The organism is Stenotrophomonas sp. P5_A9 (assembly GCF_056400525.1).
This window is the reverse complement of record NZ_JBFULC010000017.1, coordinates 1-56,652: the sequence shown is the minus strand read 5'-3', so window position 1 is coordinate 56,652 and position 56,652 is coordinate 1. Positions and strand designations below refer to the sequence as shown.

General features: G+C 67.2%; 50 protein-coding genes (1 of these 50 only partly in view). 23 read left to right on the top strand and 27 right to left on the bottom strand.

Going from position 1 to position 56,652, the window contains the following annotated elements:
* The 3 genes from rocF to AC1DR7_RS07370 all read left to right on the top strand — a co-directional run.
* Nucleotides 1-767, top strand: partial view of an arginase gene (gene rocF, locus AC1DR7_RS07380; RefSeq protein ID WP_457318538.1) — the 3' portion only. It extends 154 nt beyond the left edge of the window; only the last 767 of its 921 coding nucleotides appear in the window; its start codon lies off the left edge, out of view; it ends in the stop codon at nt 765-767.
* A 229-nt stretch (nt 768-996) separates the two neighbouring features.
* Complete coding sequence (locus AC1DR7_RS07375) at nt 997-1,134, top strand: entericidin A/B family lipoprotein (protein WP_038691079.1); 138 nt, start codon at nt 997-999, stop codon at nt 1,132-1,134.
* A 193-nt stretch (nt 1,135-1,327) separates the two neighbouring features.
* Nucleotides 1,328-1,549, top strand: coding sequence for a CsbD family protein (locus AC1DR7_RS07370; protein ID WP_256775189.1), 222 nt, complete (start codon nt 1,328-1,330; stop codon nt 1,547-1,549).
* A gap of 103 nt (nt 1,550-1,652) precedes the next feature.
* On the opposite strand, the gene AC1DR7_RS07365 is transcribed toward AC1DR7_RS07370, so the two are convergent.
* Entirely contained in the window at nt 1,653-2,477 is an 825-nt protein-coding gene (locus AC1DR7_RS07365; protein ID WP_457318536.1) for a hypothetical protein, read from the bottom strand.
* A 109-nt stretch (nt 2,478-2,586) separates the two neighbouring features.
* Between AC1DR7_RS07365 and AC1DR7_RS07360 the strand changes: the two genes are divergently transcribed.
* The 4 genes from AC1DR7_RS07360 to AC1DR7_RS07345 all read left to right on the top strand — a co-directional run bounded on the left by AC1DR7_RS07360 (nt 2,587) and on the right by AC1DR7_RS07345 (nt 7,203).
* The gene (locus tag AC1DR7_RS07360) at nt 2,587-3,876 is read left to right on the top strand and encodes a tryptophan--tRNA ligase (protein ID WP_457318535.1); all 1,290 of its coding nucleotides are present in this window, start codon (nt 2,587-2,589) and stop codon (nt 3,874-3,876) included.
* Between the two features lie 296 nt (nt 3,877-4,172).
* On the top strand, nt 4,173-4,511 hold the full coding sequence (locus AC1DR7_RS07355; RefSeq protein WP_457319607.1) for a hypothetical protein: 339 nt from the start codon (nt 4,173-4,175) through the stop codon (nt 4,509-4,511).
* Nucleotides 4,512-4,542: 31 nt separating this feature from the next.
* Nucleotides 4,543-5,475, top strand: coding sequence for an MBL fold metallo-hydrolase (locus AC1DR7_RS07350; protein WP_478051871.1), 933 nt, complete (start codon nt 4,543-4,545; stop codon nt 5,473-5,475).
* Between the two features lie 75 nt (nt 5,476-5,550).
* On the top strand, nt 5,551-7,203 hold the full coding sequence (locus tag AC1DR7_RS07345; protein ID WP_457319609.1) for a M28 family metallopeptidase: 1,653 nt from the start codon (nt 5,551-5,553) through the stop codon (nt 7,201-7,203).
* Nucleotides 7,204-7,284: 81 nt separating this feature from the next.
* On the opposite strand, the gene AC1DR7_RS07340 is transcribed toward AC1DR7_RS07345, so the two are convergent.
* Complete coding sequence (locus AC1DR7_RS07340) at nt 7,285-8,619, bottom strand: MFS transporter (RefSeq protein WP_256775184.1); 1,335 nt, start codon at nt 8,617-8,619, stop codon at nt 7,285-7,287.
* A gap of 218 nt (nt 8,620-8,837) precedes the next feature.
* Between AC1DR7_RS07340 and yedA the strand changes: the two genes are divergently transcribed.
* A complete protein-coding gene (gene yedA, locus AC1DR7_RS07335) occupies nt 8,838-9,737 on the top strand; it encodes a drug/metabolite exporter YedA (RefSeq protein WP_457319605.1) in 900 nt (299 codons plus the stop codon).
* Nucleotides 9,734-10,639: an EamA family transporter RarD gene (rarD, locus tag AC1DR7_RS07330; protein ID WP_478076435.1), complete on the top strand. Its 906-nt coding sequence runs from the start codon at nt 9,734-9,736 to the stop codon at nt 10,637-10,639. Before yedA ends, rarD begins: the two co-directional genes overlap by 4 nt.
* Nucleotides 10,640-11,291: 652 nt before the next feature.
* On the opposite strand, the gene AC1DR7_RS07325 is transcribed toward rarD, so the two are convergent.
* The 5 genes from AC1DR7_RS07325 to AC1DR7_RS07305 all read right to left on the bottom strand — a co-directional run bounded on the left by AC1DR7_RS07325 (nt 11,292) and on the right by AC1DR7_RS07305 (nt 19,598).
* Nucleotides 11,292-14,114 carry a TonB-dependent receptor plug domain-containing protein gene (locus AC1DR7_RS07325; RefSeq protein WP_478076434.1) on the bottom strand — a complete coding sequence of 941 codons (2,823 nt, stop codon included), beginning with the start codon at nt 14,112-14,114 and terminating at the stop codon, nt 11,292-11,294.
* Nucleotides 14,115-14,984: 870 nt separating this feature from the next.
* Nucleotides 14,985-16,295, bottom strand: a complete 1,311-nt coding sequence (locus AC1DR7_RS07320; RefSeq protein WP_457318423.1) for an ABC transporter permease — start codon at nt 16,293-16,295, stop codon at nt 14,985-14,987.
* A gap of 10 nt (nt 16,296-16,305) precedes the next feature.
* Nucleotides 16,306-17,466 carry an ABC transporter permease gene (locus AC1DR7_RS07315; protein ID WP_256777045.1) on the bottom strand — a complete coding sequence of 387 codons (1,161 nt, stop codon included), beginning with the start codon at nt 17,464-17,466 and terminating at the stop codon, nt 16,306-16,308.
* Nucleotides 17,467-17,480: 14 nt separating this feature from the next.
* Entirely contained in the window at nt 17,481-18,170 is a 690-nt protein-coding gene (locus tag AC1DR7_RS07310; protein WP_256777044.1) for an ABC transporter ATP-binding protein, read from the bottom strand.
* 186 nt (nt 18,171-18,356) lie between these two features.
* Nucleotides 18,357-19,598: an efflux RND transporter periplasmic adaptor subunit gene (locus AC1DR7_RS07305; RefSeq protein ID WP_457318422.1), complete on the bottom strand. Its 1,242-nt coding sequence runs from the start codon at nt 19,596-19,598 to the stop codon at nt 18,357-18,359.
* 391 nt (nt 19,599-19,989) lie between these two features.
* Here AC1DR7_RS07305 and AC1DR7_RS07300 point away from each other — a divergent pair, with 391 nt between their 5' ends.
* Both AC1DR7_RS07300 and AC1DR7_RS07295 read left to right on the top strand, forming a co-directional pair.
* A complete protein-coding gene (locus AC1DR7_RS07300) occupies nt 19,990-21,201 on the top strand; it encodes a sensor histidine kinase (RefSeq protein ID WP_457318421.1) in 1,212 nt (403 codons plus the stop codon).
* Entirely contained in the window at nt 21,198-21,800 is a 603-nt protein-coding gene (locus AC1DR7_RS07295; protein WP_457318420.1) for a response regulator, read from the top strand. The genes AC1DR7_RS07300 and AC1DR7_RS07295 overlap by 4 nt, the downstream gene beginning before the upstream one ends.
* A gap of 66 nt (nt 21,801-21,866) precedes the next feature.
* Here the strand turns inward: AC1DR7_RS07295 and AC1DR7_RS07290 are convergent, their stop codons facing one another.
* From AC1DR7_RS07290 to AC1DR7_RS07250, 9 genes are all read right to left on the bottom strand, one after another.
* Entirely contained in the window at nt 21,867-22,427 is a 561-nt protein-coding gene (locus AC1DR7_RS07290; RefSeq protein ID WP_457318419.1) for a cytochrome b, read from the bottom strand.
* The gene (locus AC1DR7_RS07285; RefSeq protein ID WP_478051229.1) at nt 22,424-23,536 is read right to left on the bottom strand and encodes a catalase family peroxidase; all 1,113 of its coding nucleotides are present in this window, start codon (nt 23,534-23,536) and stop codon (nt 22,424-22,426) included. Before AC1DR7_RS07285 ends, AC1DR7_RS07290 begins: the two co-directional genes overlap by 4 nt.
* Before the next feature lie 166 nt (nt 23,537-23,702).
* Nucleotides 23,703-25,070: a leucyl aminopeptidase family protein gene (locus AC1DR7_RS07280; protein WP_256777038.1), complete on the bottom strand. Its 1,368-nt coding sequence runs from the start codon at nt 25,068-25,070 to the stop codon at nt 23,703-23,705.
* Nucleotides 25,071-25,093: 23 nt separating this feature from the next.
* A complete protein-coding gene (locus tag AC1DR7_RS07275; RefSeq protein ID WP_457318417.1) occupies nt 25,094-25,804 on the bottom strand; it encodes an HAD family hydrolase in 711 nt (236 codons plus the stop codon).
* A 47-nt stretch (nt 25,805-25,851) separates the two neighbouring features.
* Nucleotides 25,852-26,943 carry an AI-2E family transporter gene (locus AC1DR7_RS07270; RefSeq protein ID WP_457318416.1) on the bottom strand — a complete coding sequence of 364 codons (1,092 nt, stop codon included), beginning with the start codon at nt 26,941-26,943 and terminating at the stop codon, nt 25,852-25,854.
* 111 nt (nt 26,944-27,054) lie between these two features.
* Nucleotides 27,055-27,531, bottom strand: a complete 477-nt coding sequence (locus AC1DR7_RS07265; RefSeq protein WP_457318415.1) for a protein sip-5 — start codon at nt 27,529-27,531, stop codon at nt 27,055-27,057.
* On the bottom strand, nt 27,528-28,028 hold the full coding sequence (locus AC1DR7_RS07260) for a phage holin family protein (RefSeq protein ID WP_478051228.1): 501 nt from the start codon (nt 28,026-28,028) through the stop codon (nt 27,528-27,530). Before AC1DR7_RS07260 ends, AC1DR7_RS07265 begins: the two co-directional genes overlap by 4 nt.
* A 6-nt stretch (nt 28,029-28,034) precedes the next feature.
* The gene (locus AC1DR7_RS07255) at nt 28,035-28,400 is read right to left on the bottom strand and encodes a hypothetical protein (RefSeq protein WP_256777031.1); all 366 of its coding nucleotides are present in this window, start codon (nt 28,398-28,400) and stop codon (nt 28,035-28,037) included.
* Nucleotides 28,401-28,533: 133 nt separating this feature from the next.
* Nucleotides 28,534-29,961 (bottom strand): Do family serine endopeptidase, encoded by a 1,428-nt coding sequence (locus AC1DR7_RS07250; protein ID WP_478051227.1) that lies wholly within the window; start codon nt 29,959-29,961, stop codon nt 28,534-28,536.
* A 304-nt stretch (nt 29,962-30,265) separates the two neighbouring features.
* On the opposite strand from AC1DR7_RS07250, the gene AC1DR7_RS07245 reads away from it, so the two are divergent.
* From AC1DR7_RS07245 to AC1DR7_RS07230, 4 genes are all read left to right on the top strand, one after another.
* On the top strand, nt 30,266-32,422 hold the full coding sequence (locus tag AC1DR7_RS07245) for an adenosylcobalamin-dependent ribonucleoside-diphosphate reductase (protein ID WP_478076433.1): 2,157 nt from the start codon (nt 30,266-30,268) through the stop codon (nt 32,420-32,422).
* Nucleotides 32,423-32,603: 181 nt separating this feature from the next.
* The gene (locus tag AC1DR7_RS07240; RefSeq protein ID WP_478052744.1) at nt 32,604-33,557 is read left to right on the top strand and encodes a histone; all 954 of its coding nucleotides are present in this window, start codon (nt 32,604-32,606) and stop codon (nt 33,555-33,557) included.
* Nucleotides 33,558-33,644: 87 nt separating this feature from the next.
* Nucleotides 33,645-34,394: a TSCPD domain-containing protein gene (locus AC1DR7_RS07235; RefSeq protein WP_478051197.1), complete on the top strand. Its 750-nt coding sequence runs from the start codon at nt 33,645-33,647 to the stop codon at nt 34,392-34,394.
* 118 nt (nt 34,395-34,512) lie between these two features.
* Nucleotides 34,513-35,190 (top strand): hypothetical protein, encoded by a 678-nt coding sequence (locus tag AC1DR7_RS07230; protein WP_457319582.1) that lies wholly within the window; start codon nt 34,513-34,515, stop codon nt 35,188-35,190.
* 51 nt (nt 35,191-35,241) lie between these two features.
* Here AC1DR7_RS07230 and AC1DR7_RS07225 read toward each other — a convergent pair whose 3' ends face one another.
* Together AC1DR7_RS07225 and AC1DR7_RS07220 are read right to left on the bottom strand one after the other, a co-directional pair.
* On the bottom strand, nt 35,242-35,811 hold the full coding sequence (locus tag AC1DR7_RS07225) for a metal-dependent hydrolase (RefSeq protein ID WP_457319581.1): 570 nt from the start codon (nt 35,809-35,811) through the stop codon (nt 35,242-35,244).
* 88 nt (nt 35,812-35,899) lie between these two features.
* Nucleotides 35,900-36,262, bottom strand: coding sequence for a DUF1428 domain-containing protein (locus tag AC1DR7_RS07220; RefSeq protein ID WP_478051199.1), 363 nt, complete (start codon nt 36,260-36,262; stop codon nt 35,900-35,902).
* Nucleotides 36,263-36,958: 696 nt separating this feature from the next.
* On the opposite strand from AC1DR7_RS07220, the gene AC1DR7_RS07215 reads away from it, so the two are divergent.
* Both AC1DR7_RS07215 and AC1DR7_RS07210 read left to right on the top strand, forming a co-directional pair.
* A complete protein-coding gene (locus tag AC1DR7_RS07215; RefSeq protein WP_137191825.1) occupies nt 36,959-37,531 on the top strand; it encodes an OmpO family porin in 573 nt (190 codons plus the stop codon).
* Between the two features lie 125 nt (nt 37,532-37,656).
* Complete coding sequence (locus tag AC1DR7_RS07210; protein WP_457319044.1) at nt 37,657-38,085, top strand: NUDIX domain-containing protein; 429 nt, start codon at nt 37,657-37,659, stop codon at nt 38,083-38,085.
* Nucleotides 38,086-38,111: 26 nt separating this feature from the next.
* On the opposite strand, the gene AC1DR7_RS07205 is transcribed toward AC1DR7_RS07210, so the two are convergent.
* From AC1DR7_RS07205 to AC1DR7_RS07180, 6 genes are read right to left on the bottom strand one after another with little or no spacing between them, the layout of a single operon-like run.
* The gene (locus AC1DR7_RS07205) at nt 38,112-39,215 is read right to left on the bottom strand and encodes a sugar kinase (protein ID WP_457319043.1); all 1,104 of its coding nucleotides are present in this window, start codon (nt 39,213-39,215) and stop codon (nt 38,112-38,114) included.
* On the bottom strand, nt 39,212-40,393 hold the full coding sequence (locus AC1DR7_RS07200; protein ID WP_457319042.1) for a GDSL-type esterase/lipase family protein: 1,182 nt from the start codon (nt 40,391-40,393) through the stop codon (nt 39,212-39,214). The genes AC1DR7_RS07205 and AC1DR7_RS07200 overlap by 4 nt, the downstream gene beginning before the upstream one ends.
* Before the next feature lie 35 nt (nt 40,394-40,428).
* A complete protein-coding gene (locus tag AC1DR7_RS07195) occupies nt 40,429-41,184 on the bottom strand; it encodes an SDR family NAD(P)-dependent oxidoreductase (protein WP_457319041.1) in 756 nt (251 codons plus the stop codon).
* Between the two features lie 42 nt (nt 41,185-41,226).
* A complete protein-coding gene (locus tag AC1DR7_RS07190; protein ID WP_457319040.1) occupies nt 41,227-42,519 on the bottom strand; it encodes an MFS transporter in 1,293 nt (430 codons plus the stop codon).
* A complete protein-coding gene (locus AC1DR7_RS07185; protein WP_478051195.1) occupies nt 42,516-44,750 on the bottom strand; it encodes an oligoalginate lyase in 2,235 nt (744 codons plus the stop codon). The genes AC1DR7_RS07190 and AC1DR7_RS07185 overlap by 4 nt, the downstream gene beginning before the upstream one ends.
* Nucleotides 44,747-46,972 carry a polysaccharide lyase 6 family protein gene (locus AC1DR7_RS07180; protein ID WP_478052745.1) on the bottom strand — a complete coding sequence of 742 codons (2,226 nt, stop codon included), beginning with the start codon at nt 46,970-46,972 and terminating at the stop codon, nt 44,747-44,749. Before AC1DR7_RS07180 ends, AC1DR7_RS07185 begins: the two co-directional genes overlap by 4 nt.
* Nucleotides 46,973-47,253: 281 nt before the next feature.
* On the opposite strand from AC1DR7_RS07180, the gene AC1DR7_RS07175 reads away from it, so the two are divergent.
* The gene (locus AC1DR7_RS07175; RefSeq protein ID WP_457320093.1) at nt 47,254-50,133 is read left to right on the top strand and encodes a TonB-dependent receptor; all 2,880 of its coding nucleotides are present in this window, start codon (nt 47,254-47,256) and stop codon (nt 50,131-50,133) included.
* A gap of 90 nt (nt 50,134-50,223) precedes the next feature.
* The gene (locus AC1DR7_RS07170) at nt 50,224-50,967 is read left to right on the top strand and encodes a FadR/GntR family transcriptional regulator (RefSeq protein WP_256777014.1); all 744 of its coding nucleotides are present in this window, start codon (nt 50,224-50,226) and stop codon (nt 50,965-50,967) included.
* A gap of 21 nt (nt 50,968-50,988) precedes the next feature.
* Here the strand turns inward: AC1DR7_RS07170 and AC1DR7_RS07165 are convergent, their stop codons facing one another.
* On the bottom strand, nt 50,989-51,378 hold the full coding sequence (locus AC1DR7_RS07165; RefSeq protein WP_256777013.1) for a DUF6165 family protein: 390 nt from the start codon (nt 51,376-51,378) through the stop codon (nt 50,989-50,991).
* Between the two features lie 238 nt (nt 51,379-51,616).
* Between AC1DR7_RS07165 and AC1DR7_RS07160 the strand changes: the two genes are divergently transcribed.
* Complete coding sequence (locus AC1DR7_RS07160; protein WP_457320095.1) at nt 51,617-52,258, top strand: TorF family putative porin; 642 nt, start codon at nt 51,617-51,619, stop codon at nt 52,256-52,258.
* Nucleotides 52,259-52,434: 176 nt separating this feature from the next.
* Here AC1DR7_RS07160 and AC1DR7_RS07155 read toward each other — a convergent pair whose 3' ends face one another.
* Nucleotides 52,435-53,625, bottom strand: coding sequence for an MFS transporter (locus tag AC1DR7_RS07155; RefSeq protein WP_457320761.1), 1,191 nt, complete (start codon nt 53,623-53,625; stop codon nt 52,435-52,437).
* Nucleotides 53,626-53,737: 112 nt separating this feature from the next.
* Here AC1DR7_RS07155 and AC1DR7_RS07150 point away from each other — a divergent pair, with 112 nt between their 5' ends.
* On the top strand, nt 53,738-54,664 hold the full coding sequence (locus AC1DR7_RS07150; protein ID WP_256777011.1) for a LysR substrate-binding domain-containing protein: 927 nt from the start codon (nt 53,738-53,740) through the stop codon (nt 54,662-54,664).
* Here the strand turns inward: AC1DR7_RS07150 and AC1DR7_RS07145 are convergent.
* Complete coding sequence (locus tag AC1DR7_RS07145) at nt 54,639-55,109, bottom strand: YehS family protein (RefSeq protein ID WP_256777010.1); 471 nt, start codon at nt 55,107-55,109, stop codon at nt 54,639-54,641. The genes AC1DR7_RS07150 and AC1DR7_RS07145 overlap by 26 nt on opposite strands.
* A 156-nt stretch (nt 55,110-55,265) precedes the next feature.
* On the opposite strand from AC1DR7_RS07145, the gene AC1DR7_RS07140 reads away from it, so the two are divergent.
* Together AC1DR7_RS07140 and AC1DR7_RS07135 are read left to right on the top strand one after the other, a co-directional pair.
* The gene (locus AC1DR7_RS07140) at nt 55,266-55,751 is read left to right on the top strand and encodes a hypothetical protein (protein WP_457320764.1); all 486 of its coding nucleotides are present in this window, start codon (nt 55,266-55,268) and stop codon (nt 55,749-55,751) included.
* A gap of 39 nt (nt 55,752-55,790) precedes the next feature.
* Nucleotides 55,791-56,540: an SDR family NAD(P)-dependent oxidoreductase gene (locus AC1DR7_RS07135; RefSeq protein ID WP_457320766.1), complete on the top strand. Its 750-nt coding sequence runs from the start codon at nt 55,791-55,793 to the stop codon at nt 56,538-56,540.
* Nucleotides 56,541-56,652 lie beyond the last annotated feature (112 nt).

The following is a 56,652-nucleotide window of genomic DNA, read 5'->3' as shown; positions in this document are numbered from 1 at the left end:
TGGACGGCCCGCGTAATCCGTGGACGCCGCCGGTGCAGGGCTATCGCCACCTGGACGAAGTGGTGGCCTGGAACCGCGCACTGATGGACGCCACCTATGCCGAGCTGCAGGCCGGGCGCATGCCGATCATGCTCGGCGGCGACCATTGCCTGGGCATCGGCTCGATCACCGCGGTGGCGCGCTGGTGCCGCGAGCAGGGCAAGACCCTGCGCGTGCTGTGGCTGGATGCGCATTCGGACTTCAACACCAGCGAGGTGACCCCGTCGGGCAATGTGCACGGCATGCCGGTGGCCTGCCTGTGCGGGCTGGGCCCGGACGCGCTGACCCGGCTGGGCGGCGACGCCCCGGCGATCCGCCCGCAGCAGGTGCACCAGATCGGCATCCGTTCGGTGGACCAGGAAGAGAAGCGCCTGATCAAGCAGCATCAGGTGGATGTGTACGACATGCGCTACATCGACGAGGCGGGCATGAAGCGCACCATGGAAGCGGCGCTGCAGGGCATCGATGACAACACCCACCTGCATGTCAGCTTCGATGTGGACTTCCTGGATCCGAGCATCGCCCCGGGCGTGGGCACCACCGTGCCGGGCGGGGTGAACTACCGCGAGGCGCAGCTGGTGATGGAGATGATCGCCGACACCGGGCGCATGGGGTCACTGGATATCGTCGAGCTGAATCCGCTGCTGGACAACCGCAACAGCACGGCGGTGCTGGCGGTGGACCTGGTCGAAAGCCTGTTCGGGAAATCCACATTGATGCGCGATTGATCCTCGCCACGCGGCGCTTTCCGGCGCGTGGCTGAATGATCGCAAGCCGCGTTCACATTCGCTGCACGCCGTTCCCGCCAGATTGCATCCACGCGGCGGCAGTGCCGGAAACGGCCACTACGTCACCGCGATCAGGAAGAAGGGCCGCACTGCGCCGAGGGCGCGCGCGTGCCCATCTGACAGGTGGGACCGGATTCCGGTGTCGACGTAGATCAATTAGGAGAACCCCATGAAGCGTGTTATTGCACTGATGCTGTTGTCGATGTTCTCGGTGGCCATGCTGTCCGGCTGCAACACCGTTGCCGGTGCCGGCAAGGATGTGCAGAAGGCTGGCGAGAAGGTCGAAGACGCTGCCAAGACCAACTGATCGATTCGATCAGGCGTCAACGAAAAAGGCCGGGTTTCCCGGCCTTTTTCTTTGCGTCGGGTTTTGCCTGGGCAGCCATGGTCCATTCAAGCAGGTGAGCATCCGTTTCATGCGCGCTTGACCGTGTCCAAACGCCGACTGTCGCAGTCTGTATCCACGGCGACGGTGCCGTTGCAATCAAGGATGCCAACCCATGAACAAAGACATCATTTCCGGCAAGTGGACCCAGCTCAAGGGCAAGGCGCAGGCCAAGTGGGGCGACCTGACTGACGACGATTTCAAGGTGGCCGAAGGCAATGCCGAATATCTGGCAGGCCGTCTGCAGGAACGCTATGGCTGGGCGCGTGACCGCGCTGAGTCCGAGGTCAAGGACTTCGAAAAAGCCATGCACAAGGACTACCCGGATTTCCACTGACGCCGCTGGACGCCGCGTAAACGCGRCCGCTTCATCGGGGGTATGAAACACGACACGGGCCGCTACTGCGGCCCGTGTCGTATGCGTTGCTGTCTACCGCCGCTCAGCGCCGCGGTGGATCGGGCACGTACTGCGAGGGGAAGGCGCGGGGCGTTCCATCGCGGGGTTGCTGCACCGGCACGGGCAGGATGCCGCGCGCGGCGAGATTGCGCGCGCTGTCGTAGCGCACCTCTACCTGCTGGGCCGGCACCACGCTGGCACGTTCGAAGGCGGTATCGCGCACGCGCGAGGTTTCGCGCGCGCCGTGGCCGGTCCCGAGGCGTTGGGCGGGTTCCGCCGCCGGCGAGCGCATTGCCGAACCGGTCGTGGTGACGCTGTCGACGACCGCCGGGGCAGCGGCTTCAGCCGCGTCGACACGCCCGCGCAGCGCGGGCAGGCTGCGCCGCTCGACCGCCGGCGACAGGTCGCGCGCGATGGCGTTGGCTTCGCGGAACACCGCGATCCCGATTACCCCGATGTTGTCCGGGCGGCCGGTGCGGCTGGCGTAGCTGCCTTGCGGCGAGGTGAACACGAACTGCGCCACTTCGTCCGAGGATTTGCGCCAGCCGCTGATGTCCGCGGTCTGCCAGGGGTTGAGCACGTAGCCGGTCTGGCCCGGTGCGGCCACCTCGCCGGTGATCGCATTAAGGCCATCCACCGAGACCACCACCAGCACCCGCTCGGCGCTGCCATTGCGCAGCCGCACGCTGTAGCGGTGGCCCTTCTCGCCGGCGATCCAGCGCTGGGCTCCATCGCGGTACTGCGGCAGCGTGGTGCCGGCGTCGCGGTCGAGCACGGTCAGGTGGACCGGGCCGCGGTCGTACTCCGGGACGGGGCGGAAGCCGCACAGGGCCAGCACGGCGAACAGGGGCAGGATCAGGCGTTTCATGGCAGGGCTCCGCGATGGGGGTAACGGATTGAACGCGCCAGGGGTTGCAACGGGGTTGCGCCCGGGCAGGTAAACTGGCGCGGTTCACCTGTCCGTAATGATCCCCCACATGACTACCCGCGTTCTTACCGGCATCACCCCCTCCGGCACGCCCCACCTGGGCAACTACGTCGGCGCCATCCGTCCGGCCATTGCCGCCAGCCAGGCGTCGGGCATCGAGAGCTTCTTCTTCCTGGCCGACCTGCACAGCCTGATCAAGGCGCAGGAGCCGGAGCGGACCCAGCGCTCGACCCTGGAAATCGCCGCCAGCTGGCTGGCGTGCGGGCTGGACGCGGACAAGGTGTGGTTCTACCGGCAGAGCGACATTCCCGAAACCACCGAGCTGATGTGGTTCCTGACCGCCATCGCCAGCAAGGGCATCCTCAACCGTGCCCACGCCTACAAGGCGGCGGTGGACAAGAACCGCGAGGAGCAGCAGGACGAAGATGCCGGGATCAGCGCGGGCTTGTTCATGTACCCGGTGCTGATGGCCGCCGACATCCTGATCTTCAAGGCCAACCGCGTCCCGGTGGGCCGCGACCAGATCCAGCACATCGAGATGGCGCGCGATTTCGCCCAGCGCTTCAACCATGTGTACGGCAGGGAGTACTTCCCGCTGCCGGAGGTGGTGATCGACGAGCAGGTGGCCACGCTGGCCGGCCTGGACGGTCGCAAGATGAGCAAGAGTTACCACAACACCATTCCGCTGTTCGCCCCACGTGCGGAGCTGAAGAAGCTGGTATTCGCCATCCTCACCGACTCGCGCGCACCGGGCGAGCCCAAGACCACCGAGGGCTCGGCGCTGTTCCAGATGTACCAGGCCTTCGCCAGCGCCGAGCAGACCGCCGCGTTCGCGCAGGCCTTCGCCGATGGCATCAGCTGGGGCGATGCCAAGCAGCAGCTGTTCGAGCGTATCGATGCCGAACTGACCCCGCTGCGCGAGCGCTACGAGGCGCTGATGGCCGAGCCGGAAAAGATCGAGGCGCTGCTGCGCCGTCGCGGCCAGCAGCTGCGCGAGCAGTATGCGATGCCGCTGTTGAAGGAACTGCGCCATGCGGTAGGCCTGCGTGACCTGTCCAGTGCCGGCAACATCGCCGGTGATGCCGCCACCGAGGCCCGCGCCGCGCCGCCGCTGTTCAAGCAGTACCGCGAGAAGGACGGCCGTTTCTATTTCAAGCTGCTGGCCGGCGATGGCAGCCTGCTGATCCAGAGCGAGGGCTTCGATTCGCCGCGCGATGCCGGGCAGGTGATCGGTGTGCTCAAGCAGACCGCGCACGGCGATGGGTTGCAGAGCGAGCTGTTCAAGATCGAGGCCGACGTGGCCGTGGTGCTGGCCGCGCTGCAGGAACTGCGCGGGTAAGCGCGGCCCCTGGGTGGCCCCCGGCCTCACCGGTAGTGCCGGCCGCTGGCCGGCTCCCCATGAATCGTGGCATTGCTGGGAGCCGGCCAGCGGCCGGCACTACATGGAACGTGCATTGCTGGGAGCCGGCCAGCGGCCGGCACTACATGGAACGTGGCATTGCTGGGAGCCGGCCAGCGGCCGGCAGTACATGGAACGTGCATTGCTGGGCACCGGCCAGCGGCCGGCACGACCGCGCCGAGCGCGGTCGGTGAGGCCGCGTGGCATGATGCGGTCATCCTGAAGGGGAGACTGCGATGGCCTGGTTGTCGTTGTTGTTGTTCCTGCCCTGGTTCGTGCTGCTGGGCGCGCTGTACTGGCTGTTCCCGCGGCAACCACGCGATGCGGCGCGGCGCTGGTTCGATGGCCTCGCGCTGCTGCTGGCCTTCGTGCTGAGCGTCGTGGCGATGCTGTGGGGCCACCACATCGGCGTGGTGCAATCCGATGCCGGGCCGATCTGGCGGCAGGTGCTGGCGGTGCTGTATGCCTACGGCGCGTTCCTGGCAGTGATGGTGGCGGCGATACTGCTGCGCACCCCGTGGCTGGCCCAGCGTGCGACCAAAGCCGCATCGAAGCCGGTGCGCGGATCGTCCTAGAATGGGGGCGCAATCCGCCAGGGATGAACCGATGTCTTTCGACCCCAGCATCCACACCATCGATACCGCGTTCCAGCGCGAGGATTTCGATGCGGCCTACCTGGTCGTGGAGAACGGCCGCGCGGCGTTCATCGATTGCGGCACCGGCCTGGCCGTGCCGGCGATGCTTGCGGCACTGACCGGTGCGGGCCTGTCGCCCGACGCGGTCGATTGGCTGATCCTCACCCACGTGCACCTGGACCACGCCGGCGGCGCCGGGCTGTTGATGCAGCAGCTGCCGAACGCCCGCCTGCTGGTGCACCCGCGCGGTGCGCCACACATGGTCGACCCCGCCCGGCTGATTGCCGGTGCCACCGAGGTCTATGGCGAGGCCGAGATCGCGCGCAGCTACGGGCCGGTGCTGCCGGTGGCGGCCGAGCGTGTGGTCATTGCCGAGGACGGCCACCGCGTCGACCTGGCCGGTCGCACCCTGCTGTGCCTGCATACACCCGGGCACGCGCGTCACCATCTGTGCGTGTGGGACGCGCGCAGCCGCGCCTGGTTCACCGGTGATACGTTCGGGCTGTCCTACCGCGAGCTGGACAGTGCGCGCGGCGCTTTCATCATCCCCACGTCTTCGCCGGTGCAGTTCGATCCGGAGCCGTTGAAGCAGTCGATCGCGCGCATGCTGGCCTACGAGCCGCAGGCGATGTTCCTCACCCATTACGATCGCGTGGGTGATGTGGCCAGGCTGGCCACCGACCTGGTGGAACAGATCGATGCGATGGTGCAGATCGGCCACCAGTGCGACGCACGCCCGGACCGTCACCGCTGCCTGGTCGCCGCACTTACCGCGCTGTATCTGGAGCGCGCGCAGGCGCATGGCTGCCCGCTCGATGATGCGGCGGTGACCCAGGTGCTGGCGATGGACATCGAACTCAACGCGCAGGGCCTGGCCTGCTGGCTGGACCGCGACCGCCGCTAGCAGTGCGCGGTCATGCAGGTGTCACGTTACACTCGCAGGCCCCTGCTTTCCGTCCTGGTGTCTGCCGTGAATCCGATGCGCATGCTGCTGCTGTCGTCCTGCCTGTTCGTGGGCGGCCTGGCCCACGCGGCCAATGACCTGCCCGGCGGCGGCATCGATCCGGACGCGCTCTCGCGGCATGTGCGCATCCTGGCCTCGGACGACTTCGAAGGCCGCGCTCCGGCCAGCCCGGGCGAAGAGCGCACGGTCCAGTACCTGATCGAAGAATTCAGGAAGTCCGGCCTGCAGCCCGGCGGCGTGGATGGCAGCTGGGTACAGCCGGTGCCGATGGTGCGCGCGCAGGTGGACGGACCGGTGCGCGCGCAGCTGCGCCAGAAGGGCAAGGACCGCGCGCTGGCCAACGGCGAGGACGTGACCCTGCAGAGCCTGCGCCCGCAGCAGGCGGTGGATATCAAGGACGCGCCGCTGGTGTTCGTCGGTTACGGCATCGATGCGCCCGAGCGCCACTGGGACGACTACAAGGGCGTGGACCTGCACGGCAAGATCGCGGTGGTGCTGATCAACGATGCCGACTTCGAGGCCGCCCAGCCCGGTGCCTTCGATGGCAAGGCGGTGACCTACTACGGTCGCTGGACCTACAAGTTCGAGGAAGCTGCACGACGTGGCGCGCAGGGCGTGCTGATCGTGCATGAAACCGCCCCGGCCGCTTATGGCTGGGCGACGGTGAAGAGTTCGGGCACCTCGCCGCTGTTCGACATCGAACGCACCCGCGAGCAGGCGTTGGCCCAGCACGTGCCGGTGCGCGGCTGGATGCCGCGCAGCCTGGCCGAGCAGGTGTTCCGCGATGCGGGCCTGGATTTCGATGCCGAGAAGCGCAAGGCGATGACCCCGGCGTTCACGCCGGTGGCGCTGGGCGATGCGCGGCTGTCGGTCAACTTCAAGCTCAAGCGCGAGCAGGTGGTCACCCGCAACGTGGTGGCCAAGCTGCCCGGCGGCGCACACGCCGATGAAGCGGTGATCTTCTCCGCGCACTGGGATGCGTTCGGCATCGGCCAGCCCGACGCCAAGGGCGACCGCATCCGGCGCGGTGCGATCGACAACGCCACCGGGGTGGCCACCGTGCTGGAACTGGGCCGGGTATTCGCCGCTGGTCCGCAGCCGCAGCGCACGCTGTACTTCGTGGCGCTCACCGCCGAAGAGAAGGGACTGCTGGGGGCGAGCTACTACGCCGCGCACCCGCTGGCGCCGCTGGACAAGACCGCGGCGGTGATCAACATCGAGATGTTCAGCCCGGACGGCCCCACCCGCGACATCGCCTCCTGGGGCAAGGGCCGGGTGTCGCTGGAGGGTGACCTGGAGCGCGTGGCCAAGGCACGCGGTCGCAGCTACTCGCCCGATCCGAACCTGGAGGCCGGCTTCTTCTACCGCGCAGACCATTTCGCCTTCGCCCGCCTGGGCGTACCGGCGATCACCATCGGCCCGGGGCTGGACATGCGTGAGGGTGGGGTGGAGAAGGGCCGTGAACTGCGCGATGCCTACTTCGCCGCGTGCTACCACCAGGCCTGCGATGCCTGGACCCCGAGCTGGGATGCCAGCGGCCATGCCGCCGACACCCTGCTGGTCTACGATCTGGGCGCGGAGCTGGCCAACAGCCGCCGCTGGCCGACGTGGGAAGACGGCTCGGAGTTCCGCGCCGAACGCGAAAAGACCGAATCCGCCCGCCGTTGAGGGGGGCGCCGGCCGCGGGTCGGGTTCCGATACCCCTGGATGCGCGCGACCACCGCCTGAGCGGTGGCCGCGCGCTGCGTACTACTTGCGCGTACCGTCCAGCCAGTTGGGGCCCTTGTTCTTCAGGAAGAACACGTAGACCACCAGCGACACCGCGATCACCGCGGTGACGTAGATCGCGAACGTATTGACGTGGCCGGTCTTCAGCGCCGCCTGGTACAGCAGCGGCGCGGTACCGCCGAACAGCGAATTGGCCACCGCATAGCCGAAGCCCACGCCCAGCGCACGCACGTGGGTGGGGAACAGTTCGGCCTTCACTACGGCGTTGATCGAGGTGTAACCGGTGAGGATCACAAAGCCGATGGCCAGCACCAAGAATGCCATCAGCGGATCGTGCTGGTTGGGCAGGGCGGTGACCAGGTAGTAGCTGTAGAGCACGCCGCCGATGCCGAAGAACACCAGCAGGCTCTTGCGCCCGACGATATCCGACAGCCAGCCACCGATCGGCTGCAGCACCATCAGGAAGGTCAGCACGCCCAGGTTGAGCAGGGTGCCGGTCATCACGTCATCGCCGGCGAACGCGCTCTGGATCATCTTCGGCCCGTTGACCGAATAGGTGTAGAACGCCACGGTGCCGCCGGCGGTGATCAGGAAGCACAGCAGGAGCGGCCGCCACTGGTGCACGAACAGCTCATACATCGAGCCGGACGCCTTGGCGCGTCCTTCCTTGGCTGCTTCGATGGAATCCTCGCCCAGCGACTCGTCCATCGTGCGGCGCAGCCAGAACACCACGATCGCGGCGATGCCGCCGATGCCGAAGGCGATGCGCCAGCCCCACTCGGAAATCTGCGGCTTGTCCCAGAAGCTGAGCATGCCCAGCAGGGTCAACTGCGCCAGCACATGGCCACCGACCAGGGTGACGTAGTGGAACGAGGACAGGAATCCACGCCGACCCGGGATGGCCGCTTCGGACATGTAGGTGGCGCTGGTGCCGTACTCGCCGCCGGTGGCAAAGCCCTGCAGCAGCCGCGCGAACAGCAGGATCACCGCCGCCCAGATGCCGATCTGCGAGGCGGTCGGGGTGATGGCGATGAGGAACGAACAGCCGGCCATCACCGTCACCGACACGGTCAGCGCCAGGCGCCGGCCGTAGCGGTCGGCGAAGCGGCCGAAGTACCACGCCCCGATCGGGCGCATCAGGAAGGTGGCGGCGAAGATCGCCCAGACATACATGGTGGAGTTCTTGTCGGCGGCCGAGAAGAACTGCGATTCGAAATAGACCGCGAACACCGAGTAGACGTAGACGTCATACCACTCGACCAGGTTGCCGGCCGAGCCTTTGAGGGTGTTGGAGATCGAGCGCCGCAGCGCGGCCCGCTCGGGGTGGGCGGCGGCGGAGGGAGGGGAAGTGCTCATGCTGGGAGGGTGTCCTCACGGGAGTCGTTGCGGGTGGGGAAGGTGCCCGGGGTGGGCGCCCTGACGTCGGGTACCCTCCTGGCACCACGGCGCATGGCTCAGAGGGTAACCATTTCCCGGCGCAGAAAACGTGAGCGGAAACAGCGTGCCATCGGCTTGGGGTGCTCCCCGACAGCGCGGTGGCCTAGAATCCCGGTTCCCCCGGATGGTGGTGTGCCATGTCTTCACCCGAACCTTCAGCGGCTGCTCCCCGGAGCGGCCTTGTTGTACTGGCCTTGTTGCTGGTGTACGTGGTCTGGGGGTCCACCTACCTGGGTATCCGGCTGGCGCTGGAAGGCGGCGCGCTGCCGTTGACGATGGTATCCGGCGCGCGCTTCATCATCGCCGGCTCGCTGATGTATGCGGTGCTGCGCTGGCGCGGGATGGCCGCGCCGACCCGGCGCCAGTGGCGCAACCTGGCGATCATGGGCCTGACCATGCTGGTGTTGGGCAACGGCATGGTGGTGCTTGCCGAACGCACGGTGTCCTCGGGCCTGGCCGCCACGGCGGTGGCCTCGGTACCGCTGTGGATGGCGCTGTTCGGCGCGCTGCGCGGCCAGCATGCCAGCCGCGGTGAATGGCTGGGCATCGCGATCGGTTTCCTGGGGGTGGTCTGGCTCAACGCCGGCAGCAGCCTTACGGCCTCGCCGCAGGGACTGATCCTGCTGCTGGTGGCGCCGATCGGCTGGGCGTTCGGCTCGGTGTGGGCGCGCGGCCTGGACCTGCCCACTCCCTTCATGACCGCGGCCGGGCAGATGCTGTGCGGCGGGGTCATGCTGGTGGTGCTGGGCCTGGTCACCGGCGAGCGGCCGACCACGTGGCCGAGCATGGACGGGCTGCTGGCCGTGGCCTACCTGTGCGTGTTCGGCTCGATCGTGGCGTTTACCGCCTATGTGTGGCTGCTGCACAACGTGCGCCCGGCGCTGGCGGCCAGCTACGCGTACGTGAACCCGGTGATTGCGGTGATCCTGGGCGCGATCATCGGCCATGAGCACTTTGGCGGGCATGACCTGCTGGCGATGGCGGTGATCCTGGCCGGCGTGGTGGTGCTGACCCTGGCGCGGACGCGCGCGAAGTGAGCGCGGTGCCGCCACACAGCCTGCAGGAACAACGCCGCGGGTTTGCGATCACCGCCTTCACCTTCACCCTGTGGGGGCTGGTGCCGGTGTACTGGCACCTGCTCAAGGCGGTGCCATCGCAGCAGATCATCGCGCACCGGATCATCTGGAGCACGGTGCTGGTGGTGGCCTGGCTGCTGCTGAGTGCGGGGACGGGCTGGTGGAAGCAGATCGCCGCGCAGAAGCGCGCGCTGCCGACGCTGGCGTTGAGCAGTCTGGCGATCGCGTTCAACTGGGGGCTGTACATCTGGGCGATCAACGCCGGACATGTGATCGAAACGAGCTTGGGGTACTTCATCAATCCGCTGGTGAGCGTGCTGCTGGGCGTGTTGGTGCTGAAAGAACGCCTTCGTGGGCTGCAGTGGCTGGCGGTGGGCTGCGCGGCGGTGGGTGTGGCGTGGCTGACGATCGATGCAGGCACGCCGCCGTGGATCGCGTTGGGGCTGGCCTGTTCGTTCGGGTTGTACGGGTTGCTGCGCAAGCTGGTTTCGGTGGACCCGGTGGCGGGGTTGGGGGTGGAGAGCCTGTATCTGTTTCTGCCGGCGATCGGGTTTGCGCTGTGGAGCGAGAACGGGCACGGCGGTGGGTTTTTCGGTGGGTGGGGCTGGAAGAACGATGCGCTGCTGATTCTGGGTGGGGCGGTGACGGCGCTGCCGTTGGTCGGGTTTGCCTACGGGGTAAAGCGGATTCCGTTGTCGCTGGTGGGGATTCTTCAGTACATCGCGCCGAGTCTGGGGTTGCTGTTGGGGGTGTTCTTCTTCCGCGAGCCGTTTGATGGGGGCAAGGCGATTGGGTTTGCGGCTATCTGGGTTGGGTTGTTGTTGTTTGTGGGTGACAGTGTTTGGCGGTCGCGGCGGGGGTGAGGGGTGGGGGTTTTTTTTTATAGCTTTGAAGAGCGCAAAGCGCAAAGCGTAGAGCCGAAGCCTTGGTTGGCGCGCGCGACGGGCCGGGCGGGGCTGGGTGGGCTCGCGGGACACGCCGCAAGTACGTCCTTGTAGGCTCGTGAGCGCCATCCATGGCGCCCAACGGTCCCGCAATCCCACCCAGCCCCACCCCCGACAGTGGATCGGTAGCCATAGGCAAGCGAAGCAAGCGCCACAAGCAGGCCAAGCACAGGCAATTGATACGAGGTAGGGTCGGTTCCCAAACGACTGCCGATATCGTTGGCCAGCGCGGCGAACGCATGCTGCCTACCGAAGAAGGCTCGGCAAGCCATTACAACTCCAGCGGAGCAAGGTGCTGTCGCCGTAGATTTTCTGCGAGCACCAGCGATGTGTCAGGGGCTGGTGGGAGTGGGGTGGCGGGACCGTTGGGCGCCATGGATGGCGCYCACGAGCCTCCAGGGATGGATTTACGGCGTGTCCCGCCACCCCACTCCCACCAGCCCAGCCCGACAAACGCGCGTACACGCACCGCTTTTGATCTATCGCTTCCAGCTGAAGAAAACAAAAAAAGGCGGCGCCCGAGGGCGCCGCCTTACTTCCATTCAACGGCTTGGAGAGAGTAAGCCGTAGATCAGAAACGCTGCTGGTACTTCATGTACATGTAACGGCCGATGTCGAAGCCACCGTAGTAGGTGAAGCTGCTGTTGGGCTGGCTGTACATGATCGGACCCTGGTGGTCGAACACGTTGTTGATACCCATCGACACCGTGCCGTTCCACGGCAGGATGTAGCGCATCTGGATGTCGTGGAAGGTGTTCGAACCCACCTTGTTGATGCCCTGGTTGCCCGTGTACGGCGAGCTGAAGCCCGGGTTGCTGCACTCGGTGGCATAAGCGCAGTTTTCCTGCATGCTCGAGTAGTAGCGTGCCGTCCAGCCCAGGCCGACGTTACCGTACTGCCAATCCAGGTTCAGGTTGGAACGCACGCGGAAGTTGCCTTCCCAGCCGGCGTACTGGCGCACCGGCGTGGTGTCGGCGTTGTCGTTCTTGCGTTCCAGGTAATCCACGTAGGTGGTGTTCCAGGACACGGAGAACTTGCCGATCGCCAGTTCCGGCAGACGGTAACGCACGGCGATGTCGTAGCCTGCGGTTTCCTGGTAGCCGGCGTTGAGCAGCGTGCGGTCCAGCGCGCTGACCTGGCCAATCGTCTTGCCCGACTTGGAACGGGTGAAGCGGTTGCACGCCGCATCCACGCCCTGCACGTAGCACTGGTTGAGCATGTCCGTGGCCGACTCACCGACGATCACGTCGTTGATGCGGATCTTCCACCAGTCCAGGCTCAGGTCCAGGCCCGAGACGAACTCCGGGCTGTACACCAGGCCCACGGTCCAGGTCTTGGCGGTTTCCGGCTTCAGCGCCTCGTTGGAGCCGGAGGTGAAGTCGGTGCCACCCTGCTGGCCCGGCACGGTTGCCGGATTGCCATCGGCGGCCAGCTGGCGGAAGTTGGCCGGCACGCCGCCGGCGCGGCAGCGTGCCTGCACCTGCGCGTTGTTGGCCGCGGCACCGAAGGTGGTGTCGCACGGATCGGTGTACGAATCACGCGTGGTGACCGTGCCGCCGTACAGGTTTTCCACCGTCGGGGCGCGGAAGCCGGTGCCGTAGGTGGCGCGCACCAGCAGGCTGTCGATCGGCTTCCACTTCAGGCCGAACTTGGTGTTGGTGGTCGAACCGAAGTTGTTGTAGTCCGAGTAACGACCGGCCACGTCCAGCGACAGCTCGCGGGCGAAGGCCATGTCGGCCAGCAGCGGCACCTGCAGTTCCAGGTAGGCTTCGTTGAGCGCGTAATCGCCACGGGTCGGCTGGCCGCTGGTGCCGGCGATCTGGCCGTTGCGCACCATCAGGTCCGGGTCGTAGCTGGCTTCTTCGCTGCGATGTTCGACGCCCATCGCACCCATGATGTCACCGGCCGACAGGCTGAACAGTGAGCCGGAGATGTTCGCGCTGGCCACCTTGGTGGTGCTCTGCATCTTGTCGGTGAAACGGGTGAACAGGTAGTCCTGCACGTCCTGGTTGCCCAGCGCGCCCGGGCCGGTGTAGCCCATCGGAGCCAGCGGATTCCACGGCGTGCAGCCGGCGATCACGTTGCCGACGCTGCCGCAACGCGCAACGCCCTGGCCGTCGATGAACGACGGGCCGACGGACTGGTTGACGTTCGKCTGGTACATGCTGCCCGTACCGATGCGCTCGCCTTCGTTGCGGTTGTACATGTAGCTGAGGTTCCAGTCCCAGTACCGCGAACCAGTTTCGAAGCTGCCTTCCAGACCGACGCTGGCGCGCTTGGTGGTCAGGTTGTTCTCGGTGCCGCGCGGCAGTTCTTCGGTGCGGTGCGCGAAGGCAACGTCACGGCCGAACGGGTTGAACGCGCTGTCCTTGGACAGCAGCGCGCGCGCGCCGGTGCTCTGGTACGGGTAGCCGGCCAGCTGCTTGGTCGACTCGCGCTCGGTGTACAGCGCGTCGGCCACCAGGCGCAGGTTGTCGTTGATCGAGAAGCCACCGTTGGCAAACACCGACTTGCGCTGCAGACCGGTGAGCAGGCTCATGTTGGTCTTGGTGTTGGCATCGTTGGCCTTGTCGGCCGGCTTGAAATTGCCCCGCACGGTCGGGTCGCCGCCCGGGCCCACGCTGAGGTTCCTGCCATCGACGGTGGCATAGCCCCACGGGGTGACGCCGCTGAGGCCGTCGGTCGGGTGGCGCGGGCCGTTCGGGTAGGCGGTGAACTCGCGTGCGCCGCCCAGGATCGGATCTTCGTCGGAGTACTCGCCGCCGACGGTGACCCAGCCACGGTCGAAGGTTTTGCCGAAGGTGGCGCTGTAGCTGGTCTTCTGACCGTCGCCTTCGCTGTACTGGCCGACGTACGCGTTGACTTCAGCGCCGTCGAAATTCTTGCGGGTGATGATGTTGACCACGCCGGCGATGGCGTCCGAGCCGTACAGTGCCGAGGCGCCGTCGGTCAGTACTTCCACGCGGTCCACGATGGAGGACGGGATCGAGGCCAGGTCGGAGTAACCGGCGGCGGACACGCCCATGCGGCGGCCGTCGATCAGCACCAGGCTGCGTTCCGGACCCAGGTTGCGCAGGCTGACGTACATGCCGCCGAAGTCGCGGCCGGACTCCAGCGAGTTGGCGCGGCTCATGCTCGGCGCGCCGGCAGCGGTAACATCCTGCAGGATGTCGGCGACGTTGATGTAGCCCTTCTTTTCGATCTCGGCGCGGTTCAGCGCGACGACCGGCTGGGCGCTCTCGACGCTGGCCTGGCGGATGCGCGAGCCGGTGATTTCAATGCGATCCAGATTGGTGGTGCCGTCATTGGCGGTCTGGGCGAAGGCAGGGGCACTGCAGCTGGCGACAAGCGCGATGGCGATCGCGTTGCGCAGCGGGTGGGTCTTCAAATACATCCGTGCGATTTCTCTTTCTCGTAAAAAACAAGCGCCCTTGCGGGCGGCGTGGGGACAACATCACGACGCGGGGGGCGGGAGTCTAATGACTTTTCAAATTTTTTACTTTCATCTGAAAGCATAAAAACCGCTAAAAATGAACGTTCGCTGACAAATTCGCGCGTTGGCGAACAATCTTTTTTCAATGCGCGACAGTACGTGCAGTGCGCATCGCGTCGGTGCAGGCAGAGGCACCGATAACGGCGATGGTCCGGTCAACTTGAGTGCACGCGGATGTGCATCGAAGGGAAGCGTTCAGTGTGTATCGACGGTTCGCGAGAGAATTTCCTTTACCTCCGCCTGACACCTATGAAGCGCGCTGTGAGCTTTTCCTGGTACGGCCGTCGGTGGGTCGGGCGCCGGGCCCCATGCCCTTTCCGGCGAATGTCCCCCGGCGTCGGCCTACGGCCGCCCCCTCCTCCTTTATTTCGCCTCCAAGGGCATGGGGCCCGGCGCCCGACCCACCAACGGCCTCGTTGGAAAGTCCGCTTGGCCCTACCGCAAGCCGAGCCCCGTAGCAGCCGGTAGGCCCCTGGGCAAAATAAAGGAGGAGGCCGCCACGCGGCCGGGGGACATTTGCGCCAGGGGCCTACCGGCTGCTACGGGGCCCTCACGCTCGCGACAGATCCAGGCGGAGATACCCCTAGATCAGCACAGCGCCTGGATCACTCGACCACACGCACAGCCGCACGCCATCGGTGACGGCCATTCGAACAAGATGCCCCGCACCATTGAGAGAAAAAAAACCGCACCCTTGCGGATGCGGTTCGTGGTCTGCTATTTCGTGCGCGCACCTGCGTGCGCAGGGTCTTGTTGATACACCGCCACGCCTCAGGTCTCGCGCAACGCCGTGGTGATCGGCAGGCGCGCCGCACGCAGTGCCGGGAACAGACCACCGACCAGCCCGATCCCCAAGGCCCACTTCAGCCCGGTCCACAGCAGCTGCGGCGACACCCGGAACTGGAACACCACCTGGCTGAAGTTGTTGCCCAGCGTGGACACCGTGTAGTTGTTGAACACCAACCACGCCAGCAGGCCCCCCAGGATGCCGCCCAGCAAGGCCAGCAGCATCGTCTCCAGCATCACCGCAGTGATCACCGGCAGCCCGCGGAAACCGATCGCACGCATGGTCGCGATCTCGCGCGCACGCGTGGCCACCGCTGCATACATGGTGTTGAGCGCACCGAACACCGCACCGATCGCCATGATGCCGCCGATCACCGTGCCCAGCACGTTGATCAGCGTGCTCAGGCCGCCGGACTGCTTGCTGTAGTAGTCGCGGGTGGTTTCCACGTCCAGCTTCAGGCGCGGATCGGCTTCCATCGCTGCCTTGAACTGCTTGAACCCGGCGGCTCCCTCCGTACGCACGTTGACCGACTGGTAGGCGCTGCGGTTGTAGGTGGTGGACAGGGTCTGGGTGTCGGCCCACAGCTCGGACTCGTGCACGTCGTTGGAGGCGAACACGCCCACGACCGTCCAGTCCTGCTTGCCCAGCTGCAGGGTTTTGCCCACCTCCAGGCCTTCGAACTGTGCCTTGGCCCCCTTGCCGACCACGATCTCGCGCAGTCCCGGCTTGAAGCGGCGGCCTTCGACAATGTGCACCTGCCGGCGCACCGCCCAGGCCTGCTCACCAACGCCGCGGAACTGCACGTTGGTATCGGAGTGGTCGCTGCGCGAAAGCAGGCTGATCACCTGCGACAGCTCGGCCGACACCAGCGGCTTGCCGTCCTCGCCGCGTGCCACGCCGGGCAGGCTTTGGATGAGTGGCAGCTGGTCGCGCATGATCACCGAGTTGGTTTCGGCCTGCGAGCCGCCCCGCAGCACGATGGCCACATCATCGCTGCCGCTGCGGCTGAGGGTGGCCTTGAAGCCGTCGCCCATCGCCAGCATCGCCACCAGTACGCCGACCACGCCGGCAATGCCCACCACGATCACCGAGGAGGCGCCCCAACGCTGCGGCAGGCTGGCGATCCCGATGCGCGCGGCCGCCAGCGACAGCCGGCCGCTGCGGGTGAGCAGCAGCCATGCCGCCAGCAGCACCGCGATGGCCAGCACCATCCACCACGGCAGCACCACCCACACCGCCAGGGCGACCAGCAGCACCAGCACCGTCAGCGTGTTCCACAACCATTGCTTGTTCATGATGGGCTCCTCAGCGTCCGGCCAATGCATCGACGATCTTCAACCGCTGCGCGCGCAATGCCGGCAGCAGCCCCACCACCACGCCGATCACCGCCATCAGCCCCAGCGCCATCGCCCAGGTCTGCGCGGGCACGCCCGGCAGGCTGATCATGCCCTGGCTGTTGGCGCTGATCACCGGCATCAGGATCGCGGCCAGGCCCATCCCGATCAGCCCGCCCAGCACGATCAGCAGCACCGACTCGACCATCACCAGCACCAGCACGGTGCCGTCCTTGAAGCCCAGCGTCTTGAGGATGGCCAACTCTGGAATGCGCTCGCGCACCGCCTGCGCCATGGTGTTGCCGGTCAGCAGCACCAGGGTGAAGAACACCGCCGCCATGATGCCGGTGACGATCAGGCCGATATCGGCAAACTGCTTGGCGAAGGCCTGCGAGAACGCCGCTTCGGTCTGCGACTTGGTCTCGCGGTCGGAGTTCAGTGACAGCGCATCGATCGCCTGCGCCACGCGCGAGGCGTGCGCCGGGTTGTCCAGTTGCACGGTGTAGAAGCTGACCTGGTTCTTGATGTAGTCGTTGGACTCATCGAAGTAGCTCCAGTGCAGCAGCAGCTGGTTCTCGCCGGCGGCGCTCTTGCGGTCCTTGGCGCGGTAGATGCCCACCAGCTGCAGCGGCCAGTCGTTGCTGCCCTTGCGCGGGAAGATGGTGGCCTGCATCGGGATGGTGTCGCCGATCTTCCAGCCGAACCGCTTGGCCAGGGCCTCCCCGACCAGTGCACCGGTACGGGTGTTCTTGAATGCCTCGGCCTGCGCCGGCGGCAGCTCGAACTCCGGGTACAGGTCCATGTAGTTGTCCGACACCGAGAAGCTCGGGAAGAAGTTCTTCGGGTCCTGGTAGATGCCGCCGAACCACATCGCGTAGTTCACTTTGCGCACCCCGGGGGTGGCTTCGATGTCGCGCAGCAGGCGCAACGGCAGGCTCTGGGTGATCGACAGCTTGGAGGACACCACCAGCCGCTTGGCGCCTTCGATGGTGTCGCCGCCGGAATTGAATGCCACGCGCACCGAATCGAGCATGCCAAACAGCAGGAACGCGGCCACCACCGAGAGCAGGGTGAGCAGGGTCCGCGTCTTGCTGCGGAACAACTGCGCCCAGATGAGCGAGAAATACTTCATCGCGGCAGCCTCCGTCAGTGGGCCGCTGGCGCGGTGGCCAGTTCGCCCTTGTCCAGGTGCACGGTGTGGGTGGCGTACTCGGCCGCCTTGGGATCATGGGTGACCATGATGATGGTCTTGCCGTGCTCGCGGTTGAGCTGCTGCAGCAGGCCCAGGATCTCCTCGGCGGACTGGCGGTCGAGGTCGCCGGTGGGTTCGTCGCAGATCAGGAAGGTCGGGTCGGAGACGATCGCCCGGGCGATCGCCACGCGCTGCTGCTGGCCGCCGGACAACTCATTGGGACGGTGGCTGCGGCGGTCGGCCAGGCCGACCAGGGTCAGCGCGATCTCCGCATTGCGCTTGCGCTGGGCCGCGCCAAGGTGGGTGAGCAGCAGCGGCAGTTCCACGTTCTTCTGCGCGGTGAGCATCGGCATCAGGTTGTAGAACTGGAACACGAAGCCGACATGGTGGCTGCGCCAGGTCGACAGCTGCCCGCCGGACATGCGGTCGATGCGCTCGCCTTCGATCTCGATCTCGCCACCGCTGGGCGTATCCAGCCCGCCGATCAGGTTGAGCAGGGTGGTCTTGCCCGAGCCGGACGGCCCCATCAGGGCGACGAAGTCGCCGCGCTGGATGTCCAGGTCGATGCCGTGCAGCACCTGCACCTTCTCGGGGCCGCGCTGGTAGGTCTTGGTGATGTTGCGGAGCGAAACCAGGGTCGACATGGGTGGTTCTCCTTGGAACAAGGCGGATCGAGCGGACGGCATGCGGCGGCGCGCGCCTGCATGCGGCGATCTTGGGGCCGTGGCCGGGTGGGGAACGCGCGGTGGCGGGCAGCAGCCCACCTGCGCGCCGGCACGGCACGGGTAGCGCACACACGTTGCATCGCCGCGCCCGGCGGGGCGCAGCGGTTACTGCTGCTGCTTTTCCACGACCTTGCTGCCGTCGTGCAGTTCCGCGGGCGGGTCCACCACCACCACCTCGCCGGCGCTCAGCCCGCGGCTGACCTGGCGGTCGGTGTTGAGGGCGGTGCCGGCGGTGACCTCACGCAGTTCCACGCGCTGGTCGTCCTTGACCACGAAGGCGACGGTCTTCTGCTCGCGCTCGACGATCGCCGCCGCCGGCACGCGCACGCCCTTGGGCGCGGCGGCCGCGGCCGCTGGCGCGGCCTCCAGGAAGCTCACCCGCACGCCCATCTCCGGCACGATGCGCGGGTCTTTCACCTTCAGTGCCACGCGCACCTTGACGGTGGCCTTGCCACGGTCGGCGGTGGGCACGATGGCGATCACCTCGGCCGGGATCTTCCAGTCCGGGTAGGCATTGAGCGTGGCCTCCACCGGCATCCTCGGCTGCACGCGGCCGATGAAGGACTCCCCCACGTCCACTTCGATCTCCAGCGATTCCATGTCCACGATGGTGCCGATGCCGGTGCGGGTGAAGCCGCCACCGGCCGACAGCGGCGACACGATCTCGCCGGGCTGTGCGGCCTTGGCGGTAACCACGCCGGAGAACGGTGCACGCACGGTGTTGTTGTCCACGCCCAGGTCGGCGATGGCCAGTGCATCGTTGGCGACCTTGATGTTGCGTTCGGCGGTGCGCAGCTGCGCCCGCAGGCTGTCACGCTGTGACGTGGCCAGGTCGTACTGCGAGCGCGAGACCAGCTGCTGGCCCACCAGCGTCTGCAGGCGGCCGGCTTCGGCGTTGGCCTGTGCGACCTGCGCCTGCAGCCCGGACAGCTGGCTGCGCGCGGCCTCCAGCTGCGAGGCCGACAGGCTGCGCTGCGCGTTGGCATCGATCGGGTCGAGCGTGGCCATCACCTGGCCTTCTTCCACGCGCATGCCTTCTTCGATCATCACCTCGCGCACCTTGCCGGTGATCTTGGCCGAGACCGTGGCCATGCGCCGGGCGACCACGTAGCCGCTGGCATCGAGCACCGAGCTGCTGGCGCTGCCCTGCTGGATCGCCACCACCGGCGCGGTGGTGACCTCGATCGCGCGTTGCCGGCCAAACACGAACCAGGCGATCCCGCCGAGCAGCAGCACCACGATGATCGCCAACGCGATCCACCACCCACGGCGGGGCGAGGACGGCAGCGGGGTGGTCGCCTTGCGGTCGATGCGGAGTTCCTTGAGCAGTTCAGCGGATGCGTTCATCGTGAGTCTGGACGGGGAATCGGGCCGAGTGTGACCGCAACGGCGGTTGCGGGGCAAACCGGCACCAGGCCGGGTGGTGCACAGCATGCGCGCCCAGCGGCGGCGTGGGCAGTGACAGCTGTCACCTGACTATGCTGACGACGGCCACTGGCCGCGCTGCTGCCGTGGCGCGAGGCTATGCCCTTCCCGCCCGCTCCGGAGTGCCCCGATGTCCACCCCCGTCGCCTCCCTGGCCAGCCTGCACCACATCGAGGTCCCCTACGGCGCTGCAACCGGCGGTGGGCCAGCCGGCGCAGGGCAGTGCGCGGGTGCACATCGCGGGGCTGCCGGCGGTGACCGCCGGTGCGCCGGGCCAGCACGGTGCCGCCTGCGCCGGATGGGCTGAAGTGGCATGATCGCCCCTGTTCGCCCTGCGTTGGAATCGTCCGTGTCATCCAGTCGGCTCGCCTCCCTGTTGCGCCCCGCGCCGGACTCGGCCGTGGCCGAAAACCTGCGGCGTGGCAAGTCGCCGTGGGTCGATGCGATCCACCTGCTGTGGACGCTCTGGGTGTTCCTCACCCCCTTGTTCGGCACGGGCTACACCTGGCGTTGGGCGGCGCTGACCCTGCTCACCTACCCGGTGTTCCTGGCGTTGTATGCCGGCGTGTTGCTCGCACCGCGCTGCCACGCGCCGCGCTATGCACTGTCGATGGTGGCGCTGGGGCTGGTACCGCTGGCGTGGTACCCCTCGGCGGTGAGCTATTTCATCTTCGGCTGCGTCACCTTGCGCGTCTCGCGCCGCAGTGGCTACGGGCGCTATCTGCTGCAGCTGCTGGCGTTGAACGCGCTGTTCGTGGTGGTGGGCTGGTTCGCGCACTATCCGTGGCAGGCGCTGATCTGGATCCCGAGCATGGCGGTGATCATCAGCCTGGTGGTCAATTTCGAGACCGCCAGCCATGAAAAGGATGCGGCGCTGCAGCTGTCCCAGGACGAAGTGCGGCGCCTGGCGGCTACCGCCGAACGCGAGCGCATCGGCCGCGATCTGCACGACCTGTTGGGGCATACGTTGTCCTTGATCACCCTGAAGCTGGAGCTCTCGCGCAAGCTGGCCGACCGCGATCCGGTGGGCTCGCGCCGCGAAGTGGCCGAAGCCGAAACCATCGCGCGGCAGGCGCTGGCCGAAGTGCGCAGCGCAGTCACCGGCATCCGTGCCAGCGATCTGGCCGCCGAGCTGGCCTCGGCGCGGTTGTTGCTGGAGTACCAGCACGTGCACCTGCACTACGCGCCGCCGCCGCCGATGCCGGTGGCTATCGAACGGGCGCTGTCGCTGGTGCTGCGCGAGGCCGTCACCAATGTTGCCCGCCACGCCCAGGCGCGGCAGGCGTGGATCACCTTTGAACAGGATGGACGCAGCTTGTTGATGCAGATACGCGACGACGGGCGTGGCGGGGTCCACGTCGATGGCAACGGCCTGACCGGCATGCGCGAACGCGTTACCGCGCTGCGTGGCACCCTGGCCATGCAGTCGGCGAAGGGCGAGGGCACCTGCGTGACGGTGCGGGTGACGCTGCCGGCGGCAACCACGCCTGTAGTTGCCGCGGTCGCGGGTGGGGCCACACCATGATCCGCATCGTGTTGGCCGAAGACCAGGCGATGGTGCGCGGCGCGCTGTCGGCGCTGTTGGGGTTGGAGCGGGACATCGAGGTGCTGGGCAGCGCGGCCGACGGCGAAGCCGCGTGGCGCATGCTGCAGCAGCTGCAGCCGGACATCCTGGTCACCGACATCGAAATGCCCGGGCTATCCGGGCTGGAACTGGCCCAGCGCATCGCCCGCCAGCAACTGCCCATCAAGGTGGTGATCGTCACCACCTTCGCGCGCTCGGGCTTCCTGCGACGGGCGCTGGATGCCGGGGTGTGCGGCTACCTGCTCAAGGATGCACCCGCCGAACGCCTGGCCGATGCGCTGCGCCAGGTGCAGCACGGCGGGCGCGCGATCGATCCGCAGCTGGCGCTGGATGCCTGGTCGCAGGCCGACCCGCTCAACGACCGTGAACGCCAGGTGTTGCGCCTGTCCGGCGACGGTCGCTCGGCCAGCGAGATCGCCACCCAGCTGGGGCTGTCGCATGGCACCGTGCGCAACTACCTGTCCGAATGCATCGGCAAGCTCGGCGTGGCCAACCGTATCGAGGCGTATCGGTTGGCCAGGCAGAAGGGCTGGCTGTAATGCCGGCCGTTGGCCGGCGCTGCACCCTCCTGATCGACATCCCGAGAAGCCGGCCAGCGGCCGGTACTACCGGGGGCGGTCGTCGCGGATTTTCTCCGGGCCCTTCGCCATTGCCTGGAACACCCCGTCGCGGCGCACCCACAGATGGAACAGCGCCGCGGACAGATGCGCCACCACCGTGGCGAACAGCGCGTAGGCGAACAGGCTGTGCGCGTTGCGCAGCGCCGCGTACAGCGACGGGTCGTGCGGCAGAATCGCCGGCAGGTTGAAGCCCGGCCACATCACGATCGGATAGCCGCCGGCGGAGAGCATCGACCAGCCGATCAGCGGCATCGCCAGCATCAGGCCGTACAGCACCCAGTGCGAGGCATGCGCGGCGAACGCCTGCCAGGCCGGCAGATCGGCGGGCAACGGCGGCGGCCGATGGCGCAGGCGGTTGTACAGGCGCACGATCACCAGCAGCAGGATCGCGATGCCGAGCGGGCGGTGCAGGTCGACCAGCATCGGCCGCCAGTGCAGCGCCGCCACCATGCCCACGCCGACAAACAGCATGGTCAGGATCATCGCCGCCATCAGCCAGTGCAGCACGCGCGCGGTAAGGTTGAAATGGCCCGAATCGCGGTTCATCGCGCACTCTCCTTGCCGGTGGCCGCCGCACCCTTGCCGCTGGCGATTTCGCGCTCGCGGCGGTTGAACGACTGTGAGTACACCGCCGACCGCGCGGCCAGGATCGGATCGTCGGAACCGGCGATGCCGCTGGGCAGGATCAACGGATCGTAGTTCAGGTCGCGGCAGGCGCCGATGGCCTGGGGCTGCATCGACACCAGGCTGAGCGTGCCCACTTTCACCTGGCGGCGCTGCGCCGGCCACACCTGTGACGGATCGTCGATCGGGTCGCCCGCCTCGGCGATGCTGACCCACATGTCCCAGCGCACCGGGCCCTGGGCCAGCCGCTGGGCGAACTCGTCGGCCAGGTAATCCAGCCCGGCTTTCGCGCGTTGCGCCGGTGTCATTTCCACGAAGGGCGCCTGCGGCCGCATGCTCCAGCGCACGAAGCGATGGCTGCCGTCGGCGGCGGTGAAGCGGAAGGCGTTGACCCCGTTGTAGGTGGTGTCGGCCCAACTGCTGGACCACGGCGCGGTCTTGGCCCACTGCCCGAACGCACGCGCGGACGGGTACTTGGCCAGCACGGCGGCCATCTTGGCCGGGTCCGGCTTGCCGGTGGCCGGATCGGGGATGCCGGCGCGGGTCTGTTCGAGGAAGGCCTCGCTGGTGGGCACGGCGAAGAACGGGAAGCTGTTCATCGCCGTCCGCCATTCCTGGCCATCATCGCTGACCAGCTGCAACGCCATGCTGCGCACGCGCGCATTGGCGTCGGCACCGTGCGGGTCGCCGCCGCCGATGGAGAGCCGGCCCAGCACCGGTACCTGCAGTTGCCGGAACACGCGCGCCGAACTCAGCGCCACGCCTTCCGGCGTGCCCTGAAACGTGCCGCTCACGCACACGCCCTTGGTATGCGCGCGGCGGAAGCCCGGCTGCGGCGGGCCGGTGGCCTCGATGCTGTCGGTGAAGGTCTGCGCGGTGATGCGGTCGCGGCCGATCCAGCCGGCCAGCCAGGCAAAGGCCAGCACCAGCAGGCCGGCGATCAAGGCGATCAGCGCGATCCACAGCAGCGGCGACGGTGGTCGCGGTGCGCCCGGCTCGCGGCCGGCACGGGAAGAGCCGAAGAGTGACATGTCTGGATTCCTGCCTTCACAAAGCGTGTGGGTGGGCGACCGGGCCATGGTGTCAGAACGTGGGCGACGCCGATATTCACATTTTCGACAACTCTTCCAAATGCAGATCCCCGCCGAAGCGGGGATCTGTGGGTGTCACGGCAGGACCGGGCAGGGCCCGGCCGACTCAGGCGTAACGCGTCTTGAGCATGGTCCATGCCGAGCGCAACGCCAGCGCCTCGCCACCGGCCGGGCGGCCCGGGCGCTCGCCATCGTTCCAGGCGTACACGTCCAGGTGCGCCCAGCGCTGGCCTTCGGCGATGAAACGCTCCAGGTACAGCGCGGCGGTGACCGAACCGGCCATGCGCGAGCCGGCGTTGGCCAGGTCGGCGATGTTGCTGTGCAGGTAGCGCAGGTAGGGGCGCCACAGCGGCATGCGCCAGACCGGATCGCGCACCGCTTCACCGGCCTGCAGCCACTGCTGGGCCAGCGTGTCATCGTTGCTGAACAACGCCGGCAGGTCCGGGCCAAGCGCGATCCGTGCCGCACCGGTGAGGGTGGCGAAGTCGAGCACGATCTCCGGCTGCTGTTCGCTGGCGTAGGTCAGCGCATCGGCCAGGATCACCCGCCCTTCGGCATCGGTGTTGTCGATCTCGATGCTCAGGCCCTTGCGGGTGGCGATCACTTCGCCGGGGCGGAAGGCATCGGGGCCGATCGCGTTTTCCACCGCCGGGATCAGCAGGGTCAGCTGCACCGGCAGCTGCTGGGCCATGATCAGCCCGGCCAGCCCGAGTGCGTGCGCGGCGCCGCCCATGTCCTTCTTCATGTTGCGCATGCCATCGCCCGGCTTGATGTCCAGCCCGCCGGTGTCGAAGCACACGCCCTTGCCGACCAGCGCCACGTGCGGCTGGCCTGCCTTGCCCCAGCGCAGCACGATCAGGCGCGGCGCGCGATGCGAGGCGCGGCCCACTGCGTGGATGGACGGGAAATTCTGCTCCAACAGCGCATCGCCGGTGATCACCTCGATCTGCGCGCCATGCGCGCTGGCCAGCTCGCGCGCGGCGTCTTCCAGCTGCTGCGGGCCCATGTCTTCGGTGGGCGTGTTGACCCAGTCGCGCACGCGCAGGCTGGCAGTCACCACATCGCGCACTTCGGCCGACGGCGTGGCCGCCAGTTGGGCCGGTGCACGATTGGGCTTGCGGTACCGCGCGAAGCGGTAGCTGCCCAGGCCCCAGCCGATGTGCAGCAGGGTTTCGATCTCTGCCGGCAATGCATCGGCCAGCTGCCACACGCTGCCTTCGGGCAGTGCGAACGGCGCATGCGCGTAGGCATAGGCATCACCGGCATCGCCCACACCGACGATCGCACCGGCCAGGCCATGCTCACCAGGCAGCAGCACCACGCTGCCGCCGCTGCCGTTGAAGTGCTGTGCGTCGATCCAGGCCAGCTGCGCCGCGCTTTGCTGCGCGCGCCACGCGCCGAACTGCTCGCGGTTCATCACGTGCAGCGGCAGCGCCTTGGAGGTATCGGCGGTGAAACCGTTGATCTGGGTCATGCGGGGTAGGGCTCCGTTCGTGGTCAGGCGTGAGCGACGGATGCGTTGGCATCCAGCCAGTCGGCCAGCCCGGTCAGGGTGTCGAACTGCAGGTCGGGCTGCAGCGAAGGATGGGGCCAGGCGTGGTCTTCGCGGTTGATCCAGCAACCACGAAGGCCGGCCTGCATCGCACCAACCACGTCCATGTCGGCGTGGTCGCCCACGTGCAGCACATGCGCGGGGGCAATGCCCAGGCGGTCGCAGGCGGCGTGGAAGATGCTGGCCGCCGGCTTGGCCGCGCCGTGTTCGCGCGAGCCCAGCTGGAAGGAGAAATGGTGGGCCAGGCCGATCCGCTGCAGGTCGGCGTTGCCGTTGCTGAGCGCGGCGACAGGCACCTTGGCGGCGATCCGCGCCAGCGCGTCGAGCGCGTCCGGGTAGAACTCCACCTGGTTGCGCGCGGCGTAGAACGCTTCATAGGCCGGTTCGAGCAGGGCCAGGTCGGCACCGCTTTTCTCCAGCGCCTCGCTCAGCGTCAACCGGCGCAGCGCGCTGAGGTCATGGTGCAGGTGCGGGTTGGCGTGGAAGGAGCGCTCGCGCAGTTCGCGCATGGCCGCCACCGGGTACATCGCGGCGGTGGCGGGGCTGTGCTGGCGCATCCAGTCGAACAACACCTGGTCGATGCGCGCGCCGATGGGGGCGAACGGCCACAAGGTGTCGTCGAGGTCGAGGGTGATGGCTTGGACTGGGAAATTCACCCGCCCATTCTACGCCTGCCATCCGGGGCGGGCATGCCCGGATCGGTTCATTCAAGCAGCCGCGCCCACCCGTGGGTACCCTCCAACCGCGCCAGCACCAGCTTGATGCAGACCAGCAGCGGCACCGCCAGCAGCAGCCCGACCATGCCCCACAGCCAGCCGAACACCATCAGTGCCAGGATCAGGATCAGCGGCGAGATCGCCATGCGGCGGCCCAGCACGATCGGCGTGACCACCTGGCCTTCCACCGTGTGCAGGGCCAGGTAGCAGGCGGCCGGCAGCAGCGCCTTGAGCGGATCGCTGAACTCCACAAAGCCCATCAGCAGCATCAACGCCACCCCGATCAACGGGCCCACGTACGGGGCGAAGTTGAGCAGCGCAGCCACCGTGCCCCATAGCAGCGCTTCCTGCAGGCTGATGCCCAGCAGCAGCAACACCCCGGAAAACACCAGTCCCACCAGCGTGTTGATCACGGTGATGGTGAGCACGTAGCGCGATACCTCGCGTTCGATCGAACGCAGGATGTCGGTGGTGAAGCGCTGTTGCTGGCGGCTGGGGAACAGCGCGATCGCATGCTTCTGCAGGCTCTGCCCGTAGATCATGAAGAACAGCGTCAGCAGTACCACTGCCAGCACCGAGGCGGCCAGCCGCGGTGCACGGGTGAGCACTTTGTAAGGGTCATCGAGCTGGGTGCGCACGATCTGCACGCGCCGGCTGCCTTCGCCGCCGGCCACCCGCGCGAAGTTCTCCGCGGCCTGGTTGGCCTGCTGCACCGGCTTGGTCAGATCCTGCACCTGGCGCGCCACCTTGCGCAGTTGCTGCGGTGCTTCCTGCGCCCATTCCATCGCCGGGCCGACCAGCTGCACGCCCAGTGCCGCCGCGCCGCTCAGGCCCGCGCCGATCACCAGCACCGCCGCGAGGAAGCGCGGAATCCACAGCTTGCCGAGCAGGCGCAGGATCGGGTTGCCCACCAGCGCGAAGAACATCGCCAGCAGCACCGGCAGGATCACTTCCTGGGCCGCCCACAGGGTGAAACAGACCGCCAGCGTGGCCAGCACCACCAGCGACATGGGCGCACGCGGGCGCGGCAGTGGGGCAGTGGCGACGGTGTCGTCGGGGGTAACGGCAGGAACGCTCATGCGGGCGCCGGGCAGGAAGGGAGCGCCATTATTGGGCAAGCCGGGTGCGGGCGGCGTGTTGTATCCGTGCAGGAAAAGCGAGGCCCCACCGCAGTACGGCAGGGCCTGGTTTCAGCGTTCGGAAATATCGGTGGCTGCTTCGGCCGGTTGCGGCTGTTGCGGCGAGGCCGGTTCGACGCGCGGCTGCGGCTGCGGGCTGGCCCGCGGCGTGGGTGCAGCTGCCCGGGGAGCCGGGCGGGCCAGGTCATCGGTGGCATCGTCCACCTTGTCGGCCGCCTGCTCGGCGGTCTCGGCCGCTTCGCCTGCCTGCATCGAGGCGAACGCGGCCTGGGTACTGGCCACCAGATTGGAGACCGAGCCGATCATCTGCAGCCAACGCGCACCCTGCACCTTGGCGCCGAGCCCGGTCGGTTCCAGTTTGCCGGCCAGGAAGCCGCCGGCAAGACCCACGGTTATGATCCGCATCGGCGTCCACCCGGCACGCCAGACGGTGCTGAGGGAGAACCAGCTGCTGCGGGTTTTTTCCACCCGCACCGCCACCACCAGCTCGGCACGCTGCACGCGCTGGCGCAAGGCTTCGAAGTTCATCGCTTCACCCCCGTCGTATCGACGTCGGCATCGGGATCTTCATCGCTGGGTTCGTCATACAGCCCCAGCCGAGACAACTGCCGGCGGGTGGCATGCATGCCGGTATGACGGAAGAAGAACGACACCCGCCACATCGCATAGCCGGTCACCAGCAGGCTGACGACCGAGGTGATCAGCAGCGAGTGGAACCAGGACAGGCCCCAACGCTGCATCAGGGCGATCAGCGTGCCGGCCAGCAACAGCCAGGCCGACGCGCCGAACACGATCGCCACGCCAGCCCATGCCAGCGCACGCCCAAACGCACTCCGCGCCAGCGCGAAGTCGGCCGAGGCCAACCGTCGCAGCGAGCGCAGGGTGTGCTTGGCCGACTCGACGGTCTCACGGCCGGCCTCACCGACCTGGCGGATGCTCTCGTCCAGGCGCGGTGCTTTTTCACCGCTGCCCGGTGGCGGGGATTCCGCGCCACCGGTAGCGGTCGACTGGGCTTGATCGCTCACGCCGACTTACTTGTCGCCGCCGCTGCGGGCCAGCTTGGCGATGATCCAGCCGGCGGCGAAGGCCACGCCGAAGGAGGCCAGCGGACGCTCGCGGATCAGCTCGGCAGCGCTGTCGACCAGGTCCTTGCCCTTGTCCATCAGTGCATCGACCTGTTCCTTGGCAGCGGCACCGCCAAATTCAGCGGCCGCCAGGCCCGACAGCGCGGTGTCGGACAGTTCGGCCTTGACGTTGGCCTTGCCGATGCGCAGTTCGTCGCCGGCCGCGCCGGTGGCGCCCTTGATCGCACCGCCGGCGGCGCTGGCCGCGGACTTCAGGTGCGAACCGGCTTCGCCCAGGTGTTCCTTCAGGTTTTCGGTATTGGTGGGGCTCATCGTGACTCTCCGTTATGTGCGATGGGGAAGGTGACCGGGGAGGGACCCCGATAACGAACGCAAGGTAATAGCATCGGCCGGGTGTAGGGCGTGTTACGCCCCGTGAGTTGCGCGCGAAGACCGGCTGAGCCGTTCAGCGCATCACCAGCACGCCAGGCGTGTTGCCGCGCACGATGCGCAGCACCAGTTGCGGCGGGCGTTGCTGGAAGTTGGCGCGCCAGCTGGCCAGGTCGGCAAATTCGCCGGCGCTGGTTTCGGTGATGACATCGCCGGCGGCCAATCCCGACGTGGCCGCGCGGCTGCCGCGCTTGACCTCGCTTACCTGCACACCACTGATACCGGCCTGGCGCAGCGATTCGGGCAGGTCCACGAAGGTGGCCCCGACCAGGCGCGGATCCAGCGTATCGCCGCTGACCGCACGCGCCTGTTCCTTCAGCGTGGCCTTGAGCTGCAGCGGCTTGCCATCGCGGCGGATGTCCAGGCTCAGCGTGCTGCCGACCGGGGTCAGCCCTTCCACGTTGTGCAGGGCCTGCGCGCTGTCCACGCGCTGGCCGTTGGCGCTCACCACCACATCGCCCGGCCGCAGCCCGGCCGCGGCGGCGCCGGACCCGGCCAGCACGCGCGTCACCAGCGCGCCACGCGATTCGGTCAGGCCCAGCCCCTGGGCGATCTGCTGGGTGAGGTTCTGCGCTTCCACGCCGAGCGTGCCGCGCACCACCACGCCATGCTTGACCAACTGGTCGACCACGTCGCGGGCAAGGTTGGACGGAATGGCCAGGCCCAGGCCGATGTTGCCGGCCATGCTGCCCTGCGGATTGAAGCTGGCCGTATTGATGCCCACCAGCTGGCCCTGCAGGTTGACCAGCGCGCCACCGGAGTTGCCCGGGTTGATCGACGCATCGGTCTGGATGAAGTTCTGGTAGCCCAGCCCGCGGATGCCGCTGCGGCCCACCGCCGAGACGATGCCCGAGGTCACCGTCTGGCTGAAGCCGAACGGGTTGCCGATGGCCACCACGAAGTCGCCCACGCGCAGCTGTTCGCTGTTGCCCAGCGGCAGCGCGGTGAGCTTGTCGGCGGGGATGCGGATCAGTGCGATGTCGGTATCGCGGTCCGAACCGAGGAACTCGGCCTTCACCGTGCGCCCGTCGGCCAGCGTCACCTGCACGTCGTCGGCGTTGTCGATGACGTGGTGGTTGGTCAGCACCAGACCCGCGCTGGCGTCGATGATCACCCCCGAGCCCAGCGATTCGTTGATGCGTTCCTGCGGCACTTCGGGGAACAGCCGGCGCAGGATCGGATCGTTGAAGAACGGGTTGCGCACGCGCACCACCTGCTTGGTGTTGACGCTCACCACCGCCGGCATCACCCGCTCCAGCATCGGTGCCAGCGACGGCACCGTCTGCCCGGCGACCGCTGCCGGCAGTGCGGCCGTGGCGGGAATGGTGAGCGACACCGGTGCCGCTTCGGCACGGTTGTCCAGATGCGCGTTGATGGCCGTGGCGGTGAAGCCACCGAAGGCGGCGGCAAAGGCCAGCGTGAGCAGAGTCGGGAGCGGTCGCATGGTCCGGCGGTTCCGTATCGAAAGAGGTAAAGACATGCATACGGTAAAGCAAGCTGAATGAGTGTGTCCGCCCGCGCCTAAACCGCGAATGAAATCGGCCTCCATTCGCGCCCGCCGTCCCAGGCGCTGCGGCCCTCGGTCGGCGTTGACAGCGCCTTCGGCAGGGGTAAGCTGGGCAGGCATCGGCCACAAGATGTTGCGTCGCCGAGCAGGATTGCCCCAAGAGGTTGGGTTTGCTGTCCGGGGCAACGACACGCCGTCAACGATCAGGCCGTGGCCCGTGCCTGATGGAGCCTGCCCTGCGATGAGCACGCTGCCCCTGGACCAGATCCGCGACGCAGGCGCCGATGCCGACGGCGTACCGCTGCAGCCGGCCTCGCTGGATATCTGGGACCGCAAATACCGCCTCAAGACCCGGCAGGGCGAACCGCTGGATGCGGACATCGACGCCACCTACCTGCGCGTGGCCCGCGCGCTGGCCGATGCGGAAACCACCGCCGAACTGCGCCAGCACTGGAACGAGCGCTTCACCTGGGCACTGCGCCGTGGCGCGATCCCGGCCGGGCGGATCATCTCCAACGCCGGCGCGCAGGCGCACAAGCCGGCCACCAGCACGATCAACTGCACCGTCTCGGGCACCATCGAAGACTCGATGGACGGCATCCTGCAGAAGGTCCACGAAGCCGGGCTCACCCTCAAGGCCGGCTGCGGCATCGGCTATGAGTTCAGTACGTTGCGACCGCGCGGGGCGTTCGTCGCCGGGGCCGGCGCGCACACCTCCGGGCCGATGTCCTTCATGGATATCTTCGACAAGATGTGTTTCACCGTGTCCTCGGCCGGGGGGCGGCGCGGTGCGCAGATGGGTACCTTCGATGTGTCGCATCCGGACGTGCGCGAGTTCATCCGCGCCAAGCGCGAAGACGGCCGGCTGCGCCAGTTCAACCTGTCGCTGCTGATCACCGACGGCTTCATGCAGGCCATCGAAGACGATGCCGACTGKCCGCTGCTGTTCCCGCTGACCCGCGCCGAAGCGGCCGACCAGGACCTGGCCGACCAGGCACAGGTGCAGTGGCGGTCGTGGCCGACCCATCGCGGGTACGTGGTGCGCGAGGATGGCCTGGTCGCCTGCCGGGTGTATGGCCAGCTGCGTGCGCGGCACCTGTGGGACATGATCATGGTGTCCACCTACGACTATGCCGAGCCCGGTTTCATCCTCATCGACCGGGTCAACGAGATGAACAACGCCTGGTGGTGCGAAGACATCCGCGCGACCAACCCGTGCGGGGAGCAGCCGCTGCCGCCCTACGGCGCCTGCCTGCTCGGCTCGGTCAACCTCACCCGCTTCGTGCGCGACCCGTTCACCGCGCAGGCCCGCTTCGACTGGGACCAATACAAGGAGGTGGTGCGGGTGTTCACCCGCATGCTCGACAACGTGGTCGAGGTCAATGGCCTGCCGCTGGAACAGCAGCGCCAGGAGATCCTGCGCAAGCGCCGGCACGGAATGGGCTTCCTCGGCCTCGGCTCGACCCTGGCGATGCTGCAGATGACCTATGGCGACCCGGCCTCGTGCGCGTTCACCGAGGACGTGGCCCGCGAGATGGCCATCGCCGGCTGGGAAACCGGGCTGGCGCTGGCCCGCGAAAAAGGGCCGGCGCCGATCATGCAGGAGACCGTCGAGGTGACCGCGGCGATGCTGCGCCAACGCCCGGAGATGGTCGACGACGGCTGGCGGGTTGGCCAGCAGGTGGAGGGCAGGGTGCTGCACGCGCGCTACAGCCGTTACATGCAGCGCATCGCCGAGGTCGCCCCGGCGCTGGTGGCGGAACTGGCCGAGGTCGGCGCGCGCTTCACCCACCACAGCTCGATCGCCCCCACCGGCACCATCAGCCTGTCGCTGGCCAACAACGCCTCCAACGGTATCGAGCCGTCCTTTGCCCACCACTACAGCCGCAACGTGATCGTCGAGGGCCGCAACAGCAAGGCGAAGGTGGACGTGTTCTCCTACGAACTGCTGGCCTACCGCCACCGGGTCAACCCGCGCGCGATGCCGTTTGCAGAAGCGCAGGACGCCCGGCTGCCGGCCTACTTCATCGCTGCCGACGACATTTCGCCCAAGGCCCACGTCGATGTCCAGGCCGCCGCGCAGAAGTGGGTGGACAGCTCGATCTCCAAGACCGCCAACGTCCCCACCGACTACCCCTACGAGCAGTTCAAGGACATCTACCGCTACGCCCACGCGCAGGGATTGAAGGGCTGCACCACCTTCCGTTTCAACCCGGCCGCGTTCCAGGGCGTGCTGGTCAAGGAGGCCGATCTGGAGAACACCACCTACCGTTTCGAGCTCGAAGACGGCGCAGTTGTGGAGGTAAAGGGCAACGAACAGATCGAGTACGACGGTCAATTGCACACCGCCGCCAATCTGTTCGACGCGCTCAAGGAGGGCTACTACGGCAAGTTCTGATTCATGTACGGAAGCTGTTTTAAAGGGGTTTGCTGCCGATGCCCGGTTGCCCGGGCGCACGCATCGCCGGCCCGCCAAGCACAGATGCGGCTCATGGGCTGCGACAAGACCGTTCCACGATGGACCGCGCCGGTATAGCATCGCCAGCGATTTGACTAACCAGCCCCTATAGGAGGCAATCATGAGCAACGGCAATGGTGTGACCGCGACCCTGACCCAGGGCGTCGACGAAGTGAAGGAAGTGGCTGGCAAAGTGGGCGAGACCATCGCCACCACCACTGAAGATGCGGTTGCCTCGGTGAAGAAGACCGTCAAGCGCGCACGCAAGGCTGCCACCACCCAGGTTGCCAAGGTCAAGAAGGCCGTGCAGAAGGCCGAGAAGACCGTCGCCAAGAAGGCTGACAAGGCGGCCAAGTCGGTCGGCAAGACCCTGGCCAGCGCCAAGAAGAAGCTGGAAGCGGCCAAGAGCAACGCCAAGGCCGAAGCTGCCTCGCTGAAGAAGCAGGTTGCCAAGAAGAAGGCCGCCGCCGAGAAGGCCGTGACCAAGACCACCAAGGCCGCCAAGAAGGTTGCCGGCAAGAAGGTCGCCACCGCCAAGAAGGCCGTGACCAAGAAGACCGCCGCCGCCAAGAAGGTCGTCGGCAAGAAGGTTGCCGTGGCCAAGAAGACTGTCGCCAAGAAGACCGCGACCGCCAAGAAGGTGGCTGGCAAGAAGACCGCCGTCGCCAAGAAGGCCGTCGGCAAGAAGGTCGCCGTGGCCAAGAAGACGGTCGCCAAGAAGTCGGCCGTGGCCAAGAAGGTCGTCGGCAAGAAGACCGCCGCCGCCAAGAAAGTGGTCGGCAAGAAGGTCGCCACCGCCAAGAAGGCCGTGACCAAGAAGACCGCAGCGGCCAAGAAGGTCGTTGGCAAGAAGACCACCGCGGCCAAGAAGGTGGTCGGCAAGAAGACCGCCGTTGCCCGCAAGACCGTCGGCAAGAAGGTCGCCGTGGCCAAGAAGGCTGTGGCCAAGAAGACCGCGACCGCCAAGAAGGCCGTGGCCAAGAAGACCGTAGCCCGCAAGGCTGCTCCGGCCAAGCGCGCCAGCGCTGCCAAGACCGTGGCCCGCAAGGCCCCGGCCAAGCGCGGCCGCAAGTAAGTCGGTAAGCACGGCGCCTGCCTCCGGGCAGGTGCCGTGACGCGGTCGCAGACGGGTACTCCCTGCAGGCGCACGAGGAACCGCACCATGGCTGTCAGGATCGACCAGAAGATCAAGGGCTACGCCGTGCTCACCCCCGAGGAGAAGACGCGCCAGGCCGCTGCCAGTGCAGCGCCCGCCCTCGCCACCGCCCCGGCCCTGGCACCCTCCGACAACATCGTGCAGATGCACGAGCGCATCGAGCGCCCCGACGTGTTGATCGGCAATACCTACAAGATCAAATCCCCGCTGGTGGAGCACGCCTTCTACGTGACCATCAACGACATCGTGCTCAACCCCGGCACCGAGCATGAGCTGCGGCGCCCGTTCGAAGTGTTCATCAACTCCAAGTCGATGGAGCATTTCCAGTGGATCGTCGCGCTGACCCGGATCATGTCCGCGGTGTTCCGCAAGGGCGGCGACGTGACGTTCCTGGTCGAAGAAATGAAGGCCGTGTTCGACCCGCGCGGTGGCTACTACAAGGCCGGCGGCGTCTACATGCCCTCGTTGGTGGCCGAGCTGGGCAGCATCATCGAAGCGCACCTCAAGTCGATCGGCCTGCTGCACGACCCCGAGCTGAGCCCGGCGCAACGCGCGCTGATCGCAGAAAAACGCCGCCAGTACGAGCAGCACGGCCCGGACAGTACCGCCGACCACGAGGAAGACTTGGCCGTCACCGGCGATGGTACGAGCTTCCCGCCGAGCGCCAGCATGTGCCACAAGTGCAACGCCCAGGCGCTGGTGATCCTGGATGGATGTGCGACGTGTTTGAACTGCGGGTATTCCAAGTGCGGGTGAGGGCGCCGGTGTCGCGCAGTGCCGGTACGGTGAGCCTCACCGCCGCGGGCGAACGACCTCTGTCGACGTAGTCTGTCCACGCGCCCTGCTAGGGTTGCCCCTCGACAAGGGAGACGCCATGCGCGGTCTAGATTTCAGTTCCTGGCAGGCCATGCTTTCCACCCTGGTGGGGTTGGCGGTGATCACCCTGATCGGCGTCGGCATCCGGCTGCTGGTGATGCAGACCCTGCAGCAGCGGCGCGAGCGCGAGAACCGGCAGATCAACGAGCGCCTGCGCACCCTGATCGCCGCCTACAAGGTGCTGGGCGGGTCGTTCACCGGTACGCTGCATGTCGACCCACGGCATCTGCGCGACCTGCACCGCGCCGCGCCGGACGATGCGCTGTCATTGCCCGACGGCGTCGACGCCGGCAGCGATCGCGCGCGGCGCATCCGCGACGCGGTGGAAGCCGCACTGTCGGACATCATCCTGCTCGGCACCGATGACCAGGTGCGGCTGGCCGCGCGCGCGGCCACCGAACTGGCGCAGGGTCGCCCGGTGCAGACCGCTGAACTGGTGGTGTCGCTGCGCGACTTCATCCGCGCCGCGCTCGACCTGGCGCCGATCCCGGCCAGCGTGGCCATCCCGCAGCAGGGGCCGGCCCGTCCCAGCGCCGGTACAAAGGGCAAGGGGGACGGCGACAAGGCCGGCGGCAAAGCTGGTGGGGGCGGCGGCGGTGGTGGCATGGGTGGGATGGGCGGTGGCGGGATGGGCGCCGGGCACGGCGCGGACGACGACAGTGGCCACGCACGTTGAGCAGGCCCGGCCGACCCGTCGGCCATTACGGCTTGCAGCGCCACGCAGGCGTCAACGCGGCAGGCTGATCGACCAGGCGACAAACGCGGCCCAGACCGGCGCAACGCACAGCGCCCAGGTATGCCATCGGCGCAACGCCGCACCGCGCGCCATCACAACCAGCGCGGCAAACACCGGCAGCAACACCCCCAGTTCGATCAGCAGGTTGCGCCACAGATAGACGTTGTCGAACTTCAGCGCGCCGGCACTGGGCAGCACACCCGGCAGGGACACCCCAGCCTGCAGTGGCCAGAACAGCGGCACCGGATGCGCGCCCACCAGCAGATCCAGCAGTGGGTGCGGGGCGCTGGCCGCCAGCAGCCACGGCAGCGCCAGTTGGACGCCAACGGCATTCGCCATCCGGTTCGCGGCCACCGCCGCGATCAATGCGAACAACAGGCTGTGGGTGAGACGCGGGTTGGCGCCATAGCCGAGCAGCCAGATCCCCAGATAGTCCAGGTCCGGACACACCGCGAGGAACACGAACGGCACTATCGCCGCCCGCGAGGGCGCCGGCGCGCGCGCGTTCCAGCAAAGGAAGGCGGTGAGGCCAGCGCAGGTATGGCCGGCAAGGGATGACATCGCGGCAGGACCGATGACCGTAGAGTGGTCAGGATCCTGCCTCTGCGTGGGCGGACGATGGGGCCACTGTGTGGCCCGGATGAAGTCCTTACGTCCCGCTCAGCTCCACCACCGGCACAAAGCCGCCGTAGATCATCCGCTTGCCATCGAACGGCATCAGATTGGTTTCCGGATCCATGCGCGGGTCATCCATCATCTTCTGCATGCCGGCATCGCGGGTGGCCTTGTCCGGCCATTCGATCCACGAAAAAAGCACCGTTTCATCCGCCTTGGCCTCCACCGCACGATGGAAGTCGGTCTGTTTGCCGTGCGGCACATCATCGCCCCAGCACTCCACCACGCGGGTGGCGCCGTGCTCGATGCAGATCGCATCACACATCTGTGCGTGCTTGAGGAATGCGTCCTTGTTCGCGGTGGGGACGGCGATTACGAATCCATCGATATAAGCCATGCCAAGCTCCGGATGGCGCACCGGAATGGGCGCCTTCACTGCATACGACGAATCAGGGGGAGAACGATCGACAGTGCGCCGCAGTGCACTTTGTCGATGTGATGAGGATCGCCCTGAGCCGATAAATTCCAGCAAATTCAACGGGTTGTACAGTACGCAAGCATCCATGCACGTATGGGGTCAGAAAAATCCGAACGCCGACGAGGAAGATCCTGATATCGGGGCTGACGCATTCCATCGAAGATGGGGAGCCGGAAAGGACGCCCACACGAGCGACCTGAGCAACGCCTCCGTTGCGTTGCCGGTGTATCACGGAGGATGGACGCGTTAGCCGACTACTCCCCAAGAGCGGCTTCCCCAACGCGTGACGCCCCGAAAGGGCATCGTCGTGACCAGATTCCAATTTGCTGTTTGCCGATGCTGGCGTATCGCCGCACGGCGCCGTGGCCTTCCCTTGTCGTTCAGCATCAACGTCGCCAGGATCACGCCGCATGCACGCTTCAGCGCTGTTTTCCCGCTGAAATCGCAGCGCGCGCGTATATGCCAGAGCGCAACTGAACCGCCGCCAAAAATTCACTGATATGAAACCTATCGACTTCAGGGCGGGTTGTGGCGAATAACGGAGAATTTACATTCCCGATGCAGAGCGGCGTCCGCGCTGGCTGCAAGCAGTTCACGACAAAAAGGTGTACCCCCATGAAGACTTCGTTGATTGCCCTGGCCCTCGCCGCCGCCCTGCCGTTCGCCGCTTCGGCTGCTGAAGGCCTGTCCTACAACTACGCCGAAGGCGACTACGTCAAGACCGACGCAGACGGCGGCAAGGCCGATGGTTGGGGCGTGAAGGGTTCCTATGCGTTCCTGCCGAACTTCCACGCCTTCGGTGAGTACAACCAGCAGAAGACCGACATCGGCAACTTCAAGGTTGACCAGTGGCGCGTCGGCGTTGGCTACAACCAGGAAATCGGCAACAGCACCGACTTCGTGGGCCGCGTTGCCTACAACAAGTTCGACCCGAAGGAAGGCCTGGACTTCAACGGCTACAGCGCTGAAGCCGGTATCCGTACCGCGTTCGGCCAGCACGCCGAAGTCTATGCGATGGCCGGCTACGAGGATTACAGCAAGAAGCACGGCGTCAATCCGGATGGCCAGTTCTACGGCCGCCTGGGTGGCCAGGTGAAGTTGAACCAGAACTGGGGCATCAACGGCGACATCAAGATGGATCGCCATGGTGACAAGGAATGGTCGGTCGGCCCGCGCTTCAGCTGGTAATTCCAGCGTGACCGCATCGCCACGTGCCTGAACGGCGTGGCAGGAAAGGCCCGGCATTGCCGGGCCTTTCTCGTTCTTCGCGCGGCACCGTCGATAATGCGCGTTCTCACACCCAAGGCTCCCGCATGACCACGCCCTCCGATCCTCAACACCCCCGGCTTGGCTGTGGTGCCGTCGTGCAGCGTGCCGATGGCGCACTCCTGCTGGTGCAGCGCGGGCGCGAGCCGGAGAAAGGCCACTGGGGCCTGCCCGGCGGCAAGGTGGACTGGATGGAAACCGTCGAACACGCGGTGATCCGCGAGGTCGAGGAAGAAACCGGGCTGCGCGTGGCGGTGGAGCGGTTGTTGTGCGTGGTGGACCATTTCGAACCGGCGCTGGGCCAGCACTGGGTGGCGCCGGTGTATCTGGTGCGTGCGCAGGATAAAACGCAGGTAGCGGCAGTGAAGGAACCAGAGGCGTTGCTCGCCCTGGGTTGGTTTACCCCCGATGCGTTGCCCACGCCGCTGACCGTGTCCACGTTGCGCGCGCTGGCGCATCTTTCAATGGCGCACTGAACGGTCGCGCTGCGGGCGGGGCCGGCTCAGCGCTTGGCGGCGGCGCTGTCGCCGCGTGCCACCGCTTCCACTTCTTCCAGACTGGCGCAGGCGTTGTCGCCCGGCGTGGACATTGCCAGCGCGCCATGCGCCGCACCCAGTTCCACCGCGGCCTGTTCGCCCTTGCCGCTGAGCAGGGCGTGTACCACGCCGGCCACGAAGGCATCGCCGCCGCCCACGCGATCGAGCAGGTCGACCTCACGCGTGCGCGAGACGAACAATGTCTCGCGCGTACGCAATGCACCGCCCCAGCCATTGCGTGCGGCGTTGCTGGCGTCGCGCAGGGTGAAGGCCACCGCCTGCAGGTTCGGGAAGCGCTGCAGCGCGCGCTGCGCGGCGGCGTCGGCCGGGCCCACATCCATCGGCGTAGTGCGTCGACCCAGGTCGGCCAGGTCCATGCCCAGGCACGCCGCAAACGAGTACTCATCGCCCACCAGCAGATCGCACTCGGCGGCGATGGCGCAGTTGGCATGCCGGGCGGCATCCGGGTCGGGATGGCTGTCCCAGAGGCTGGCGCGGTAGTTGAGGTCGTAGGACACCGCCACGCCGTGCCGGCGCGCGGCCCGCACCGCGGCGATGGCGGTCTGCGCGCTGTGCTCGGACAGCGCAGCGAAGATGCCGCCGGTATGCAGCCAGCGCGCGCCGTCGCGGCCGAACAGCACGTCCCAGTCGTACTCGTGCGCCTGCAGCTGCGAGGCGGCCGAGGTAACGCGATCGGAGATGCCCAGCGGTGCACGCACCCCAAAGCCGCGCTCGGTGAAGTTCAGGCCCATGCGGGTGTTGCGGCCGATGCCATCGTAGTCGCGCCACAGGATCTGGCCGGTATCCACGCCAGCGGCCTGGATCAGCTGTTGGGCCAGCGCACCCAGTTCGTTGCGCGGCAACGCGGTCAACACCCCGCTGCGGTGCCCGAAGGTGCTGCACAGGCCCCGCGCCACGTTGTACTCGCCACCGCCTTCCCACACGTTGAACTGGCGTGCGTTGCGGATCCGGCCTTCGCCGGGATCGAAGCGCAGCATCACCTCGCCCAGCGCCAGTGCATCCCAGCGCTGGCCGTGCGCTGCGGCCAGCGCGAACTGCTGCGTGCTCATCGTGCCTTGCACCCCAGCAGGCCCAGGTCGATGCCCTCGGCCATGCGCCGGTAACCTTCATCGTTGGGATGCAGGTGGTCGCGGGTAATGTCCTCGGGCAGGTTTTCCGGGTTGGCCGGGTCGCGCAGGATCTGGTCGAAGTCGATCAGGCCGTCATAGCCGCTGCGGCCGCCGCGCATCCAGGTGTTGAGCTGGGTGCGGGTAGCGGCGGCGGTGGGCTCGTAGCGGTCCGAGCCGCCGAACGGGGTGATGGTCGCCGCGATCGCACCGATGCCGTTGCCGTGCAGGCGCTCGGCGATCTGCCGGTAGCCCAGCACCATGTCCTCGGCGTTGCGGCCGGCCTTGGGCGGGGTGCCGCCGTCGTGGCGGATGTCGTTGATGCCTTCGAACACGATCACCTTGCTCACGTTGGGCAGCGCGATCACGTCGCGGTCCAGCCGCGCCAGCGCGCTGTGGCTGCGGCCGTGGTCCATTACCTTGTTGCCGCTGATGCCGGCGTTGACCACCACCACCCGGTCCGGGCAGGCCTGCTGCAGGCGCGCGGACAGCAGCGCCGGCCAATCGCCATTGCTGCCGCGCGTGGCCGTGGCGCCTTCGGTGATCGAATCGCCCAGGGCGACCACCACCACCGGCTTGCTGGCGCGTTCGGCAAGCACCGCCGACACCACGTTCTGCCGGTAGGCGAGTTTGACCTTGTCGCCCACCTCGGCCTGGCGGCCGTCGACGATGCGAAGTGCGGTACGCCGCACGGCCGGCTTGGTCGGTTCGGGGAAATACACGGTGAGCGATACATCGGCCAAGGCCGGCACCGTCATCGCCACCGGGTCGCTGAGCAGGGCGGCGCCCACGGGCACCACCACTTCGCTGCGACCATTGAAAGTGACCAGCTTGGCCGGGGTGGCCGTGCCGGTGCGTTGGGCCGAGGCGCCGCCAATGGTCAGCGGCGCATCGCCCAGTTCATTGCTGATGCGGAAGCGCAGCGCGGTGGCCGAGCTGGCCAGGCGCATGTCCTGGCGCACGGTCTGCCGGGCAAACTGCACCGGGGCCTCCGGCGTGCCGTCCAGGCGGTCCGGTGCCGGCGAGGCGGTCCATGCCGGCACCCAGACCTGGGCATGGGCGGGCAGCGCAGCGGCGCTGGTGGCAAGTGCAATTGAAAGTGCAGTGGTCCAGCGCAGCATGGCAGCCCTCCCAGGCGGTCAGCAGAACATATCCATCAAGAGAAGTAAGTGCCGCCGTTGACGTCCACGTTGGCACCGGTGATGAAACCGGCCGCGTCCGAGGCCAGGTACACGGCCGTGTCGGCGGCTTCCTGCGGACGGCCCTGGCGGCGCAGCGGGGTGTTGCCGGCCACGGCGGTGCGCACTTCCGGCTTGGTGAACTCATCATGGAAGCGGGTGGCGATCATGCCGCAGCACAGCGCATTGACGCGGATGCCGCGCGGGCCCAGCTCCTTGGCCATGGCCCGGGTGAAGGTCATCACCGCGGCCTTGGCGGTGGCGTAGATCGCCGCGCCCGGGCCACCGCCATCGCGACCGGCCTGCGAGGCGAAGTTCACGATCGCACCGCCTTCGGGCATGTGCGGTACCACCGCATGGGTGGTCAGGTAGACCGAGCTCATGTTGAGGTCCATCACCTTGTGGAAGAACGCCTCGTCGATCTCGGCCAGCGGACGGCGCTGCACCATGCCGCCGGCCACGTTCACCAGCACGTCGATCTGCGGGCCGAACGCGGCCTGGGTGGCCGCGACCATGCCGGCCACCGCCTTGGCATCGGTGACGTCGGCGCGGTGCACGATGGCGGTGCCACCGGCCGCTTCGATCTGCTGCAACGTGTCCTGCGCGCTGGCCTCGTCGTTGGCGTAGTTGATGCAGACCTTGGCACCGGCCGCGGCCAGCTTGAGCGAGATCTCGCGGCCGATGTCACGGCCGCCACCGGTGACGATGGCCACCTTGTCCTTGAATTGGGTCATGGAAAACTCCTGTGATGCGTTGGGGGGAAAACGGAAAGGGAATCAGCGCGGTTCGACCGGGCCGTGGATCTTTTCCACGCGGCCGGTCACCAGCCACAGCGCCAGCAGGGAGGCCGGCACCAGCGCGGCCACCAGGATGAAAATCGGTGCGTAGGATTCGTGGGTCATCGCCGGCACCAGCCAGGTGGTGATCAGCGTGCCGGCCACTGCGGCCATGCCACCCAGGCCAGCCACCGAACCCACGGACTTGCCGCTGAAGATGTCGCCGGGCAGGGTCTGGATGTTGCCGATGGCGATCTGGAAGCCGAACAGCACGAAGGCAATGGTGACCACCGCCCATACCGGGTCGGTGGCCAGCACCGCGCCGAGCAGGGCCGGGGCCATGATCGCCCCGCCCAGGGTGATCACCACCTTGCGCGCCTTGTCCACGCTCCAGCCGGCACCGATCAGCCGCCCGGACAACCAGCCGCCACCGAGGCTGCCGATCATCGCGCCGACATACGGCACCCAGGCGAAGATGCCGATCTGCTTGATGTCAAAGCCGAAGGTGTCGGCCAGGTAGATCGGCAGCCAGGACACGAACAGCCACCAGATCGGGTCCAGGAAGAACCGCGAAATCAGGATGCCCCAGGTCTGGCGATGGCCCAGCAGCTGGCGCACGTTGGGCACGTACTCGGCCACTGGCACCGCTGGCTGTTCGGTCGGCGCATCCAGGATCAACGCGCGCTCGGCCGCGCTCACCCATGGGTGCTTGTCCGGCCCGGCGCGGTAGATGATCAGCCACGGCAGCAACCAGATGAAGCCGATCGCACCGATCAGGATGAAGGTGCCGCGCCAGCCCAGCCACAGGAACAGCACCGCGATCAGCGGCGCGGAGATGATCGCCCCGATCGACGCGCCGGCATTGAACACGCCCTGCGCCAGCGCCCGCTCACGGGCGGGGAACCACTCGGCGTTGGCCTTCACCGCGCCCGGCCAGGCACCGGCCTCGCTGATGCCGAGCATCGCCCGCACCAGGCTGAAGGAGAGGATGGAGTGGGTGACCGAGTGCAGCGCGATCGAGATCGACCACACCGCGATCGACAGCGCAAAGCCCAGGCGCGTGCCAATGATGTCGAACAACCGGCCGAACACGAACTGCCCGGCGGCGTAGAACAGCATGAACACCGTGACCAGCAGCGCGTAGTCTTCCTTGGTTGCGCCCACATCCTTGGAGATCTGCGGCCACATCACCGCCAGGGCGTTGCGGTCGATGTAGTTGATGACCGTGGCAACGGCGATCAGCGCCACGATCAACCAGCGCACGTAGGTGCGCGCTTGGGTGGTGACCTTCATTTGCCGTCCTTGCCGCTGCCGGTGTCAAAGCGCTTCCAGCCGCCGTCCCAACGCCAGCTGTGGCCATCGCCGCTCACCTCATGCGCGCCGCCCTTGGACGGGTCATCGGCGATGCCCAGCGTCACGCGCTTGCCGCCGGCCAGGTCCAGTACCAGCACGTCGGCATCCTTGCCCCGGTAGTGGGCGATGCGGTCGATGCGGCTGTTGGCCCCGCGCACGGTTTCGGCGGTGCCGTCGTACTGGCCATGCGGTTCGAGCACGCCATAGAACGTGGTGGCAGCCTGCCCATCCACGCGCTGCAGCAGCATCGGTTCGCGGCGCAGGTTGAACGAGGGATCATTGGCCCCGCTTTCGCCGATCAGCGCACGCGACGGTGCGGTGCTGGCGAAGCGATAGGTATAGAAGCGTCCGTCCAGCAGCCAGGTGAGGCTGCGCGCCTCGCTGCTCGGCTCGCTGGACGCATCGATCCACACGTGCTGGTAGCCGTTGGCCTTGCCCAGCACCGGCCGCGCGGCCACCGCCGACTGCGCCTTGAAGCCCACGTCCATGATGTGGCCGTTGAAATGCAGCGGCAGGTCGTAGCGCGCCGCCTTGCTGCCGTTGACCCGCAGCAGGTCCAACACCACCGGCTCGGTCAGCGCCGGATGGGCCAGCAGCACCTGGGTGCGGGTGAAGCTCACCCCGTCGTAGGCACCGTCCATGCGCGCCGAGGCGATCTGGGTATCGTCGTTGACCGCGAACAGCAGCGGCGTCGGCGCCAGCGCCTGGCCCTTCTTCCAGTCGCCGCCGAAGTGGCTCTGCTCGTTCACCACCAGCGTGTTGTGGGCCAGCGTCTGCCGCGCCCAGCTGTTGTTCTCGGGCAGGTAGATGCCGCCGGCCTTGGCTTCGATGTTGAGGAAGCGCGCGGCGCCGTAATCGGTGACCACGCGCTGGCCGTTGTCGTAGAACAGCCAGTTGAGCTTGTCGAAGTGGCCGTGGCCCATGCCCTGCTTGGTGTTCTTCATCACCAGCGCCTGGCCGTTTTCACCGCCCATGCGCAGGATCGCCAGCGCACCTTCGGTGCCGTCCGGGCCATCGCGCAGCAGCGTGGGCACGAAGGCGAACGGCTTGGCCTTGTCCTGCGCCAGCGCCTGGGCCACCTGCAGGCCTTCGGGCGACAGCAGTACGCGCTTCTGTGCCTTGGCCACCGACAGCAGCCGCGCGTCGCTGGTCTGCGCGTAGGCGATGTCGATGCCGGCTACCAGTTCTTCGGTGTCCAGGCCCTTGTCCAGGATGGCGTCGTTGATCGGGAAGAAGTAGCCGCCGTAGCTGCTCTGCACCAGCGAATCGACGGCCTTGAGCAACACCCCGTCGCGGCGCTTGAAGATGCCGCGCTGCGGCTCGTTGCGCTGGATCGCATTGGCGAACAGGATGAACGGTGCCAGCGCATAACGCTGGTAGTAGGGGCCTTCCTCGTAATAGCCGTCCGGCGAGAACAGCTGGTCCACCTGCTTGAGGAAGCCGGCGCTGCCATCGCGCTTGCTGCCGTTCAACGCCTTGTCCACGTAGGTCGGGTCACGCAGCACGTAACCGGTCATGCCCACCGCCGCCACCGCCCAGGTGGCATGGTTGTGGATCTTGTCGAAGTTCTCCGGCGTACCGCTGAGGAAGTCGGCCATCGGCCGGAACACGCCGTCGTCGATGGTCTTGCGGTCTGCCGTGCTGAGGCTGTCGCGGATCGCGTCGTAGCCCTGCACCGCGCTCACCAGCCACACCGAATCGTTGAGGGTCTGCCAGAACAGCCGGCCGGGAATCTGCCCGCGGCCCTGCGGATGCGCGCCCAGCCCAGGGTACAGTTTGGCGTAGCCCAGCAGCAGGTCGCGCGCGTAGTCGGCATACACCTTGTCGCCGGTCAGCCGGTACAGCGCGCCGGCGGCCTGGATGGCCTGGTAATTGCGCTTGTGCTGTTCGTGGGTGTAGCCGCCGCCCTTGTCCTTGGGCACCGGCACATCGATTCCGGCCTTGATCATGCCGCGCACCAGGCGCTCGGCGCGCTGCTGTTCCTTGGCAAACACCGGGTATCTGGCGCCATCGCTGCGCATCTGCTGCCACTGCGCGGCGGTCACCAATACCGGGGCGCTGGCAGCGGCCGCCGGTTGTTGGCTGCCGGCAGGTGCGGCGGCAACGGCGGGCAGCGCGGCGGCGCTGAAGGAGGCCGCCAGCAGCAGCATCAGGGGCGTGGAACGCGTCATGGCAGGGTCTCGGCTGGAGTATCGGACTGCATCGCCGCGGTGGCGTCGAGCACGTTGCCGTGCGCGGCCAGGCGGGGCTCGCCGACGCGGTGGCTGAAGCGCACGCGTCCGCTGCGGAGGAACTGGTTATCGGTCAGCGTGGCGGTCTGCACGCCATGCAGGCGCAGGCTGGTGTCGGCGGCCACGCCCACGTTTTCAAGCTGGTTGCCGTGCACCCGCAGCGTCGGGCCGAAGGTGCTTTCATCGGTGCCACCGCGATACAGGTTCAACAGCGGCCCGGTGATATTGCGGAACTGCGAATCCACGATGTCCACCTGCTCGGCGTTGTAGGTGCCCAGGTCGTCGGTCTCGGCAGCGGCGGCAATCACGCTGCCGCTGATGTCCTCCACGGTGGTGTTGCGCAGCGCGATGCGCGCGGCCAGGCTGCCCTTGCCGGCGTTGACCACATCGAAGGCCTTGTTGGTGGTCAGCCCGTGGATGCGGCTGTCCTCGATCAGCAGGGTGTAGTTGAACGCCTGGCTGCCCGGGGCGATGCGCACCACCGCGCTGCCGGCCGCGTCCGGCGCCAGTGCGCCGTCGATATCCAGCCCGGTCAGCTTGAGCGAACCGCCGGCGCGGATCTCGAACAGGGCAGGGCGCGAGAACTGCAGGCTGGCGCGCCCACGGCGGGGGCCGATCACGCTGACCGGGTGGTCCACGTTCAACACCTGGTCGATGCGGTACTGGCCGCGCTGCAGCTGCAACTGGTCACCGGGGGCGCTGTTGGCCATCGCGCGGCTCAGGGTGTCCTCACCCGGGGCCACCTTGCGGGTGGCACCGCTGTCCAGCGCGGTGCTGGCCAGCGCCTTGGGATACCAGCTCACGCCGACCTGTTCGCGCGCGATCGGCGCGAGGTCGCGCGGCGCGCCCGCCGCGATGGTTTCCACCGGGTACTGCAGCCCGTTGGCCGCGCGCTGCAGGGTGACCTTCTGCGCGCTCACACCCGCGGGGAAGCCGGGCGACACGCTGGGGCTCTGCACATTCCCACTGAAGGCGATGCCCTCCAGATCGCCCTGGCTGCGCAGCAGCTCGCGGCTGCCATCGCCGATGAACAGGTTGCCGCGCAGGCGGCTGTTGACCGGCATGGCGTTGCGCTCGTCATCCAGGCCCGCACCGAGGAACACCTGGCGCACGCCGATGAAGCTGTTGCGCTCGATCAGGGCATCGTCCACCTGCTCATAGCGGTTCAACGGCGCATCGCGGGTGCCGGCCATCACCGCCAGTGCCGCGGCGAAGTTGTCGCCGGCGATGTTCTCGAAGTAGTTGTCGCGCACGATCTGGTGGCGGTTGATCACCCGCACGCCGCCGGTGTGGGCCTTGTTGTTGCCGAGGAACACGTTGCGCTCGACCACGTTGCCGTGGCCGTGGCGCAGCACCATCGAGCCGCGCGATTCGAAGAACACGTTGCCGCGATACAGGTTGCCGCCGGACTTGTTGGACACGATCTCCACTTCGCCATCGCACTGCTCGAACCAGTTGTTCTCCACCACGGTATTGGAGTTGGACTGCGAGTCGGTGCTGGTGCCCACCCGGATGGTCTCACCGCCGTTGCTGCCCAGGTTGGGGCGCGGGCCGAACCAGTTGTGGTCGATGCGGTGGCGGTTGTCCAGCCCACTGCTGGTGTTGCGCACCACCACCAGGGTGGTGCCGGCGTTGGTCTTGCCCACCAGCTGGTTGTGATCGAAGCGGTTGTCCTGGCCGTACATCCCGACCCAGTTGTCCGACTGCTGGCGGTCCGGCTTGTTGTAGCCGTCGATCACCACGCCGGTCACCCGGCTGTGGGTGGACCACTCCTTGGACGAGGCGCGGAAGGACACCACTTCGCTGCCCGGGGCCCAGCCATCGCGGAACACCAGGTTGGACACCTCCAGGTACGACCCGGCCAGGCGCAGCTGCGACTGGCCGCTGAGGATCACCTTGCCCGGGGTCTGCGCTGTCAGCTTAATTGGTTGACCAATTTTGCCGGTGCCGCGTAGCAGCAGGTCGATGTCGCGCCATACGCCGTCGGCGAGGATGACGGTATCGCCCGGCTGCAGCGCTTTGGTCGCCGTGGCATACCCGGCGGCATCATGGACCAGATGGTCGGCCGCGAAGGCGGGCAGTGCGCCGGCCGCAAGGCCCAATGCCAGGGCGGTGAGCAGCGGACGCAGCGCACGTGGCGCTTGAGAATGTTGCAGAGTCATCGGCTTACCCTCCCAGATCAACCGTGGCATCGAAACGCGAGTCCGGATCGTAACAGGTCGTCCAATGCGTCCGTCAACCACAATCGCATACCACTTTAGACGCATGTGGTTCGCCAGTTGCGCATATTTCTGCTGCATCCGCACATTAAATACCGTCAAAGTGGTCTGCACGAATGTCAGGGGTAGACTTTAGTACCAATTCATTGACATTGGTCCAGTAACCGTGAATCTTCGGGTCGAATCCGTGTAATCGGACGATCCATCCTGGGAGGGAGATCACGATGTTGCATGACCGCCGTACGGCCTCACTACGAGGCCTCCGCCGCACCGCGCTGCATAGCGCGCTGTTCTATGCCCTGTGCAGCACCGCCCTGGTGCCGCTGGTCCACGCACAGGACGCCGCCGCACCGCCCGCACAGCCCACCACCCTGGACCAGGTCCAGGTGACCGGCGTGCGCGGCACCATCCAGACCTCGATCGACAAGAAGCGCGAGGAGACCGTCATCTCCGACGTGCTCGCCGCCGACGACATCGGCGACCTGCCGGCGCTGTCCATCGGTGAAGCCATCGAGACCATCACCGGCGCCTCCACCCATCGCGAGAAGGGCGGCGCCTCGGAAATCTCGATCCGCGGCCTCGGCCCGTTCCTGGGCTCGTCCACCTTCAATGGCCGCGAAGCCACCAACGGCAGCGGCGACCGCTCGGTGAACTTCAACCAGTTCCCGTCCGAGCTGATCAACAGCGTGGCCATCTACAAGACCCAGCGCGCCGACTTCGTCGAAGGCGGCGTGGCCGGCACGGTCAACATGGAAACCGTCAAGCCGCTCCAATACGGCAAGCGCACCATCCAGCTCGATGGGCGCGGCACCTGGCAGGACTACGACAACCGCCTCAAGGACAAGGACGGGGTGGGCTGGCGCGGTACCGCCAGCTACATCGACCAGTTCGACATGGGCGGCGCCGGCAAGCTCGGCATCTCCGTGGGCGTGCAGGCGCTGGAAGGCAGCAACCCGGAAGAAATGTTCTCCAGCAGCTCCACCTGGGTGGCCTGTGATGGCCGCGAAGTGGTCGGCGCCACCCGCAACTGCACCCAGGTGGACGGCAACCAGGTCGCCAACGGCGTGCCGTACTACCTGGTGCCCAGCAGCCGCATCTACCGCCAGTTCATCGAACACGACAAGCGCGATTCGCAGTTCGCCGCGCTGCAGTGGCGCCCCGGCGACGCATGGGAAGTGAACCTGGATTACCAGCACTCCAAGCGCGACTACACCGAAGACCGCTCGGACCTGTCGCTGTCTTCGATGATGCGCAACCTCAACAACCGCGTGGTCACCGACGATGGGGCGCTGCTGCACCACACCGGCAGCACCACCATCGATTCCACCGGCAACTTCCTGGAGCGCAAGGAGGAATACACCGGTGGCGGCTTCAACGTGATCTTCCGTCCCACCCCGGCCTGGACCCTGTCCACCGACCTGTCCTACTCCAACACCGAGCGCGACCAGATCGAGCGCTCCACCCGCCTGCGCGCCGGGCGTACCGACGTCAACGGCAAGCCGGTGGCCGGCATCAAGAACACCCGCTATGTCGACTACACCTACGACTACAGCGGCGATGTGCCGAGCATCACCCTGGATCCGGCGTTCGATAACAACCCGGACAACTACACCGACTCGGCGCTGATCCGCCGCCGTCAGCAGACCCGCGAACACACCATCCGCGCGCAGCGCTTCGATGCCGCGTTCACCCCGGAAAGCGGCTTCTTCACCGCGTTCAAGGGCGGCCTGCGCCACTCCGAAGCCAGCTACACCGACTTCACCGACACCCGCGACATCACCACCACCAATGTCGCGGCCATCCGCGCGGCCAACCAGGCCTGCCGCCAGGCATTCCCGCAGAAGGACTTCCTGGCCAACGCCAGCGGCAACACCATCGACCAGTGGGCCACCTTCGACAGCCGTTGCCTGTTCAAGGCCTTCACCGGCGTGGACGACACCGGCCTGAGCGCGGACCTGCGCGACCCGGCCAACAACGATGTCACCGAGAAGACCAACGCCATCTACCTGATGGGCGACTACAGCAGCGAATGGTTCGGCCTGCCGGTCACCGGCAACATCGGCGTGCGCTGGGTGCGCACCGATGTCAGCTCGGTTGGCCTGCGCAGCGGCCTGGATGTGATCAACAACCCCGACGGCACCATCACCCTGCGCCCCACCGGCGATTTCACCCGCCAGGTGCTCAAGTCCAGCAATGCCGAATGGCTGCCCAGCTTCAACGCGTCCTTCGAACTGCGCCCGGACCTGTTGCTGCGCGTGGGTGCCTACCGCGCCATGTCGCGTCCCGATCTGGCGGCAGAAGGCTTTGGCCGCAGCTTCACCCTGGACGAGGCCGATACCGACTTCCGCAGCGTGGCCGAGGCGCTGGGTAACATCACCGCCACCGGCAACCCGCGCGCCAAGCCGCTGATGTCCTGGAATGCCGATGTCTCGCTGGAGTGGTACGCCAACGCCGACTCGATCCTGTCCACGGCCATCTACTACAAGCAGTTCAACGGCGGCTCGGTGCCGGTGGTGCTGGGCGAAACCTTCGACATCGACGGCCAGAGCGTCACCGTCCCGGTTGAACAGTTGGCCACCAGCGACCAGAAGAGCGACCTGATCGGCTTCGAGCTGACCGGCTCGCACACCTTCTCCTACCTGCCGGGCATCTTCTCCGGGCTGGGCGTGAAGGCCAGCTACAACTACGCCCACTCCAACTTCAAGACCGAAGACCTGCGCCTGGGCGAGTCCACCGACCCGATCACCGGCGTGTTCACCCCCGGCATCGTCGAGCCGGCCAACATCTTCGGGCTGTCCAAGCACGTGGCCTCGGCCCAGGTGTACTGGGGCCTGGGCAAGCTGGACCTGCAGGCGATCTACAAATACCGGTCGGACTATTACCAGCAGTTCGTCGGCGACCCCTCGCAGAACCGCTACGTGCGCGACAATGGCTCGCTCGACTTCCGCGCCACCTACAAGGTGAACAAGAACCTGTCGCTGTCGCTGTCGGCCAGCAACCTCACCGACGAGCCGCGGGTGTCGGATATGCCCATCCTGGGCAGCTTCCGCGAGTACACCACCTACGGGCGGCGCTATTATCTGGGGGTGCGCTACCGCTTCTGAGGTCAGTGGCGCGGTTTTCCAGGACCGCGCCGCTCTCTGAGGGCGCGGTCGCATGTCGGTCCCCAGTCACCGTACAGCCAGGTCTTGATGATGTCCGAACCCCGTCTCTACCAGTCCATTGCCGCTGAAATCGTCGCGCTGATCGAGAAGGGCGAATTCCCGCCGGGCTCGCGGCTGCCCGGCGAACGCGACCTGGCCGAGCGCCTGGGCGTCAGCCGGGTGACCGTGCGCGAGGCGGAAATCGCGCTGGAAGCGCAGGGGCTGATCACCATCAAGACCGGCTCGGGCGTGTATGTGAAGGCGCGCCCGTCGCAGGCCCCCGGCGCGTTGCCGGATGTGTCGGCCTTCGACCTCACCGCCGCACGCGCGGTGATCGAGGCCGAAGCGGCGGCCATGGCCGCCAGCCGCATCACCGATGACGAAGTGGAGGCCCTGGCCGGCCTGATCGCGGCCATGGTCGACCCCACCTCGGGCGAAGCGGCGGCCAGCGAGGCCGACCGCCAGTTCCATCTGTCCATCGCGCGGATTGCCGGCAACCCGGTGGTGGAGCACTGCGTGCAGCTGATCTGGCGCATGCGCAACGAGCTGCCGCGGGTGAAGCAGGTCTACGCCAACGTCTGCCACAATGACGATGACACCCGCGACGAAGAACACACCGCCATTCTCGACGCCCTGCGCGCGCGCGACCCGGCCGGCGCACGCCTGGCCATGCGCAACCACTTCCAGCGCCTGTTCGAATCCATGCTGGAAGCCACCGAGAACGAAGCCCTGGCCGAAATCCGTCGGCGCACCCAGCAGGACCGCGAACGCTTCATGGCCGCCACCGGGCACTGAGCCGGGCGCGGGCAGGGTGGCTTATTCGCCCTGGTACTGCTTTTCTTCGACCAGCGCAGAGCCTGCGATACGGTTGATCTCGTTCTTTACCTTCACCCGCTCGCCGTTGGTGCCGTAGACGCCCCGCGCCAGCTGGATGAATGCATCGTCGAACACCTGCGCCGCTTCCTTGTCGCGCAGCTGGTCCTGGATGTCCCACATGCGCACGTTGATTGCCTTGAGCTGATCCTTGAGCGCGTCCAGCCCGGGCTGGCTGGCCAGCTGCTGCTGCCACAGCGGCCACAGGCCATCGAGTTCCTTGCGGACGTTGGCGTTCTTGCCGGCGTCGCTGATGCGTTCGGCCTTGATTTCCAGGATGGTGATCTTGTCGATCAGTTCGCCAATCGACACCGGGGTCAGGATCGCGTCCACGCCATTACTCGCAACAGGTCAGAGCGCCCATGATAGCGCGCGGCCTTTGGCGCATCGTGGACGCAGGATTTACACGGAATTTGCGCCGATCCCCCGGCCGCGCCATGGCGGCTTTACGGCCACTGCGGAAACACTGCCCACCTCGACGGCGCCGCCGTCCGATGGAGTGCTTACCGTGGTGGTTGAACAGAAAAAAGGGCGCGTCGCGCGTCGCTGCAGCGTGCTGCTGCTGGGCCTGATGCTGAGTGGTGCGGCGGCGGCCGCCGTGGAGGGCAACGCGACGCTGACCTCCGATTATGTCTGGCGCGGCAGCTCGCAGAGCGACGGCGACCCGGCCGCGCAGGCGGGCGTCAAACTCGGCAGCGAGCGCGGCTGGTATGCGTCGGTGTGGGGGTCGGGGGTGTCGTTCAAGCCGGACTACGGCGCACGCAGTGAGTTCGACGTGGTGGCCGGTTGGGGCGGGGCGCTGGGCGTGGACTGGGCACTGGACGTCAACCTCACCCGCTATCTCTATCCGTCCAGCAACGTGGACCTGGACTGGACCGAGCTCAACAGCACGCTGACCTGGCAGCAGCGCTACTGGCTGCAGGTGGGTGTGTCCGACGACGCGCTGGCCGGCGGCCATAGCGGCACTTACGCCCAACTGGGCGCCCGCCTGCCGCTGGGCGAGCAGTGGCGGCTGGAAGCGGCGGTGGGTCACTACTGGCTGGCCAGCGCGCAGGCCGACGACTACCTGCACGGCCAGCTCAGCGCCGTCTGGAAGGTCCACGGCCCGTGGGAACTGCGCCTCACCGCGCACGACACCGACCACGCGGCCAAGCGCCTGTTCCCCGGCAACGCCGGTTCCCGCGTGGAGTTCGCCGTCCAAACCACCTTCTAACGTAGAGCCGACCGTTGGTCGGCTGCTCTTCCCGTAGAGCCGACCGTYGGTCGGCTGCTCCCACCCACCGCGCAAATGCAGCCGACCAACGGTCGGCTCTACGGCGTCACGTCGCGGCAGCCGACCAACGGTCGGCTCTACGGTGTCACGTCGCGACAGCAGACCAACGGTCGGCGTTACGACGCCTTCCGCTTCTCCGCGACCGCCGCCCACGCCCACACCCCCATCGCCACGACCGCCACCCCAAACCCGGCCACGCACACGCCCATCCACCCGAACGCGCCATACACCTGCGCCGAGACCAGCGACCCCAACGAACCGCCGATGAAGTACCCGGTCATATACCCCGCATTGAGCCGGTTGCGCGCCTCGGGGCGCAGCGCGAACACCACGTTCTGATTGCTCACGTGCAGCAGCTGCGCCGCCAGGTCCAGCACCAGCACGCCCACCACCAGCGCCACCAGCGACTGCGTGGAAAAGCCCAGCGGCAGCCACGACACCGCCAGCAGCACCAGCGCCAGCGTCGTCGCCAACGCCGCCTTGCCCCGGTCCGCCATCCGCCCCGCCAGCCCTGCCGCCAACGTGCCCGCCGCGCCCACCAGCCCGAACAGCCCGATCGTCGCGTCGCTGTAGTGGTACGGCGCGCCCGCCAGCAGGAACGCCAGCGGCGTCCAGAACATGGCGAACATCGCAAAACTCAGTGCGCCCAGCAGCGTGCGCAGGCGGAACACCGGCTCCTGCGCGAACAGCGTCCCGATCGAGCGCAGCAACGCGCCATAACCCAACCCCGCATGCTGGTAGAAACGCGGCAACGTGCGATACAGCACCCACGTGGTCAGCACCAGCGTGCCCGCGGCCATCCAGTACACCCAGCGCCAGTCGCCCAGCGACGACAACGCACCGGCCACCGTCCGCGCCAGCAGGATGCCCAGCAGCAGCCCGCTCATCACCGTGCCCACCACCCGGCCACGCTCTTCGGGCCGTGCCAGCGTCGCCGCGAACGGCACCAGCACCTGCGCCACCACCGAGAACAACCCGGTGATCGCCGTGCCCACCAGCAGCCAGACGAATTCATGGCTCAACGCGCTCACCACCAACCCCGACGCCGACAGCAGCGACATCACCACGATCAACCGCCGCCGCTCGAACATGTCGCCCAGCGGTACCAGCAGCACCACGCCCACGCCGTAGCTCAACTGCGCCGCCGTCACCAGCATGCCCGCGCGCCCGAAGGACACCCCGAACTCGCCGGCGATGGTGTGCAGCAGCGGCTGCGCGTAGTAATTGCTGGCCACCGCCACGCCCGTGGCAAAGGCCATCAACAGCACCTGCCAGCGGCTCAAGGGGGTGTGGACATCGGCGGTCATACGGCTTCCAGGTGTCAGGGGGACGCCAGTGTCCGCCTCGCGTCGCGATGATGGAAATGAATAGTTATCATCCAGCGCATCTGGAAAATAGATGGATGGTGGAGATGTTGGCGTGAACCTCAAACAGCTCGAGTTCTGCGTGGCCCTGGCCGAAGAACGCAACTTCACCCGCGCCGCCGCGCGCTGCCACGTCGTGCAGTCCGCACTCAGCCACCAGATCGCCCACCTGGAAGAAGAACTGCAGGCCACCCTGTTCGAGCGCCTGCCGCGCCAGGTACGGGTCACCCCGGCCGGCGAGGTGCTGCTCACCCACGCGCGCCAGGTGTTGGACTCGCTGCGCCACCTGCGCGAAGACGTCGCCGCCGTCGCCGGCCAGGTGCGCGGCACCCTCACCATCGGCCAGATCACCTCGCTCACCGCCGTGGACCTGGTCGCCTGCCTGGCCGCCTTCCACACGCGCTACCCGCAGGTGGAATTCCGCCTGCGCATGGACAAGAGCGAAGTGCTGATGGAAGACGTGCGCGAGCGCCGCGTGGATGTCGCCTTGGTCGGCCTCTCGCCGGGCACCGCCATCGACGGTGCCTGCCATCGCCTGCTCGCCGAAGAATCGATGGTGGCCGTGCTGCCGCCCAACCACCCGCTGGCCAGCCGCAAACGGCTGTCGCTGGCCACCCTGGCCGAACTGCCGCTGGTGGACTTCCAATATGGCAGCGGCGCGCGCCGCCAGACCGACGAGGCCTTCGCCGCCGCCGGGCTACCGCATCGGGTGCCGTTCGAGATCAACCATATGTCGCTCATCGAGCGCTTCGTACAGCAGGGGCTGGCGGTGGGCATCGTGCCGGTGGCCATCGCCGCCGGCTTCACCGGCGTGGCCTGCGTGGCCATCCAGGATGCGCCCGTGCGGCGCGTGCATGCGGTGTGGTCGAAACTGCCCACGCCGGCGGCGCGGGCCTTCATGCAGGAACTGCTGCAGCACGTGGCCCCGCAGGCCGAGCCACGTACCGGGGTGGGGCTCAGGCAGCGCGCACGCGCAGGGTGAGGCCCTTGAGGAAGTTGCGCAGCAGCTGGTCGCCGCAGGCCCGGTAGTTCTTGTGGTCCGGCTGGCGGAACAGCGCCGACAGCTCCGGCTTGGACACCGGGAACCCGGCGTTGTCGAAGATCTCGTGCATGTCCACGTCCTTCAACTGGAACGCCACGCGCAGCTTCTTCAGCACCAGGTTGTTGGTGATGCGCTTTTCGACCGGGCGCAGCGGCTGGCTCTCGTCGCGGCCACGGAAGTGCACGATCAGCCCATCCAGGAAGTGCGCCAAGGTGCGGTCATCGCACGGCACGAAACCTTCCTCGTCTTCCTTGCGCAGCCAACCGGCCACGTCGGCCTTGTCGATCACGAAGGCCGGGTCGGCCAGGGCACAGGTGTCGGCAATCATGCCGTCGCTGAGGTCGAGCATGTAGCGGATGCTGCGCAGTACATCGTTGTTGATCATGGGACGTCCAATACCGCCGGCGCGGCTGCGCGGCTGGCGGCCATTTTACCCCCTGCCGGTCGCCGGCCCCGTCGCGACCGGCGCGGCTGTCATCTGGCTGCCATGAAAGTGAAGCATAGTGCCGCCATCGGGCATCGACAGGCAGTGGAGCAGGCAATGCGCAGGTGGCAGGCAGTAATGGGTGCGGGAATGCTGTGGCTGGCCGGATCGGCCGCCGCCCAGGTGCCCTACGTGGCGATCGAACAGCGCGTGGACCCGCAGGCACTGGCGCAGGTGGGGCTCACCCCCGCCCAGTTGCAGACCTTGAACCGCCTGCTGCAAGAGGCCGACGCGCGCGCCCCGTCCCCGTCGGTGGCCGCCGCCCCGGTCGCCGCGCCCGGCGCGCCCACCCCCGCCCCGATGTTCCCCGGCCTGGACGACGGCCCGATCAAGGCCAAGGTCACCGGCCAGGTGGATGGCTGGGCGCCGGGCACCGTGTTCACCCTCGACAACGGCCAGCAGTGGCAGGTGCTCAAGGGTGAAATGACGCTCAAGGCCAGCCGCAGCAACCCCGAGATCGTCGTGGTGCCGGGCATTGCCGGGCGCTGGTTCCTGCAGGTGGACGAAGACCTGCCCAAGGCGCGCGTGTTCCGCATCCGCTGATCGGTGCGAAAATGGCGGGGATTCCCACGGAGTACCCCGATGACCCGTACCGCTCTGATTACCGGCGCCACCTCCGGCTTTGGCGCTGCCGCCGTCCATCGTTTCGCCCAGGCCGGCTGGCGTGTCATCGCCACCGGCCGGCGCGCTGAACGGCTGCAGCCGCTGGTCGACGCCTACGGTCCCGAGCGCGTCCATGCGGCCGTCTTCGACGTGCGCGACAGCGCCGCCATGGAGGCCGCACTGGCCGCCCTGCCGGCCGACTTCGCCGCCATCGACCTGCTGGTCAACAACGCCGGCCTCGCCCAGGGCACCGCCCCGGCGCAGAGCGCCTCGCTTGAAGACTGGCGCACCATGATCGACACCAACGTCACCGCCCTGGTCACCCTCACCCACCGCCTGCTGCCGCAGCTGGTGGCGCGCAAGGGCGCCATCATCAACATCAGCTCGGTGGCCGGCGTGTACCCGTACCCGGGCGGCAACGCGTACGGCGGCACCAAGGCGTTCGTCAGCCAGTTCTCGCTCGGCCTGCGCGCCGACCTGCACGGCACCGGCGTGCGCGTCACCACCATCGAGCCGGGCATGGCCGAGACCGAGTTCACCCTCGTGCGCACCCACGGCAACCAGGCCGCCTCGGACACCCTCTACACCGGGGCGAACCCGATGACCGCCGAGGACATCGCCGAGCAGATCTTCTGGGTGGCCAACCTGCCGGCGCACCTCAACATCAACCGCCTGGAGCTGATGCCGGTAAGCCAGTCGTTCGCCGGTTTCCAGGTAGCGCGCGACTGATCCAACCGGATCGCTCCGGTAGAGCCGACCGTTGGTCGGCACTTCGCATCCCCCAACGGCAGCCGAGCATGGCTCGGCTCTACCGGGATGCCGCGCCCCGGAGGGTAGAGCC

Coding starts and splice junctions, on each gene's coding strand:
- AC1DR7_RS07375 (WP_038691079.1), top strand. CDS start 997: ATGAAGCGTGTTATTGCACTGATGCTGTTGTCGATGTTCTCGGTGGCC.
- AC1DR7_RS07370 (WP_256775189.1), top strand. CDS start 1,328: ATGAACAAAGACATCATTTCCGGCAAGTGGACCCAGCTCAAGGGCAAG.
- AC1DR7_RS07365 (WP_457318536.1), bottom strand. CDS start 2,477: ATGAAACGCCTGATCCTGCCCCTGTTCGCCGTGCTGGCCCTGTGCGGC.
- AC1DR7_RS07360 (WP_457318535.1), top strand. CDS start 2,587: ATGACTACCCGCGTTCTTACCGGCATCACCCCCTCCGGCACGCCCCAC.
- AC1DR7_RS07355 (WP_457319607.1), top strand. CDS start 4,173: ATGGCCTGGTTGTCGTTGTTGTTGTTCCTGCCCTGGTTCGTGCTGCTG.
- AC1DR7_RS07350 (WP_478051871.1), top strand. CDS start 4,543: ATGTCTTTCGACCCCAGCATCCACACCATCGATACCGCGTTCCAGCGC.
- AC1DR7_RS07345 (WP_457319609.1), top strand. CDS start 5,551: ATGCGCATGCTGCTGCTGTCGTCCTGCCTGTTCGTGGGCGGCCTGGCC.
- AC1DR7_RS07340 (WP_256775184.1), bottom strand. CDS start 8,619: ATGAGCACTTCCCCTCCCTCCGCCGCCGCCCACCCCGAGCGGGCCGCG.
- yedA (WP_457319605.1), top strand. CDS start 8,838: ATGTCTTCACCCGAACCTTCAGCGGCTGCTCCCCGGAGCGGCCTTGTT.
- AC1DR7_RS07320 (WP_457318423.1), bottom strand. CDS start 16,295: ATGAACAAGCAATGGTTGTGGAACACGCTGACGGTGCTGGTGCTGCTG.
- AC1DR7_RS07315 (WP_256777045.1), bottom strand. CDS start 17,466: ATGAAGTATTTCTCGCTCATCTGGGCGCAGTTGTTCCGCAGCAAGACG.
- AC1DR7_RS07310 (WP_256777044.1), bottom strand. CDS start 18,170: ATGTCGACCCTGGTTTCGCTCCGCAACATCACCAAGACCTACCAGCGC.
- AC1DR7_RS07305 (WP_457318422.1), bottom strand. CDS start 19,598: ATGAACGCATCCGCTGAACTGCTCAAGGAACTCCGCATCGACCGCAAG.
- AC1DR7_RS07300 (WP_457318421.1), top strand. CDS start 19,990: ATGATCGCCCCTGTTCGCCCTGCGTTGGAATCGTCCGTGTCATCCAGT.
- AC1DR7_RS07295 (WP_457318420.1), top strand. CDS start 21,198: ATGATCCGCATCGTGTTGGCCGAAGACCAGGCGATGGTGCGCGGCGCG.
- AC1DR7_RS07290 (WP_457318419.1), bottom strand. CDS start 22,427: ATGAACCGCGATTCGGGCCATTTCAACCTTACCGCGCGCGTGCTGCAC.
- AC1DR7_RS07285 (WP_478051229.1), bottom strand. CDS start 23,536: ATGTCACTCTTCGGCTCTTCCCGTGCCGGCCGCGAGCCGGGCGCACCG.
- AC1DR7_RS07280 (WP_256777038.1), bottom strand. CDS start 25,070: ATGACCCAGATCAACGGTTTCACCGCCGATACCTCCAAGGCGCTGCCG.
- AC1DR7_RS07270 (WP_457318416.1), bottom strand. CDS start 26,943: ATGAGCGTTCCTGCCGTTACCCCCGACGACACCGTCGCCACTGCCCCA.
- AC1DR7_RS07265 (WP_457318415.1), bottom strand. CDS start 27,531: ATGAACTTCGAAGCCTTGCGCCAGCGCGTGCAGCGTGCCGAGCTGGTG.
- AC1DR7_RS07255 (WP_256777031.1), bottom strand. CDS start 28,400: ATGAGCCCCACCAATACCGAAAACCTGAAGGAACACCTGGGCGAAGCC.
- AC1DR7_RS07250 (WP_478051227.1), bottom strand. CDS start 29,961: ATGCGACCGCTCCCGACTCTGCTCACGCTGGCCTTTGCCGCCGCCTTC.
- AC1DR7_RS07240 (WP_478052744.1), top strand. CDS start 32,604: ATGAGCAACGGCAATGGTGTGACCGCGACCCTGACCCAGGGCGTCGAC.
- AC1DR7_RS07235 (WP_478051197.1), top strand. CDS start 33,645: ATGGCTGTCAGGATCGACCAGAAGATCAAGGGCTACGCCGTGCTCACC.
- AC1DR7_RS07230 (WP_457319582.1), top strand. CDS start 34,513: ATGCGCGGTCTAGATTTCAGTTCCTGGCAGGCCATGCTTTCCACCCTG.
- AC1DR7_RS07225 (WP_457319581.1), bottom strand. CDS start 35,811: ATGTCATCCCTTGCCGGCCATACCTGCGCTGGCCTCACCGCCTTCCTT.
- AC1DR7_RS07220 (WP_478051199.1), bottom strand. CDS start 36,262: ATGGCTTATATCGATGGATTCGTAATCGCCGTCCCCACCGCGAACAAG.
- AC1DR7_RS07215 (WP_137191825.1), top strand. CDS start 36,959: ATGAAGACTTCGTTGATTGCCCTGGCCCTCGCCGCCGCCCTGCCGTTC.
- AC1DR7_RS07210 (WP_457319044.1), top strand. CDS start 37,657: ATGACCACGCCCTCCGATCCTCAACACCCCCGGCTTGGCTGTGGTGCC.
- AC1DR7_RS07205 (WP_457319043.1), bottom strand. CDS start 39,215: ATGAGCACGCAGCAGTTCGCGCTGGCCGCAGCGCACGGCCAGCGCTGG.
- AC1DR7_RS07200 (WP_457319042.1), bottom strand. CDS start 40,393: ATGCTGCGCTGGACCACTGCACTTTCAATTGCACTTGCCACCAGCGCC.
- AC1DR7_RS07195 (WP_457319041.1), bottom strand. CDS start 41,184: ATGACCCAATTCAAGGACAAGGTGGCCATCGTCACCGGTGGCGGCCGT.
- AC1DR7_RS07190 (WP_457319040.1), bottom strand. CDS start 42,519: ATGAAGGTCACCACCCAAGCGCGCACCTACGTGCGCTGGTTGATCGTG.
- AC1DR7_RS07185 (WP_478051195.1), bottom strand. CDS start 44,750: ATGACGCGTTCCACGCCCCTGATGCTGCTGCTGGCGGCCTCCTTCAGC.
- AC1DR7_RS07180 (WP_478052745.1), bottom strand. CDS start 46,972: ATGACTCTGCAACATTCTCAAGCGCCACGTGCGCTGCGTCCGCTGCTC.
- AC1DR7_RS07175 (WP_457320093.1), top strand. CDS start 47,254: ATGTTGCATGACCGCCGTACGGCCTCACTACGAGGCCTCCGCCGCACC.
- AC1DR7_RS07170 (WP_256777014.1), top strand. CDS start 50,224: ATGTCCGAACCCCGTCTCTACCAGTCCATTGCCGCTGAAATCGTCGCG.
- AC1DR7_RS07160 (WP_457320095.1), top strand. CDS start 51,617: ATGCTGAGTGGTGCGGCGGCGGCCGCCGTGGAGGGCAACGCGACGCTG.
- AC1DR7_RS07155 (WP_457320761.1), bottom strand. CDS start 53,625: ATGACCGCCGATGTCCACACCCCCTTGAGCCGCTGGCAGGTGCTGTTG.
- AC1DR7_RS07145 (WP_256777010.1), bottom strand. CDS start 55,109: ATGATCAACAACGATGTACTGCGCAGCATCCGCTACATGCTCGACCTC.
- AC1DR7_RS07140 (WP_457320764.1), top strand. CDS start 55,266: ATGCGCAGGTGGCAGGCAGTAATGGGTGCGGGAATGCTGTGGCTGGCC.
- AC1DR7_RS07135 (WP_457320766.1), top strand. CDS start 55,791: ATGACCCGTACCGCTCTGATTACCGGCGCCACCTCCGGCTTTGGCGCT.